The organism is Bacteroides sp. 1_1_14, from assembly GCF_000162515.1.
Lineage (GTDB): Bacteria > Bacteroidota > Bacteroidia > Bacteroidales > Bacteroidaceae > Bacteroides > Bacteroides thetaiotaomicron.
Window position 1 is genome coordinate 578,368 of sequence record NZ_GG774706.1, and the last position, 43,628, is coordinate 621,995.

Sequence of the window (43,628 nt, forward strand, 5' to 3'; positions counted from 1 at the left end):
GGGAATTATTATTAAACCGTTGGTAACAGAGAAAATGACTGCAATCACTGATAAGCTGAATCGTTTCGGCTTTGTTGTACGTCCTGATGCTAACAAACTGGAAATTAAGAAGGAAGTTGAAGCTCTTTATAATGTTACTGTAGTTGATGTGAATACAGTGAAGTATGCAGGCAAAATAAAAGCCGTTATACTAAAGCAGGTATCATCAATGGACGTACGAATGCATTCAAAAAAGCAATCGTAACATTGAAAGAAGGAGATACTATTGATTTTTATAGTAATATTTAATAAAAATGGCAGTACGTAAATTAAAGCCCACAACACCGGGGCAAAGACATAAAATTATTGGTACTTTCGAAGAAATTACTGCATCAGTACCAGAAAAGTCTCTTGTATATGGTAAGAAATCATCTGGTGGTCGTAACAACGAAGGTAAGATGACTATGCGCTACATTGGTGGCGGTCATAGAAAGGTGATTAGAATTGTTGATTTCAAGAGAAACAAAGACGGTGTACCAGCAGTGGTTAAGACAATTGAATACGATCCGAATCGTTCGGCTCGTATCGCTTTGTTATATTACGCTGATGGAGAAAAAAAGATATATTATTGCTCCCAATGGATTGCAAGTTGGTGCGACTCTGATGTCGGGTGAAACAGCAGCGCCAGAGATTGGTAATACTCTTCCCCTTCAGAACATTCCGGTTGGTACTGTAATTCACAATATTGAGTTACGTCCGGGACAGGGTGCTGCTCTGGTTAGATCAGCTGGAAACTTTGCTCAGTTAACTTCTCGTGAGGGTAAGTATTGTGTGATTAAATTGCCTTCAGGTGAAGTAAGACAGATTCTTAGCACTTGTAAAGCTACTATCGGTAGTGTTGGTAACTCAGATCATGGATTGGAACGCTCAGGTAAGGCTGGACGCTCTCGTTGGCAAGGTCGTCGTCCTCGTAACCGTGGTGTTGTAATGAACCCGGTTGATCACCCGATGGGTGGTGGTGAAGGACGTTCTTCCGGAGGACATCCAAGATCTCGTAAGGGATTGTACGCTAAGGGACTTAAGACTAGAGCTCCTAAGAAACAATCGTCTAAGTACATTATTGAGAGAAGAAAAAAGTAATCTGATTAATTGAGTAAACTATGAGTCGTTCATTAAAAAAAGGTCCATATATTAACGTAAAGCTTGAAAAGAGAATTTTTGCCATGAATGAATCTGGCAAAAAAGTCGTAGTAAAGACATGGGCCAGAGCTTCAATGATTTCGCCTGATTTTGTAGGCCATACAGTTGCAGTTCACAATGGAAATAAATTTATTCCTGTATATGTTACCGAAAATATGGTAGGACACAAGTTGGGCGAATTTGCTCCAACTCGTACATTCAGAGGACACGCTGGTAACAAGAAAAGATAACAGGAATTATTTGAAATAATAAAGTAATAAATATAATGGGAGCAAGAAAAAAAATATCGGCTGAAAAAAGAAAAGAAGCCCTTAAGACCATGTATTTTGCTAAATTGCAAAATGTTCCTACTTCTCCACGTAAGATGCGCTTAGTCGCTGATATGATTCGTGGTATGGAAGTGAACAGAGCACTTGGTGTTTTGAAATTTTCTTCAAAAGAAGCTGCTGCAAGAGTGGAAAAATTGCTTCGCTCTGCAATTGCTAACTGGGAACAGAAAAACGAACGTAAAGCAGAAAGCGGCGAGTTGTTCGTAACGCAGATTTTTGTTGATGGTGGCGCTACACTCAAAAGAATGAGACCGGCACCGCAGGGTAGAGGTTATAGAATTCGCAAACGTTCAAATCACGTAACATTGTTCGTTGGTGCTAAAAGTAATAACGAAGATCAAAATTAAGGTAGATGGGACAAAAAGTTAATCCAATAAGCAACCGTTTAGGAATTATCAGAGGATGGGATTCTAACTGGTATGGTGGAAATGATTACGGTGATTCTTTGCTGGAAGATAGCAAAATCCGTAAATATCTTAATGCAAGACTTGCAAAGGCAAGTGTATCAAGAATCGTAATTGAACGTACGCTGAAGCTCGTTACTATTACTGTTTGCACTGCTCGCCCGGGTATTATCATCGGTAAAGGTGGCCAAGAAGTTGATAAGTTAAAAGAAGAGTTGAAGAAGGTTACCGACAAAGATATTCAGATTAATATCTTTGAAGTGAAAAGACCGGAACTGGATGCTGTAATTGTTGCTAACAACATTGCTCGCCAGGTAGAAGGTAAAATTGCCTACCGCCGTGCCATTAAAATGGCTATCGCAAATACAATGCGTATGGGTGCTGAAGGTATCAAAATTCAGATTTCAGGACGTTTGAATGGAGCTGAAATGGCTCGTTCTGAAATGTATAAAGAAGGAAGAACTCCGTTGCACACTTTCAGAGCTGATATCGACTACTGTCATGCTGAAGCATTGACTAAAGTTGGTCTTTTAGGTATCAAAGTTTGGATTTGTAGAGGTGAAGTGTTTGGTAAGAAAGAATTAGCTCCGAACTTTACACAAAGCAAAGAAAGTGGTCGTGGAAACAATGGTGGAAACAACGGCGGAAAGAACTTCAAAAGAAAGAAAAATAATCGCTAAACGAATTTGAATTTTAGGAAACTATGTTACAACCGAAAAAGACAAAATTCAGAAGACAACAAAAAGGCCGTGCAAAAGGTAATGCCCAGAGAGGTAACCAGCTGGCTTTCGGTTCTTTTGGCATTAAGGCTTTGGAAACTAAATGGATTACAGGCCGTCAGATCGAAGCTGCTCGTATTGCAGTAACAAGATATATGCAACGTCAAGGACAGATCTGGATCCGTATATTCCCGGATAAACCAATTACTAGAAAACCTGCCGATGTGCGTATGGGTAAAGGTAAAGGTGCTCCCGAGGGATTTGTGGCTCCTGTAACTCCAGGTAGAATCATTATTGAAGCTGAAGGAGTATCTTACGAAATCGCGAAAGAAGCATTGCGCTTAGCTGCTCAAAAGCTTCCTATTACAACGAAGTTTGTCGTAAGACGTGATTATGATATTCAAAATCAAAATGCGTAAGGTTTATGAAAATTGCAGAAATTAAAGAAATGACTACTAATGATTTAGTAGAAAGAGTAGAGGCAGAAACAGCTAATTATAACCAGATGGTTATCAATCATTCTATTTCTCCTTTGGAAAATCCTGCTCAAATCAAACAATTACGCAGGACTATTGCGCGTATGAAAACAGAATTACGCCAAAGAGAACTTAACAATAAATGATCAGCTTGATGGAAGCAAGAAATTTAAGAAAAGAAAGAACAGGGGTTGTATTGAGCAACAAGATGGAAAAAACTATCACAGTTGCTGCCAAGTTTAAAGAAAAACACCCTATATATGGTAAGTTCGTTAGTAAAACGAAGAAGTACCATGCTCATGATGAAAAGAATGAATGCAATATCGGTGATACTGTACGCATCATGGAAACTCGTCCTTTGAGCAAGACTAAAAGATGGAGATTAGTAGAAATAATTGAAAGAGCTAAGTAATTATGATACAAGTAGAATCCAGACTTACAGTATGTGATAACAGTGGAGCTAAAGAAGCTTTGTGCATCCGTGTATTGGGTGGCACAGGTCGTCGTTACGCTTCAGTAGGAGATGTTATTGTAGTTTCCGTAAAGAGTGTTATCCCTTCGAGTGATGTTAAAAAAGGTGCAGTATCAAAGGCTTTGATTGTACGTACGAAGAAAGAAATCCGTCGTCCTGATGGTTCTTATATACGTTTTGATGATAATGCTTGCGTGTTGCTTAATAATGCAGGTGAAATTAGAGGAAGTCGTATTTTCGGTCCTGTAGCAAGAGAACTTCGTGCTACAAACATGAAGGTTGTGTCACTTGCGCCTGAGGTACTTTAATTTTGTAAAAGATTTGAGTAATGAGTAAATTACATATTAAAAAAGGCGATACAGTTTACGTAAATGCTGGCGAAGATAAGGGCAAAACTGGTCGTGTATTGAAGGTTCTTGTTAAAGAAGGTCGTGCAATTGTTGAGGGTATCAATATGGTATCTAAGAGCACTAAGCCGAATGCAAAGAATCCGCAGGGTGGTATTGTGAAGCAAGAAGCTTCTATCCACATTTCAAACTTGAACCCGGTTGATCCAAAAACTGGTAAAGCAACGCGTATTGGGAGAAGAAAGAGTTCTGAAGGAACTTTAGTGCGTTATTCTAAAAAATCAGGAGAGGAGATTTAGTAATGAGTAATACTGCTAGCCTAAAGAAAGAATATGCAGATCGTATTGCACCTGCATTGAAATCACAATTCCAGTATTCTTCAACGATGCAGGTACCCGTACTTAAGAAGATTGTTATCAATCAAGGTTTAGGTATGGCTGTTGCTGATAAGAAGATTATTGAAGTAGCAATCAATGAAATGACAGCTATCACAGGTCAGAAGGCCGTAGCTACCATTTCTCGTAAAGATATCGCAAACTTTAAGTTACGTAAAAAAATGCCGATTGGCGTTATGGTAACTTTGCGCCGTGAGAGAATGTATGAATTCTTGGAAAAACTAGTTCGTGTAGCTCTTCCTCGTATTCGTGACTTCAAAGGTATCGAAAGTAAGTTTGATGGTAAAGGTAACTATACCCTTGGTATTCAGGAACAAATCATTTTCCCTGAAATAAATATCGATAGTATTACAAGAATTCTCGGAATGAATATTACCTTTGTAACTTCTGCGGAGACAGATGAAGAAGGTTATGCCTTGTTGAAGGAATTCGGTTTACCTTTTAAAAACGCTAAAAAAGATTAATAGAATATGGCAAAGGAATCAATGAAGGCACGTGAAGTAAAGCGTGCTAAATTAGTAGCCAGATACGCCGAGAAAAGAGCCGCTTTGAAGCAAATCGTGAGAACAGGTGAACCTGCCGATGCTTTTGAAGCTGCACAGAAATTGCAAGAGTTGCCTAAGAATTCAAATCCAATTCGTATGCACAACCGTTGCAAACTGACTGGTCGTCCAAAAGGTTATATCCGTCAGTTCGGAATTTCAAGAATCCAGTTCCGTGAGATGGCATCTAACGGTCTGATCCCGGGCGTAAAGAAAGCAAGCTGGTAATTATTGTTTAAATATTGTCAGGGAAGTCCTGATTAATTTAATTTATTTTTATATGACTGATCCAATAGCAGATTATTTGACGAGGTTGCGGAACGCAATTGGTGCTAAGCACAGAGTTGTAGAAGTTCCCGCTTCGAACTTGAAAAAAGAAATCACTAAGATTCTTTTTGAAAAAGGCTACATTCTTAACTATAAGTTTGTAGAAGATGGTCCTCAAGGAACTATCAAGGTTGCCTTGAAGTATGATTCTGTTAACAAAGTTAACGCAATCAAAAAATTAGAAAGAGTATCTTCTCCGGGTATGCGTAAGTATACTGGTTACAAAGATATGCCGCGTGTTATTAATGGGCTGGGTATTGCTATAATATCTACTTCCAAAGGTGTAATGACTAACAAAGAAGCTGCTGAACTGAAAATCGGTGGTGAAGTCTTGTGTTACGTATATTAATTTAGGAGGAATAAGCAATGTCAAGAATAGGAAAATTACCCATTAGTATCCCTGCTGGAGTGACAGTCACTCTGAAGGATGATGTGGTTACCGTTAAGGGACCCAAAGGCGAACTTAGCCAATATGTGAATCCTGCTATCAATGTTGCCATTGAAGACGGACACGTGACTTTAACAGAAAACGAAAAGAAATGATTGATAACCCGAAGCAAAAGCATGCTTTCCACGGTTTGTATCGTTCTTTAGTTCATAACATGGTTGTGGGCGTGTCTGAAGGATATAAAAAGGAACTGGAACTTGTCGGTGTAGGTTACCGTGCTTCTAACCAAGGTAACATCATTGAACTGGCTTTAGGTTATACACACAATATTTTCATTCAATTGCCTGCTGAGGTGAAAGTTGAAACTAAGTCTGAAAGAAATAAGAATCCTCTTATTATATTGGAATCGTGTGACAAACAATTGCTTGGTCAAGTTTGCTCTAAAATACGTTCTTTCCGTAAACCTGAACCATATAAGGGTAAGGGTATTAAGTTTGTTGGCGAAGTAATTCGTAGAAAGTCTGGTAAATCAGCCGGCGCTAAGTAAATCATATAAAATTAGATTATTATGACAACAAAAATAGAAAGACGAGTTAAGATCAAATATAGAGTACGCAATAAGATTTCAGGTACTGCTGAACGTCCGCGTATGAGTGTATTTAGAAGTAACAAGCAAATTTATGTCCAGATTATCGATGATCTTTCTGGTAAGACACTGGCTGCTGCTTCTTCTTTAGGTATGACTGAGAAAGTCGCAAAGAAAGAACAAGCTGCTAAAGTTGGTGAAATGATTGCTAAAAAGGCTCAGGAAGCAGGTATAACTACTGTTGTTTTCGACCGTAATGGTTACTTGTATCATGGGAGAGTAAAAGAAGTAGCTGATGCTGCTCGTAACGGTGGACTTAAATTTTAATCATTATGGCAGGAGTTAATAATAGAGTTAAGGTTACTAACGATATAGAACTGAAGGATAGATTGGTTGCTATTAATCGTGTTACTAAAGTTACCAAAGGTGGTAGAACTTTTAGTTTCTCTGCAATCGTTGTTGTAGGTAACGAAGAAGGTATTATCGGTTGGGGACTTGGTAAAGCAGGTGAAGTAACAGCTGCTATCGCTAAAGGCGTAGAATCAGCTAAAAAGAACCTGGTGAAAGTACCTGTTTTGAAAGGTACTGTTCCTCATGAACAATCAGCTAAATTTGGTGGTGCTGAAGTATTCATCAAACCTGCATCTCACGGAACCGGTGTAGTAGCTGGTGGTGCTATGCGTGCTGTATTGGAAAGTGTTGGTATTACTGACGTTTTGGCAAAATCTAAAGGTTCTTCAAATCCGCACAACCTTGTTAAAGCTACAATTGAAGCTTTGAGTGAGATGCGTGATGCAAGAATGATTGCTCAGAACAGAGGTATTAGTGTTGAAAAAGTATTTAGAGGATAAGGAGGAGATATGTCAACTATAAAGATTAAACAAGTTAAAAGTAGAATTGGTGCTCCAGCTGATCAGAAAAGAACTCTTGATGCACTGGGACTTCGCAAACTGAACCGTGTGGTTGAACACGAAAGCACTCCTTCAATTCTTGGAATGGTAGATAAAGTAAAACACTTGGTTGCCATTGTTAAGTAATTATTTGTTGAATAAAAAACGAATTACAATATGAACTTAAGTAATTTAAAACCTGCAGAAGGATCTACTAAGACAAGAAAGAGAATAGGACGTGGTGCCGGTTCTGGCTTGGGTGGTACTTCTACAAGAGGTCATAAAGGAGCTAAATCAAGATCTGGATACTCTAAGAAAGTTGGCTTTGAAGGTGGTCAGATGCCTCTTCAACGTCGAGTACCTAAATTTGGTTTTAAGAATATCAATCGTGTAGAATATAAGGCTATCAACTTGGATACAATTCAGACGCTTGCAGACGCTAAGAATCTGACAAAAGTTGGTATTAGCGACTTTATTGAAGCAGGATTTATTTCTTCAAATCAATTGGTTAAAGTATTGGGTAACGGAGCTCTGACTAACAAGCTGGAAGTAGAAGCTAACGCATTCTCTAAGAGTGCTGCTGCTGCTATTGAAGCTGCTGGTGGAACTGTAGTAAAACTCTGATTCAATGAGAAAAGCTATTGAAACATTAAAGAATATATGGAAGATTGAGGATCTGAGACAGCGGATCCTCATCACCATATTGTTTGTGGCAATTTACCGTTTCGGATCATATGTCGTATTACCGGGTATTAATCCGGCAATGCTGGCAAAATTGCACGAACAAACAAGTGAAGGCCTTTTAGCCTTGTTAAATATGTTCTCTGGAGGAGCATTTTCTAATGCCTCTATTTTTGCATTAGGAATCATGCCTTATATCTCTGCATCTATCGTTATTCAGCTATTGGGAATCGCTGTGCCGTATTTCCAGAAGTTGCAGCGCGAAGGTGAGAGCGGCAGAAGAAAAATGAATCAATATACTCGTTATCTGACGATTGCTATATTGTTAGTTCAGGCCCCTTCTTATTTGCTCAATCTTAAAATGCAGGCTGGCCCTTCCTTAAATGCTTCATTAGATTGGACTCTGTTTATGGTTACCTCTACCATTATTTTGGCAGCAGGTAGTATGTTTATTTTGTGGCTTGGTGAAAGAATAACTGATAAAGGTATTGGTAACGGTATTTCATTTATCATCCTGATCGGTATTATCGCTCGTTTCCCTGATGCTTTGATACAAGAAGTTGTATCCAGAGTAGCAAATAAGAGTGGTGGTCTGATTATGTTTATAATTGAAGTCGTATTCTTATTGTTAGTAATTGGTGCTGCAATCTTGTTGGTACAAGGTACAAGAAAGATTCCTGTACAATATGCTAAAAGAATCGTAGGTAATAAACAATATGGTGGTGCAAGACAGTATATTCCTTTGAAGGTGAATGCTGCTGGTGTAATGCCTATAATCTTTGCTCAGGCAATCATGTTTATTCCAATTACATTTATCGGTTTTTCCAATAATGTAAATAACGCAGGCGGTTTCTTGCATGCGTTTACAGATCATACAAGTTTCTGGTATAATTTTGTTTTTGCGGTAATGATTATATTATTTACATATTTCTATACTGCAATTACAATCAATCCGACTCAGATGGCTGAGGATATGAAGAGAAATAATGGTTTCATCCCTGGTATCAAACCGGGAAAGAAAACAGCAGAGTATATTGATGATATTATGTCTCGTATTACTTTACCGGGTTCTTTCTTCTTGGCATTGGTTGCTATTATGCCTGCTTTTGCTGGTATATTTGGGGTTCAAGCTGGATTTGCTCAATTCTTCGGCGGTACATCTTTGTTAATTCTTGTAGGTGTTGTTCTTGATACACTGCAACAGGTTGAAAGTCATTTGTTGATGAGACATTATGATGGTCTGTTGAAATCAGGTCGTATTAAGGGACGCGCTGGTGTAGCGGCATATTAATTCTTTAGAATAGAAATGATATTTCTTAAGACAGAAGATGAAATAGAATTGCTCCGTCAGAGTAACCTGCTTGTCGGTAGAACTCTAGCTGAGGTTGCTAAAGTGGTGAAGCCTGGTGTAACTACACGTGAGTTGGATAAAGTTGCTGAAGAATTCATTAGAGATAATGGGGCAACTCCAACTTTTAAAGGATTCCCGAATCAATATGGAGACCCGTTTCCTGCATCCATCTGTACTTCTGTAAATGAGCAGGTAGTACATGGAATCCCGGGGGATATTGTTCTGAAAGACGGCGATATCGTATCTGTGGATTGCGGAACTTATATGAATGGTTTTTGTGGAGATTCTGCTTATACTTTTTGTGTAGGAGAGGTAGACGAAGAAATTCGTAACTTGTTGAAGGTAACTAAAGAAGCGTTATATATCGGTATTCAGAATGCAGTACATGGAAAAAGAATCGGAGATATCGGATATGCTATTCAGCAATATTGTGAGTCTCATTCTTATGGTGTAGTGCGTGAGTTTGTCGGTCACGGCATCGGTAAGGAAATGCACGAAGATCCCCAGGTACCTAATTATGGTAAAAGAGGATATGGTCCTTTGATGAAAAGAGGTCTTTGCATTGCAATTGAGCCGATGATAACGTTGGGAGACAGACAAGTGATTATGGAAGGTGACGGATGGACTGTGAGGACCAGAGATCGTAAATGTGCTGCGCACTTTGAGCATACGGTAGCTGTTGGAGCTGGTGAGGCTGATATTTTGTCTTCATTCAAATTCATAGAAGAAGTTTTAGGAGATAAAGCAATATAATATGGCAAAGCAATCTGCAATAGAACAAGATGGAGTTATAGTTGAAGCATTGTCTAATGCAATGTTTCGTGTTGAATTAGAAAACGGACATGAGATTACTGCACATATTTCAGGTAAGATGCGTATGCATTACATCAAGATCTTGCCGGGAGATAAAGTGAGAGTCGAAATGTCTCCTTACGACTTATCGAAAGGAAGAATTGTGTTTAGATATAAATAAAATTAAGATATGAAAGTAAGAGCATCATTAAAGAAACGCACGCCAGAATGTAAGATCGTTAGACGTAATGGCCGTTTGTATGTTATTAACAAGAAAAATCCTAAGTATAAACAACGTCAAGGATAATTTGTTATTTTTGCAAAAAAAATAATTTAGTATATGGCTATAAGAATAGTTGGTGTAGATTTACCTCAGAATAAAAGAGGTGAAATTGCGTTGACCTATGTATATGGAATAGGTCGCAGTAGTTCAGCAAAAATTTTAGATAAAGCTGGTGTAGATAAAGATCTGAAGGTTAAAGACTGGACAGATGATCAAGCTGCTAAGATTCGTGAGATTATCGGTGCAGAGTATAAAGTAGAAGGTGATCTTCGTTCTGAAATCCAATTGAACATTAAGCGATTAATGGATATTGGTTGTTACCGTGGTGTACGTCATCGTATTGGTCTGCCGGTTAGAGGTCAGAGCACTAAGAACAATGCACGTACTCGTAAGGGTAGAAAGAAAACCGTTGCTAATAAGAAAAAAGCTACTAAATAATAATTGTTGATATGGCAAAAAAACAGTTGCAGCTAAGAAGAGAAATGTGAAAGTAGACGCTAATGGACAGTTACACGTTCATTCATCTTTCAACAATATTATTGTTTCTCTTGCAAACAGTGAAGGGCAGATAATCTCTTGGTCATCTGCAGGAAAGATGGGATTTAGAGGTTCAAAAAAGAATACTCCTTATGCAGCTCAGATGGCTGCCCAAGATTGTGCAAAAATTGCATTTGATCTTGGCCTGAGAAAGGTAAAAGCATATGTGAAGGGTCCAGGTAACGGACGTGAGTCTGCTATTAGAACTATCCACGGAGCTGGTATTGAGGTTACAGAGATCATCGACGTAACTCCACTTCCACACAATGGTTGTCGTCCTCCGAAAAGACGTAGAGTTTAATTTACCTTTAACTTAAAATGATCTTGATTTTGTTTTTGGATTGCAATAATTTCTTCTCTGCAATCGCGGCTGCAACAAATTGAGTTCATGAATAAACAATTAAATATTTAAAAGAAATGGCTAGATATACTGGACCAAAATCAAGAATAGCCCGTAAATTCGGTGAAGGCATCTTTGGAGCTGATAAAGTTTTGTCAAAGAAGAACTATCCTCCCGGACAACACGGAAATTCAAGAAAAAGAAAAACTTCTGAATATGGTGTGCAACTTCGTGAAAAGCAGAAAGCGAAATACACTTATGGAGTTTTAGAAAAACAATTCCGCAATTTGTTTGAAAAAGCCGCTACCGCTAAAGGTATTACCGGTGAGGTGCTTCTTCAATTGCTGGAAGGCCGTCTTGACAACGTAGTATTCCGTTTGGGTATTGCTCCTACACGTGCTGCTGCTCGTCAGTTGGTTAGTCACAAGCATATTACTGTAGATGGTGAAGTGGTAAACATTCCTTCATTCGCAGTAAAACCAGGACAATTGATTGGTGTTCGTGAAAGATCTAAATCTTTGGAAGTAATTGCTAACTCTCTTGCAGGTTTCAATCACAGCAAATACGCTTGGTTGGAGTGGGATGAAACTTCTAAGGTCGGTAAAATGTTGCATATACCTGAAAGAGCAGACATTCCTGAGAACATTAAAGAACATTTGATCGTTGAATTGTATTCTAAATAATAATTAATTTCATGGCGATATTAGCATTTCAAAAACCTGATAAAGTATTAATGTTGGAGGCGGACTCCAGATTCGGTAAATTCGAATTTCGTCCGTTGGAACCGGGGTTTGGTATTACTGTAGGTAATGCATTGCGCCGTATCCTGCTCTCTTCATTAGAGGGTTTTGCTATCACTACTATCAGAATAGATGGTGTGGAGCATGAATTTTCTAGTGTACCTGGAGTAAAAGAGGATGTTACCAACATTATCTTGAATCTGAAACAAGTGAGATTCAAGCAAGTAGTTGAAGAATTCGAGAGCGAAAAAGTGAGCATCACTGTCGAGAATTCAAGTGAATTTAAAGCAGGTGACATAGGTAAGTATTTGACTGGATTTGAAGTGTTAAATCCGGAATTAGTTATTTGTCATTTAGATTCTAAGGCAACTATGCAGATTGATATTACTATTAACAAAGGTCGTGGATATGTTCCTGCTGATGAAAATCGCGAATATTGCACGGATGTTAATGTAATTCCAATCGACTCTATTTATACACCGATACGTAATGTCAAGTATGCTGTAGAAAACTTCCGTGTAGAACAGAAGACTGACTACGAAAAGCTAGTGCTTGAGATTAGTACCGACGGTTCTATACACCCGAAGGAAGCGCTGAAAGAAGCTGCAAAAATTCTGATCTACCACTTCATGTTGTTCTCTGATGAGAAGATCACGCTTGAAAGTAACGATACTGATGGCAATGAAGAGTTTGACGAAGAAGTATTGCACATGCGTCAGCTGTTGAAGACTAAGCTTGTTGATATGGACTTGTCAGTTCGTGCCCTCAACTGTTTGAAGGCTGCTGATGTAGAAACTCTCGGCGACTTGGTACAATTCAACAAAACTGACCTGTTGAAGTTCAGAAACTTCGGAAAGAAATCGCTTACCGAGCTTGATGATTTGCTGGAAAGTCTGAATCTATCGTTTGGAACCGACATTTCTAAATATAAATTAGATAAAGAATAAAAAATGAGACATAATAAAAAATTCAATCATTTAGGTCGTACTGCTTCTCACAGAAGCGCTATGTTATCTAACATGGCTTGCTCCTTGATCAAGCACAAAAGAATCACTACGACTGTGGCAAAGGCAAAAGCTTTGAAGAAGTTTGTTGAGCCTTTGATTACAAAGTCTAAAGAAGATACTACGAATTCTCGTCGTGTTGTATTTAGCAACCTGCAAGATAAGATTGCAGTAACAGAATTGTTCAAAGAAATCTCGGTTAAGATTGCTGACCGTCCGGGTGGTTATACTCGTATCATCAAGACTGGTAATCGTTTAGGTGACAATGCAGAAATGTGTTTCATTGAGTTGGTTGACTACAATGAAAACATGGCTAAAGAAAAAGTTGCTAAGAAAGCTACTCGTACTCGTCGTTCTAAGAAGAGTGCTGAAGCTGCTGCTCCTGCTGCTGTTGAAGCTCCTGCAACTGAAGAACCAAAAGCTGAATCAGCTGAATAATTTTAAAGTTATTCGTATACATATAAAAAAGGCTACTCACACGGGTAGCCTTTTTTGTATCCTTATATTTTAGTTATACTAAGATACATTAAAAGATTTACCGAATGAACTTTTCATAAGAATTATCTGTTATATTTGCAGGAGAATATGGCAAAATTTGTAAAGGTAATATTGTTTCTGTTGCTGGCAGTTGCCCTTCATGGGGTCGCAGGCAATGTTTTCACTGAAAAACAGGTGGAACAACCAGAGCATGCTGTTACATATTCTATGAAACCGCAGGGGCAGATTAATGCTCCAGAATCTCCTTATCTTCCTGTGGCTGAATTAACTAGTTTGCAAAGCCATCAGATATCGGTGACACGCATCCAACGTGTGCAAATCGGTGAATACTTCTCTTCTCTGAGAAATGTGCTGCAATGTTGTGCAGACCGTGATAACTCGCTGTCACAGCATTGGGGAAGGATTTATAATACTACAACTTCCTATTATTGCCAGCCTGCAAGTGAATATTATGTATTTACTTTAAGGCATATTATTATTTAGACGTTTATTTATTGGTATTATTTTACGGATTGCTGGCGTTAATTATATAGTGCCGGTCAGTCTTTATTATCTTCATATTTTTACTAATAATTTAAACTTCAATATTATGGCAACTCAAGCTATTGATGCTACTATATTTGCATCTTCACATCCCGATATCGCTAAACGTACGAGTATCTCCGGTCTTTTAATTTCTTGTGTAATGTTACTGATTGGTATTTTATCTTTTGCTTCTACTTTTGAACTGGAAGATAAATCGTCTACTGTCAGTATGGCTCTGATGGTCTTTGGAACAGGATTGTTCCTTTTAGGTATATTCCGGCTTTTCTGGAAGTCAAAAGAAGTGGTCTATGTACCGACAGGAAGCATAGCGAAAGAGCGTAGTATTTTCTTTGATCTGAAGCATATGGACAAGTTGACTGACCTTGTTAATTCCGGTTCATTTTCTGCGGATTCAAAGATTAAGAGTGAGACAAGTGGTAATATACGTATGGACGTGATACTATCTGCTGATAATAAATTTGCAGCTGTACAGCTATTCCAGTTTGTACCTTATACATATCAGCCGGTGACTGCTGTGCATTATTTTACCAATGATGCAGCTGCAGCTGTTGCTGCGTTTCTGACTAAAAGTCAATTGAATTAAAGTGCTTAATGCCAAATGGTATTCATGTTGATGGCGAATTGTCATTCATCAGAAGATCATTTCTAAGATAGTCAAGTGCAGGGATGCAGGGATAAATGGATAATGGATTGATAATTACTGAATATCGCACTTCTATGTCTTAATAGCTTAGATACAAGCAGGCTTTAAGGAATAATTTGACATGTGGGGATTAACCGTCGATGACGGCAATCCCCATTTTTTTCATTAAGAAGCACGCATTCATGTTCTGTGCGACTCCGCTTCTCATCTGGTATGAAAATGTCAGTTCGTTGTTGGTAATGTCCGCTTCGAAACAATAATTCCGGATATTTTGTGGAAAAGCATCTATTAGTGTGCCTAGCAGTAGGTCATGAGTAGCGATAATACCATTGGCATCCATGCTCATGAACTGTTTGATTAAGGCAAAAGAACCTTTCTGTTTATCCATAGAGTTAGTTCCTTTCAGAATTTCATCAAGGATGATAAATAATTCTTCTCCGGCTTTGAGTTTATCAATGATTAGTTTCAGTCGTTTGAGTTCGGCGAAGAAGTAAGATTCATTGTCGGTGAGTGAATCACTTGTCCGGAGGCTGGTGACAAGACGAGCGGGAAATATTTCCATTTTCGCAGCCCATACAGGAGCACCAATGCAAGCCAAGAGGTAGTTGACACCTACGGTGCGCAGGTAAGTACTTTTGCCTGCCATGTTGGCGCCGGTAATAATGATAAAGAACGGGCGTTTCTCCATATCGATTCCATTGCGGACACATTTATTGCGGTCCATGAGCGGATGCCCTAAGGCTTCGGCTTGCAGATGGAAAGACTGAGAAGTTATTTGAGGATAGATGTAATCCGGATGGTTGTATGAGAATGTTGCAAGAGAACAATAAGCATCAATTGCTCCGATAGCTTCAATCCAGCGGGGAAGATCTGCGGAGTGTGCTTCTTTCCATTTCTCGATTTGCATGACTTGGCGGAGTTCCCAAAATAGGAGGCCGTTCAAGATGGTGCTCATTAACAGATTACCTCGCTGGTCGAGTGCATTCATGAGTTTAGCAAGGCGATGTACGGACTGGGAAGCTGTTTGATTTTGGCTTGTAAGTTCGGCTTTCAGTTGTTGCAATGCAGGGCTGTGCATCTCTTTTTTCTCGGTGATGAGAATCTGGTCGGCGTAAGTAGACAGAATTTGTAGTTTTTCGCCATACGTCGCTTGTATTTTGGTTATTCCTTTTGAGAAGATAAAACTGAATACGACAAAGCATGCAAATACTATCCCGCTGATGCTTGCAGGGAGAAATCCCAGAATCGTTGCGCCGATACACAGGAGGTTTATAATACCTACTGCTGTCGGGAGGATACGGAGGAAAGCGTGTTTCCGATAGTCGCTCGGACTGTTGACCCATTCTTTAATTTCAGAGATGTCGGATGGCTTGCCTTTATAAAGTAATCCGAGCAGGCGGAATTGTTGTCGAAACTCAAGTTCTGAAGATAGTTCCCGAATCGCTTCCTGACGTTGTTCGATAGCTTCTTTTTCTTCCAGATGCGCATTGAACCAGTTGGCAAGACGTTGTTTGCCGATGGGGGTTGAAGTACGATTGATATACTGGAATAGCGAGTGTTCGCCAAATATGTCCAAGTCGAAAGTATAGAGGTGAGACGGATCGATGTATTCCTTTCCGTTGTCGAAGTCGGAAAAGTCATATTGCAGTGCTCGTAGTTCCTGCTGATTGATTTCTATTTTCTTTTTGAGATAATCTTTCCAGTAAAACCATCGGTTGTGGCTTTGCACCAGCCAAATGAAAGCGATGATGGGAAGTACGGTAAGTACGATGAGTTTTAACCATCCGTCGGACCAAAAAATAATGGCGGAGGCTACTGCTTCTACGAATAAGATCAGTCTCAGAAGGCTGATATAGCGAATGCGTTTCCGCGCTTTTTGTAGTTGTTTTTCTGTTTCCTGAATGATTTGTTGATAGGTTGCTATAATATTTTCTTGTTTTTCCATACGATTATATTGCTTTTCGGACAAAGGTAATATAATTCGTAAAAGGCTGAATGGGAGCGTGTTTTTGTAAAGAGCAGATTTACTCTTTATTAACGGTCATTCAGTAATCAGCGATGAAGTAAGTTGTGATGGTTTAGAACAAAGTAACATAGGGAATAAACACACTTTGTTATTGTCACTTGTCACCTTTGCGTGATAAGTGTCTTATAATTAGTTAAGTAATGGTGATAATAACCGGTGATAATAAGGTGATAATAGATCTTTTTTTGCTTTCTATTATCACCTGTTTTTAAGGAGTATTATAATTAATCTGTTGATTATCAGATATTAGTGTGCTATTTTAAAGCCTTTATCCATCTATGTTAAAAACTCCCTTTTAGGCATGAATGTACGTTGTTTATGCCATATATTACTTCCTGTATGCCGCCTATATTAAGACAAGACTCGGCAACCTTAACCTGCAAACAAGGTTTGGCTAATATATTTTGTTCGTTTCATATTTTCGTTTCACGTCCGTGATCTGTTCGGATCACGTATGTGAGCCCAATAGTTTACGTACGTGGACTGATGGGAGCATGTACGTGAAACGATTTATTGTTACTGACGGAATATATTAATCATGCCTGCATGATAGCATAATGAATCGTTCATTTGCTGTTGTTCCCGGGAGCTTATTCTTTCATAGTTGATATGGGGCTGACTAAAAAGTCGGTAGTATCTTAAATCTCCTCCTTCGGGAAGGAGGAGTACCCGCAGGGGGAGGTGGTAGGTGAATACGCAATTCTTTTATTCCTAGTAAATTAGAGATAACCTTGTTTTACCTACCACCCCGGCTTTCAGCCACCCCTCCTTCCCGAAGGAGGAGATTTAAGATACTACCGACTTTTTAGTCAACCCTGACGACTCAGGTATTAACGCCTGATATACCACATAAAACGCTTGATATTCCGGATGAAAAAAGCCAAGATAAGATTATGAAAAGAACCATAAACTGTATCTCATGAGTAAACAAACTTCGGGTGCGATTGACTTGCTTCCGGGATAATTGCGTGTAAGAGGTGCTGTGCCAAGAAGGCGAAAGGGGCTTCTTGGCTTCTTTTTTCAACATTTCTTTTTCCATTCTTGCATTTATGCGCTAAAATTTATAACTTTCCACTCGAAAAGGCGTTGAATGAAGAAAGGAGGATGGCTTATGAAGAAAGGATATATTTTGTGGTTGCTGATAAGCGTGATTAGCCTTCCGGTAGTTGCGCAGAATATCATTTATTCAAACTTGAAGGAGTTGATGGCTCAAGATGGCGATACCCTTGCAGTGTTGCGAGTAGAGAAGCGTTCCAGAAGCCAGATTCTATTGACAGGCGGGGCTGACTACCGGATAACGGCAGGCAATGATGAATCTATGTGCCGCCAGTTGAAGAAGCGTTGTTTTGCGGTGCGTACTTCTGAAGGAGACTTATTTATCAACTGTCGTAAGTTGCGTTATAAAAAGATGCGTTTCGGGGCGTGGTATGCTCCGGCTGTTCAGTTGGGCAAAAATATCTATTTCTGTGCGATGCCATTAGGGTCGGTAATCGGTGGGACATTTGCAGAAGAAGATGATGTGAAACTGGGCGGAAATGTGGGAGATGCTCTTGCTGCTTCAAGTCTGGTTACTAAACGGGTCTGCTATGAGCTGAACGGTGAGACCGGAAAGATTGATTTTGTAGGAAAAGAAAAGATGGCGCAACTGCTGGAAAAACATCCGGAATGGAAAAAAGCCTACCTTACAAAAGACAGTCAGGAAGCGAAGCATACCTTCAAGTATCTGCAAATGCTGTGTGGTGAGCAGCAGAAAGAATAAATAATACCTTTCTGATAATAAATCTACCAAAACCTTTGTCTTTTCTCTTCTTTTTTTCTATATTGCGAAGAGTTATAGAACTGTATTGCTTACAGTTTGTAATCCTTAATTCTGCTTATTATGAAGATAACTCTTGGCAACACGTTACCTCCCTACCCAGCTTTCATAGAAGGTATCCGGAGGGCCCCCGACCGTAGTTATACGCTTACGCCGGCGCAGACAGCTACGGCATTGAAGAATGCATTGCGCTATATCCCCTTGGAATTGCATGAGCAACTGGCACCTGAATTTATGGAAGAATTGCGTACCCGTGGGCGAATTTACGGATACCGCTTCCGTCCCGCAGGCGATCTGAAAGCCAGGCCGATTGATGAATATCGTGGCAAATGTGTGGAAGGCAAAGCCTTTCAAGTAATGATTGACAACAATCTCTGTTTTGATATCGCGTTGTATCCCTATGAACTTGTTACTTATGGTGAAACCGGCCAAGTTTGTCAGAACTGGATGCAATACCTCCTGATCAAGCAATATCTCGAAGAACTTACTCCTGAGCAAACACTGGTCATTGAGTCCGGACATCCGTTGGGCCTGTTTCGTTCGCGTCCCGATGCTCCCCGCGTTATTATTACCAACTCTATGATGATAGGTCAGTTCGACAATCAGCACGACTGGCACATTGCCGCACAAATGGGAGTTGCCAACTATGGGCAGATGACGGCGGGCGGCTGGATGTATATCGGTCCGCAGGGTATTGTTCATGGCACTTTCAATACATTACTCAATGCCGGACGATTGAAACTCGGCATTCCGCAGGACAAAGATTTGCGTGGTCACCTCTTCGTATCTTCCGGTTTGGGAGGAATGAGCGGGGCACAGCCAAAGGCAGCCGAAATAGCCGGAGCAGCCTCTATTATAGCCGAAGTCGATAGCTCCCGTATCGAAACACGTTATCGGCAGGGATGGGTAGGCCATGTCACACAAGACTTGTCGGAGGCTTTCCGTCTGGCAAAAGAAGCGATGGAACGTCGGGAACCTTGCTCGGTAGCCTATCATGGCAACGTCGTCGATTTGCTGGAATATGCGGAACGTGAGCAGATTCATATTGAACTTTTGTCCGATCAGACCTCTTGTCATGCCGTTTACGAAGGAGGCTACTGTCCCGTAGGCTTGACTTTCGAAGAGCGCACCCGCCTTCTTCATGAATCTCCTGATCAGTTCCGTCGTCTGGCAGACGCTTCTTTGCGCCGCCATTTTGAGGTAATCCGGAAACTGGTGGCATGCGGCACTTACTTCTTCGATTATGGCAACTCCTTTATGAAAGCGATTTATGATGCCGGAGTGAAAGAGATTTCCCGCAATGGAGTTGATGAGAAAGACGGATTTATATGGCCGAGTTATGTAGAAGATATCATGGGACCCCAACTCTTTGATTATGGCTATGGCCCCTTCCGATGGGTATGTCTGAGCGGTAGGCACGAAGATCTGATAAAAACGGACCGTGCCGCAATGGAGTGCATTGATGTCAATCGACGGGGACAGGATCTGGATAATTATAACTGGATACGCGACGCCGAAAAGAACAGGCTGGTAGTAGGTACTCAGGCACGTATTCTCTATCAGGATGCCGTAGGAAGAATGAATATCGCCCTCCGTTTCAATGAAATGGTACGGCGGGGAGAAGTAGGACCGATTATGTTGGGCCGTGATCATCACGATGTGAGTGGAACCGATTCGCCTTTCCGTGAGACATCGAATATCAAAGACGGAAGTAATGTCATGGCTGATATGGCCGTGCAGTGTTTTGCCGGAAACTGTGCGCGTGGCATGAGCCTGGTAGCCCTGCATAATGGCGGCGGAGTCGGCATCGGAAAAGCGATTAATGGCGGCTTCGGCATGGTATGTGACGGCAGCGAACGGGTAGACGAGATACTTCGCTCGGCTATGCTTTGGGATGTGATGGGCGGAGTGGCCCGCCGTTCGTGGGCCCGCAATCCGCATGCAATGGAAACTAGTGACGCTTTCAATGAATCACATTCGGAAGGGTATCATATAACGATGCCTTATCTGGCTGATGACGAGCTGATTAAAAAGACAATAAAAGAAGCATTGTAATAGAAAGTAACGAAATAGAGAAATAAATATGAATTGGAGTAAGATCATCGAATGTGTCCCCAACTTTAGCGAGGGACGTGATTTGGAGAAAATAGACAAGATAGTAGCCCCTTTTCGTGGCAAATCCGGCGTGAAGCTGCTCGATTATAGCAATGATGAAGATCATAACCGTCTGGTAGTCACTTTGGTTGGCGAACCGGAAGCCTTGCGCGATGCAGTCATTGAAGCTATCGGCATTGCTGTCCGTCTGATAGACCTTAATCATCATAGCGGACAGCATCCCCGCATGGGAGCGGTGGACGTGGTTCCTTTCATTCCGATCAAGAATACGACGATGGAAGAAGCCGTCGCCCTGTCGAAAGAAGTGGCTTCCCGGGTGGCGGAACTATATAATCTCCCTGTCTTTCTGTATGAAAAGTCCGCCACAGCCCCGCATCGGGAAAATCTGGCCTCCGTCCGTAAGGGAGAATTTGAAGGAATGGCGGAGAAAATCAGACTTCCCGAATGGCAGCCCGACTTCGGCCCTGCCGAGCGTCATCCCACTGCCGGAACGGTAGCTATCGGTGCCCGAATGCCGCTAGTCGCTTATAACATCAATCTGAGTACCAATAATCTTGAAATAGCCACGAAGATAGCAAAAAATATCCGGCATATCAACGGCGGTCTCCGCTACGTCAAAGCAATGGGGGTGGAACTGAAAGAGCGGAATATCACCCAAGTATCCATTAATATGACCGATTACACCCGCACCGCCCTTTACCGTGCTTTCGAATTGGTGCGTATTGAGGCCCGCCGCTATGGAGTGACGATTGTTGGAAGTGAGATCATTGGTCTGGTGCCGATGGAAGCGCTGATAGATACGGCCTCCTATTATTTAGGACTGGAGAATTTCTCCATGCAGCAGGTGCTGGAAGCGCGTATCATGGAATAGCGCCCGGAGTATTAAAATAATGTGCGTCCGATATAAAGCTGCTGAAACTTATATCGAATTATGATTGAAATAGTAAGAACCGAATAATAAAAGATCAATGAGTGAAAACCTGATTATATTCAATGCCCGTATTGTCACCCCGACAGGAATCTCCGCCCGTAAAGGTGCGGAAATGGGACAGCTCCGCATCATAGAAAACGGAACGGTAGAAGTGACCAAAGGCATCATCACTTACGTCGGCGAGAGTCGTGGCGAAGATCGTGACGGCTATTACCAGCATTACTGGCATTATAACGCCCGGGGACATTGCCTGCTTCCGGGCTTTGTCGATTCGCATACCCATTTTGTTTTTGGCGGAGAACGTTCCGAAGAATTTTCCTGGCGGCTGAAAGGCGAAAGCTATATGTCCATCATGGAACGTGGCGGAGGGATAGCCAGTACCGTAAAAGCTACCCGGCAAATGAATTTCCTGAAACTTCGCTCGGCAGCCGAAGGCTTTCTGAAGAAGATGAGTGCTATGGGAGTCACCACGGTAGAAGGTAAAAGCGGTTATGGACTCGATCGGGAAACAGAGCTGCTGCAACTGAAAATAATGCGCAGCCTGAACAATGACGAGCACAAACGTATCGACATTGTATCCACTTTCTTAGGAGCCCACGCCCTTCCCGAAGAGTATAAAGGAAGAGGAGACGAATACATCGACTTTCTGATCCGTGAAATGCTCCCCGTTATCCGCGAGAACGGACTTGCCGAATGTTGCGATGTCTTTTGCGAACAAGGAGTTTTCTCTGTCGAACAGTCCCGCCGTCTCCTTCAGGCAGCCAAAGAACAAGGCTTCCTGTTAAAGCTCCATGCCGATGAAATCGTTTCCTTTGGTGGCGCTGAGCTGGCAGCCGAACTGGGCGCCTTGTCTGCCGACCATCTGCTTCAGGCTTCCGATGCCGGAATCCGTGCAATGGCCGACGCAGGAGTAGTAGCTACCCTGCTGCCTCTGACGGCTTTCGCACTGAAAGAACCTTATGCACGCGGTCGTGAAATGATTGATGCCGGCTGTGCCGTAGCACTTGCCACAGACTTGAATCCGGGAAGCTGTTTCTCCGGTTCCATCCCGTTGACCATTGCTTTGGCGTGTATTTACATGAAACTTAGCATTGAAGAAACCATCACTGCCCTCACACTAAACGGGGCTGCTGCCCTTCATCGGGCAGACCGGATCGGAAGCATCGAAGTAGGCAAGCAAGGCGACTTTGTCATACTGAATTCGGACAATTATCACATTCTGCCATACTACGTGGGCATGAACTGTGTCATCATGACTATTAAAGGCGGTATGCTATACCCCGTCAATTGATAACTAAAATCATAAAATACCATGTTAGCAGATTTAACCGTAAAAGATTTCTTAGATAAGGTAGCCGGCAATGATCCGGTACCCGGCGGTGGCAGTATTGCCGCTTTAGGCGGAGCATTGGCTTCCGCTTTGGCCACGATGGTGACGAGACTCACCATCGGCAAGAAAGGATATGAAGCCAGTGAAGAAGTAATGCAGCACGCACAGACGCTTACCACCCGATTCCAAAAAGAATTCATCGCCTTGATTGATAAAGACTCCGAAGCCTATGATGAAGTTTTTGCCTATTTTAAACTTCCCAAAGCTACCGATGAAGAAAAAGCTGCCCGCAGCGCTGCCATTCAGGAAGCCACCAGGCATGCCGCCCTCATTCCGATGGAAGTTGCCCGAAAAGCACTCGAAGTGATGCCCGTCATAGCAGACATCGCCCGTCTGGGGAATCGGAACGCTATTACAGACGCTTGTGTAGCCATGATGGCGGCACGATCCGCCGTATTGGGGGCATTGCTGAATGTCCGCATTAATCTGGGGGTACTCAAAGACAAAGAATTTGTCTTGGGCTTGCAAGCCGAAGCGGACCGGATAGAGCAAACCGCTTGCCGGAAAGAGAAAGAATTACTGGATGCCGTCAACCAAGACTTACGCGTATGAGCAAGAATGTGTATCAAATAGGTTCCGGAGAACTGACCTTCGAAATCATCGAACGGATCATCAACGAGAATCTGAAGCTGGAACTGGCTCCCGAAGCCAAGCTCCGCATTCAGAAATGCCGTGATTATCTAGACCATAAAATAGCTTCTTCCGAAGAACCTCTTTATGGCATCACCACTGGCTTCGGCTCATTATGCACTAAAAATATTTCTTCCGGCGAATTGGGAACCTTGCAGGAAAACCTGATAAAGAGCCATGCCTGCAGTGTAGGCGAAGAAATCCGTCCTGTCATCATCAAACTGATGATGTTACTCAAAGCCCACGCTCTCTCGTTGGGACATAGCGGCGTGCAACTAATCACCGTACAGCGTATCCTCGACTTTTTCAATAACGACGTACTGCCCATCGTCTATGATCGCGGTTCCTTGGGAGCTTCCGGCGATCTCGCCCCATTAGCCAATCTGTTCCTTCCTTTGATCGGTGTGGGCGACGTCAACTATAAAGGAAAGAAATGCGAAGCAATCAGCGTGCTCGACGAATTTGGCTGGGAACCCGTCCGGCTCATGAGCAAGGAAGGGCTTGCACTGCTCAACGGTACCCAGTTCATGAGTGCCAACGGTGTATTTGCCATTCTCAAAGCCTTCCGCCTTTCCAAGAAAGCCGACCTGATAGCTGCTCTTTCTCTTGAAGCCTTCGACGGACGCATCGACCCGTTTATGGATTGCATCCAGCAGATACGCCCTCATCCCGGACAGATCGAGACGGGAGAGGCTTTCCGTAAACTGCTGGCAGGCAGCGAACTGATCGAACGTCCCAAGGCGCACGTACAGGATCCTTACTCTTTCCGTTGCATCCCGCAAGTGCATGGTGCTACGAAAGACGCTATCCGCTATGTTTCCTCCGTACTGCTGACCGAAATCAATTCCGTCACGGACAATCCAACGATCTTCCCTGACGAAGACAGAATCATTTCCGGTGGAAATTTCCACGGTCAGCCGTTGGCTATCTCCTATGACTTTCTCGCCATTGCCTTGGCAGAACTGGGAAACATTTCCGAACGCCGTGTCTCTCAATTGATTATGGGACTTCGCGAACTTCCGGAGTTTTTGGTAGCCAATCCGGGACTGAATTCCGGCTTTATGATTCCCCAATATGCTGCTGCGTCTATGGTCAGCCAGAACAAAATGTACTGTTATGCCGCATCGAGCGATTCCATCGTTTCGTCCAACGGGCAGGAAGATCATGTAAGTATGGGAGCCAATGCCGCAACCAAACTTTATAAAGTGATGGACAACCTTGAACATATCCTTGCCATCGAACTGATGAATGCTGCGCAGGGCATCGATTTCCGCCGTCCGCTGAAAACGTCTCCGCTGCTGGAGAGTTTCCTGCATGCCTACCGGAAAGAAGTGCCTTTTGTGAAAGATGACATCGTGATGTATAAAGAAATACATAAAACAGTCGCTTTTTTAAAAAGGACTAAGTTAGAGTACTAAACCTCCTTTTTCGCTTTTCGTTAATAATGGTGACTGTTATTGCCGGATAAACGATCGATTCTTATCGGTATTTATCCGGCATTTGCCGATTATTCTCCCTCTTACAGCGATAAAACTTTACTTCATATACCTCTATTCCTTACTTTTGCTCTATATTTCCTCTTAACACTTGTTTTCATATACCTCTAATGAATGATAATATTTATCAAATGGGCTATAAATAAAAGGAAACTTGATTTGTTAATTGAGTTTTCTATATATCTTTGTTCCGTTTTTCGCTTTAAATGGTGAATTTATAGAAAACTGAGTCTAACAAAATCTAAAAAGAGTGATGATGGAGCATGGAAGAGACGCGTCCCAAAAGGCGGAGCTGAGAGAACGGATTATAATGACCGCGACAGAAGCTTTTACTTTGAAAGGTATCAAGTGTATTACGATGGATGACATTGCGGCAGCATTGGGCATTTCCAAACGTACGCTCTATGAGGTTTTTGCAGATAAGGAATCATTATTGAAGGAGTGTATTCTGCAAAAGCAAGCCGAAAGAGACAAATACTTGCAGGAGATATACGAGCAATCCAACAATGTGCTGGAGGTGATACTTGCTGTCTTTCAGAAAAGCATCGAGATCTTTCATCAGACCAACAAGCGCTTCTTCGAGGATATCAAGAAATATCCGAAGGTATATGCGATGATGAAAGACCGTAGTGAAAGTGACTCGGAGAAGACGATGTCTTTCTTTAAGTCGGGGGTAGAGCAAGGTATCTTTCGGGCGGATGTCAACTTTGAGATAGTCAATCTGTTGGTGCGCGAGCAGTTTGATGTGCTGTTGAATACGGACATTTGCAACGAATATCCTTTTATAGAAGTATACGAATCCATCATGTTTACCTATATACGTGGCATTTCCACGGAAAAAGGAGCCAAAGTTTTAGAGGAATTTATATCAGAATATCGTAAAAACCGGGTCGAGCAACAATAGGAGCTAGGTTCGGATGACAAACAATTAAGGATCAAATAGAAACGAGTTTATGAACAGATTGAAAAGATTGACAGGCAAGAAAATGCTTCTGACGGCAATGGCTCTCTGTGCGTTTGGCTTTGCAAAGGCTCAGACGGAGCAGACAACGCAGAATACGCTGACATTGACGTTGGACAAAGCCCTGGAAATAGCGTTGGATGAGAATCCTACGATAAAGGTGGCGGCAGAAGAAATTGCCTTAAAGAAAGTTGCAAGTAAGGAAGCATGGCAGAGCCTGTTACCCGAAGCAAGCCTAAACGGATCATTGGATCACACGATCAAAGCGGCTGAAATGAAACTGAACGATATGTCGTTCAAGATGGGGCAGGATGGTACGAATACCGCCAATGCCGGACTGAGCATTAACCTGCCTTTGTTTGCACCGGCAGTCTACCGGGCCATGTCAATGACAAAGACGGATATCGAACTGGCAGTGGAGAAGTCGCGTGCTTCCGAACTGGATTTGATCAATCAGGTAACCAAGGCTTATTATCAGCTGATGCTTGCACAAGATAGTTATGAAGTGCTTCAAGGCAGCTATAAGTTGGCAGAAGATAATTTCAATGTCGTGAACGCCAAATATCAACAAGGTGCAGTCAGCGAATTTGATAAGATCAGCGCAGAAGTACAGATGCGCAGCATCAAGCCGAATGTCATTTCTGCCGCCAATGCCGTGACGCTGGCAAAACTCCAGTTGAAAGTGTTGATGGGCATTACGGCTGATGTGGATATTAAGACTGACGATAATCTGACAAACTACGAATCAATGCTGTTTGCCAATCAGTTGAAAGAAGAAGATATGAGTCTGGAGAACAATACAACGATGAAGCAGTTCGAGCTGAATATGAAATTGCTCGAAAAGAACGTGAAGTCGCTGAAAACGAACTTCATGCCTACTTTGTCGATGAGCTTCTCTTATCAATATCAGTCTTTGTATAATCCGAACATCAATTTCTTTGATTATACGTGGAGCAACAGTTCGTCTTTGATGTTCAATCTGAGCATTCCTTTGTATAGGGCGAGCAACTTTACGAAGGTAAAATCGGCCCGCATCCAGATGCGCCAGCTTGACTGGAACCGCATCGATACGGAGAGAAAACTGAATATGCAGGTAGTCAGCTACCGTAACAATATGACTGCCAGCTCCGAGCAGGTGGTCAGCAACAAAGAAAACGTGATGCAGGCTGAAAAAGCGGTACAGATTGCCGGAAAACGTTATGAAGTCGGTAAGGGAACCGTGCTTGAACTTAACAGTTCGCAGGTATCACTGACGCAGGCACAACTTACTTACAATCAATCAATCTACGATTACCTGGTAGCTAAGGCTGACCTTGATCAGGTTTTGGGAAAACAATAAAGATAGACAACTAAAATTACAACTAAGGAATATGAAAAAAGGTATCCAATTAGTGGCTCTGCTATTGACAGTAGTAATGAGCTCATGTACGGGTGGAAAAGATAAGGCTGCTGTGAAACAGGAAGACGAGAAGCCCAGAGTAAAAGTGGCTGATGTAACAGCCCGTCCCGTAGATCAGATACAGGATTATACAGCGACGGTAGAAGCTGAAGTAAAGAACAACATTGCTCCTTCGTCACCTGTCCGCATCGACCGGATTCTGGTAGAAGTGGGCGACCGTGTATCCAAAGGCCAGAAGCTGGTGCAGATGGATGCAGCCAACCTCACACAGACGAAACTGCAACTGGACAATCAGAAAATTGAATTTAATCGTATCGACGAACTTTATAAGGTAGGCGGTGCTTCCAAATCAGAGTGGGATGCTGCGAAGATGCAGCTCGATGTGAAGCAGACTGCTTATGATAATCTGGTAGAGAATACGTTTCTGTTGAGCCCGATCAACGGAGTAATCACTGCCCGTAATTACGATAATGGTGATATGTATAGTGGCGGAAGTCCGGTGCTGGTAGTAGAGCAGATCACTCCGGTCAAGCTGATGATCAATGTGTCTGAAACCTACTTCACGAAGGTGAAGAAAGGCGAACCGGTAGATGTGAAGCTGGATGTATATGGCGACGAACTGTTCAAGGGAACTATCAGCCTGATCTATCCGACTATCGACGCAACTACCCGTACTTTCCAGATCGAGATCAAGTTGGACAACAAAGATCAGCGTGTACGTCCGGGAATGTTTGCCCGTGCTACCTTGAACTTCGGTACGGCGGACAACGTTGTAGTGCCCGACTTGGCTATTGTGAAACAGGCAGGTTCCGGCGATCGCTATGTGTACGTTTATAAAGATGGCAAAGTGTCCTACAACAAAGTGGAGTTAGGCAGACGCATGGGTTCGGAGTATGAGCTGAAATCCGGTGTGCCCGATAATTCGCAGGTGGTAGTGGCCGGACAGGCACGTCTGATAAACGGTACGGAAGTAGAGATCGAGAAGTAAAATCACTATTAAACTAATCACTATAAAGAAATGAGTTTATACGAAGGTGCGGTTAAGAAACCGATTATGACCTCCCTCTGCTTTCTGGCAGTGGTGATTTTTGGTCTTTTCTCTTTGTCCAAGTTACCTATCGACTTGTATCCGGACATCGATACAAATACGATCATGGTAATGACCGCATATCCTGGCGCAAGTGCTTCGGATATAGAAAATAACGTTACCCGGCCGCTGGAGAATACCTTGAATGCGGTGAGTAACCTGAAACATATTACCTCTCGTTCTTCCGAGAATATGTCATTGATTACATTGGAATTTGAGTTTGGTAATGATATTGACGTGCTGACGAATGATGTACGTGACAAACTCGACATGGTAAGCTCACAGCTGCCGGATGATGTCGAGAATCCGATCATCTTCAAGTTCAGTACGGACATGATTCCGATTGTATTGCTTTCGGTACAGGCCAATGAGAGCCAGGCCGCGCTTTACAAGATACTGGACGACCGTGTGGTTAACCCGTTGGCACGTATTCCCGGTGTGGGAACGGTGTCTATCAGTGGTGCGCCGCAGCGTGAGATTCAGGTATATTGCGACCCTAACAAACTGGAAGCTTATAACCTGAGCATTGAGACTATCAGCTCTATTATCGGAGCCGAAAACAAGAATATTCCGGGCGGTAACTTCGATATCGGTAGTGAGACGTATGCCCTCCGTGTGGAAGGGGAGTTTGATGATTCCCGCCAGTTGGCAGATATCGTAGTAGGTACGCACAATGGAGCGAATGTCTTCCTGCGTGATGTGGCCCGCATCGTGGATACGGTGGAAGAGCGTGCGCAGGAAACCTATAATAACGGTGTGCAGGGTGCGATGATTGTGGTTCAGAAGCAGTCGGGCGCCAACTCTGTAGAAATTTCCCGTAAGGTAGAAGAAGCGCTTCCGCGTTTGCAGAAGAACCTGCCGAGTGATGTGAAGCTGGGAGTGATTGTCGATACTTCCGATAATATCTTGAATACGATTGACAGTTTGGCAGAGACTGTAATGTATGCCTTGCTGTTCGTTGTGATCGTCGTGTTCCTGTTCCTGGGACGCTGGCGTGCGACATTGATTATCTGTATCACGATTCCGCTTTCGTTGATCGCCTCCTTTATCTATCTGGCGATTACCGGAAATACGATCAACATTATCTCACTGTCGTCTCTGTCTATTGCCATCGGTATGGTGGTGGATGATGCGATTGTGGTACTTGAAAACGTGACGACACATATTGAGCGTGGTTCGGACCCGAAACAGGCAGCAGTACATGGAACGAATGAGGTGGCTATTTCCGTAATTGCTTCTACGCTGACCATGATCGCCGTGTTCTTCCCGTTGACCATGGTAAGCGGTATGTCCGGTGTGCTCTTCAAACAGCTGGGCTGGATGATGTGTGCCATCATGTTTGTGTCTACAGTCGCGGCTCTGTCACTGACCCCGATGCTCTGTTCGCAATTACTTCGCCTGCAGAAGCGGCCGTCGAAGATGTTCAAGCTCTTCTTTACTCCGATAGAGAAAGCGTTGGACGCACTCGATACAGGTTATGCGAAAATGCTGAACTGGGCAGTTCGTCATCGTCCGGTTGTGATTGTGGGATGTATTGCTTTCTTCGTTGTCAGCTTGCTGTGTGCGAAAGGAATCGGTACGGAGTTCTTCCCTGCACAGGATAATGCCCGTATTGCTGTTCAGCTTGAATTGCCGATCGGTACACGAAAAGAGATTGCTCAGGAACTTTCCGAGAAGCTGACTAACCAGTGGCTGACGAAGTATAAAGATATCATGAAGGTATGTAACTATACCGTAGGTCAGGCGGACTCGGATAATACGTGGGCTTCCATGCAGGACAACGGCTCGCACATTATTTCCTTCAACATCAGTCTGGTAGACCCGGGAGATCGTGATATCTCACTGGAAGCAGTCTGTGACGAGATGCGTCAGGACTTGAAAGGTTATCCGGAGTTCAGCAAGGCACAGGTTATTCTGGGAGGTAGTAATACAGGTATGTCTGCTCAGGCAAGTGCCGACTTTGAGATATACGGATACGATATGACGATGACTGATAGCGTAGCAGCCCGTTTGAAACGTGAGTTGCTGACCGTGAAAGGGGTGACCGAGGTGAACATCAGCCGTAGTGACTACCAGCCCGAGTATCAGGTTGATTTCGACCGTGAGAAGCTGGCGATGCACGGACTGAACCTGGCTACAGCCGGTAACTACTTGCGTAATCGTATCAATGGTGCCGTTGCTTCCAAATATCGTGAAGACGGGGATGAGTATGATATCAAAGTGCGCTATGCACCCGAATATCGTACAAGTCTGGAAAGCATCGAGAACATCCTTATTTATAATGCCAAAGGCGAGTCCGTGCGTGTAAAAGATGTCGGAAAGGTAGTCGAACGTTTTGCGCCTCCTACCATTGAGCGTAAAGACCGTGAACGTATCGTGACCGTATCCGCCGTTATCTCCGGTGCTCCGTTGGGTGACGTAGTGGCAGCAGGTAACAAGCTTATTGATAAGATGGATATTCCGGGAGAAATCACGATTCAGATTTCCGGTTCGTACGAAGACCAGCAGGATTCGTTCCGCGACTTGGGAACATTGGGTATCCTGATTGTCATTCTTGTATTCATCGTAATGGCAGCACAGTTCGAGTCTCTGACTTATCCGTTCATTATCATGTTCTCTCTGCCGTTTGCATTTAGTGGAGTCTTGATGGCGTTGTTCTTTACGGGCAGTACGCTGAGTGTAATGAGTTTGCTGGGAGGTATCATGCTGATCGGTATTGTGGTGAAGAACGGTATTGTGCTCATCGACTACATCACGCTCTGTCGAGAGCGGGGTATGGCGGTCATCAACTCTGTGGTGACATCTGGTAAGAGCCGTCTCCGTCCGGTATTGATGACAACAGCCACGACCGTTCTGGGTATGATCCCGATGGCTATCGGTGGCGGACAAGGTTCTGAGATGTGGAGTCCGATGGCGATTGCCGTAATCGGTGGTCTGACGGTATCTACTGTGTTGACACTCGTCCTGATTCCTACGCTGTACTGTGTATTTGCCGGAACAGGTATCAAGAACAGACGTCGTAAACTCCATCGCAAACGCGAACTGGATGTCTACTTCCAGGAACATAAAGATGAAATTATTAAGAAATAACAGAAAAGAAATATGAAATCAGTATTGATAACATTCGATCAGGCGTATTACGAACGGATCATGGCATTGCTCGACCGTCTGAACTGCCGGGGCTTTACATACCTTGAAAAGGTGCAGGGACGTGGCTCAAAGACAGGCGATCCGCACTTCGGTAGTCATGCCTGGCCCAGTATGTGTTCGGCTATCCTTACGGTGGTCGATGACAATAAAGTCGATCCGTTGCTGGATACACTACATAAGATGGACTTGCAGACCGAACAGCTGGGATTACGTGCATTTGTATGGAACATTGAACGAACCATCTAGCGTTCGAACAGTGAATAAATAATCGGAAGGGAGAATCTATAAATAATGTAGATTCTCCCTTCTTTTTTCTTGCTTTTCCCTATCTTTGCAGCCTGAAAACGTCCGGCACCGATGAACTTGTGGTCCGGCACCGATGAGGCCTTCCTTCGGCACCGATGAGGAGGTGGCTCGGCACCGGGTAAAAAACGAGGACTCAATGAGTGCTTATATCTACTTATAAGATGGAGATTATCAAGAACTACCTGAAATATTCGTTATGGCTTGTACTGATCGTGTTTGCAGCACTCTTTGGGTTGCACTGGCTTCCGGCTATAACGATCGACGGACACACGATGAGGCGTGTCGATCTTTTAAGCGATCTTCGCTATCCGAAGCAGGAAGTGGCGGTAGCCGATTCGGATACCATTCCTTTACCTCCTGTCGTAAAGCCGGTTTTTGTCGATACTTGTCGTGCGGGCATGACTTGCATTGAAGATTACGGTGACTCTACCCGTCGCGGTATGGCTTCTTTTTATGAAGCGCTCGACCGTACTTCTTCTTCACATCCGGATCATGACGGGCTGGTACGTATCGCCGTTTTCGGTGATTCATTTATAGAGGCGGATATCTTTACGGCTGATTTACGTGAAATGCTTCAGAAGCGGTTTGGCGGTTGCGGTGTCGGATTTGTCACAATAACTTCGATGACGAGCGGGTATCGTCCTACCGTGCGGCATACTTTCGGCGGGTGGTCCAGTCATGCGGTGACGGACAGTGTGTATTTCGATAAAAAGAAACAGGGTATTTCCGGACATTACTTTATTCCCCGTGAAGGAGCATACGTTGAGTTGAGGGGGCAAAGCAAATATGCTTCGCTGCTTGATACCTGTCAGCAGGCTTCGATTTTCTTCTATAATAAAGATTCCGTTCATCTTACTGCCCGTGTGAATCGGGGGGAGAGTAAGAATTATTCCTTAGCGCCTTCGGGCGATTTGCAGAAGATTTCCGTTGAAGGACGCATCGGCTCTGTCCGGTGGACGGTAGATCGTGCCGATTCTACGCTGTTCTATGGCTTGGCGATGGATGGTAAGAAAGGAATCATTCTTGATAATTTCTCCTTGCGAGGCAGTTCCGGCTTATCGTTGCGGGGGATTCCGCAACAAATGCTGCGTCAGTTTAACGAGCAGCGTCCTTATGATCTGATTATTCTTGAATACGGATTGAATGTGGCTACCGAACGGGGACGCAATTATGATAATTATCAGAAGGGACTGCTCACTTCTATCGAACATCTGAAGAATTGTTTTCCACAGGCGAGTATTTTGCTGTTAAGCGTCGGCGACCGTGATTATAAGACAGAAGACGGTGAACTTCGTACCATGCCGGGAGTCAAGAATCTGATTCGCTATCAGCAGAACATTGCTGCCGAAAGCGGTATCGCTTTCTGGAATATGTTTGAAGCGATGGGAGGCGAAGGCAGTATGGCGAACCTCGTACACGCCAAACCTTCGATGGCGAACTACGATTATACTCATATCAACTTCCGGGGAGGCAAACATCTGGCAGGACTGCTCTATGAAACATTGATATATGGTAAGGAACAATATGACAGGAGGCGTGCTTATGAGCAAGAATAACCTGTTGCTGGGCTTTATCTTGGGACTGATGGGAACATTCTTTCTTCTTTCGGCAGGAAAGGCGCAAGACCGTATCCCTGCCTGTCCTCCACTGGGGAAGACCTTGAAAATGATAAAACCTTTGCGGGAAATGAACTGGGCGAATGATACCATCGCCGTGCAGACTTCTTTTCCTTCCGCTTTCCGCGAAACCGGAAGGAATGAGATAATCGACAGCATTGCCCTGCTGACACCCGTATTTGAACGTCTCCGTCAGGTACGTGCCGGACTTTCCGAAGATACGGTGCGTATTCTCCATATCGGAGACAGTCACGTACGCGGGCACATCTATCCGCAGACTACGGGAACGCTGCTGAAAGAAACCTTTGGTGCTGTCTCTTATACCGATATGGGGGTGAACGGGGCTACCTGTCTGACGTTTACCCATCCGGGACGTATTGCCGATATTGCAGCCATGAAGCCGGAACTGCTGATTCTGTCCTTCGGAACCAACGAAAGCCATAACCGGCGGTATAACGTCAACCTACATTATAATCAGATGGACGAACTAGTCAAACTGTTGCGCGACAGCCTTCCCGATGTCCCTATTCTTCTCACCACGCCTCCGGGTTCTTACGAAAGTTTCCGGCAAAGGCGGCGGAAACGTACGTACGCCATCAATCCCCGGACGGTTACAGCGGCAGAAACAATTCGCCGTTATGCCAAAGATCATCGTCTGCTCGTGTGGGATATGTACGATGTAGTAGGGGGCAAGCGCCGTGCCTGTACCAACTGGACGGAAGCGAAACTGATGCGTCCCGATCATGTGCATTATTTACCTGAGGGATATATCCTGCAAGGAAATTTATTATACCAAGCCATTATTCAAGCTTATAACGATTATGTTTCCCATTGATATTGATTTCAGCCGGTTAAAAGAGGTGCTTACCTACGATCCGCAGGCACCGATGATATTCAGCAGTGGTATCTTCCTTTGGCTGTTTGCCGCCTTTATGATCGTATACACCTTGTTGCAGCGTAAGTATACGGCCCGTATTCTGTTTGTGACGCTTTTCTCTTATTACTTTTATTATAAGAGCAGCGGCACTTACTTTTTCCTGCTGGCGCTGGTCACGGTTTGCGACTTCCTGCTGGCGCAATGGATGGACCGTACCGAAGGACGCTGGAAACGCAAAGGATTGGTGACTCTGAGTCTGGGAGTCAATCTGGGACTTCTTGCTTACTTCAAATATACCAATTTTTTGGGAGGAGTGATTGCCTCGTTGATGGGAGGAGAATTTACGGCGCTTGATATATTCCTGCCCGTAGGTATCTCATTCTTCACTTTCCAGTCATTAAGCTATACCATTGACGTTTACCGGAAAGACATCAAGCCATTGACCAACATACTGGATTACGCGTTTTATGTATCCTTCTTTCCGCAGCTGGTGGCCGGACCGATTGTGCGTGCCCGTGACTTTATTCCGCAAATCCGGAAACCGCTTTTCGTTTCTCAGGAGATGTTCGGGCGGGGGATTTTCCTTATTCTCTCCGGTTTGTTCAAGAAAGCAATCATTTCCGATTATATCAGTGTCAACTTCGTGGAGCGTATCTTTGATAATCCGACTCTTTATTCCGGTGTCGAGAATCTGATGGGAGTATACGGATATGCTTTACAGATTTACTGTGACTTCTCCGGATATAGCGATATGGCTATCGGTATCGCTCTGCTGCTGGGTTTTCATTTTAATCTCAACTTTAATTCTCCTTATAAGTCCGCCTCCATCACTGAATTTTGGCGGCGTTGGCATATCTCATTGTCCAGTTGGTTGCGCGATTACCTGTACATATCCTTGGGAGGAAACCGGAAAGGTAAGTTCCGCCAGTATCTGAATCTGATTATTACCATGTTTCTGGGTGGATTGTGGCACGGAGCTTCCTGGAACTTTGTACTTTGGGGAACATTTCACGGCATCGCTTTGGCGGTGCATAAGATGTGGATGTCCATCATAGGTCGTAAGAAAGGAGAACAAAGTCATGGCTGGCGTCGTGTATTCGGAGTCATTATCACTTTCCACTTTGTCTGTTTCTGCTGGATATTCTTCCGTAATGCCGATTTTCAGAACTCGATGGATATGTTGAGACAGATATTCACCACTTTCCGTCCGCAGCTTTTCCCGCAGTTGATCGAAGGCTACTGGCGCGTGTTTGCTTTGATGCTGCTCGGCTTTCTGCTTCATTTCACTCCGGATAGTTGGGAAAATGCTGCTTGTCGTGGAGTCATTCGCTTGCCGTTCTTAGGGAAAGCTCTGCTGATGGTGGCTCTGATTTATCTGGTCATTCAGATGAAGAGTTCGGAGATTCAGCCGTTTATTTATTTCCAGTTTTAGCTTTCTTTCCACACTGTTATGAGCTAAATGATAGTCAATAGTATCTCCAATGGAGATACTACTGTTTGATTCATTTTTTAACAGTTGTGAACAAATCTCTATGTAATCTGTATTTTAGTCTATGGACGTGTGTGGTATTTTGCGCTAGCTTTGCCACGAACAGATAAATAGACATACTATGAGACATAGAATCCTCTTTTTCTTTTTGGCTTTTATCGGAATAAGCCAGTTCGTGACATCGTCCGATGTCCGTAATAAATATAACTTCAATTCAGACTGGTTGCTTTATGTGGGCGATGTTCCCGAGGCAAAGCAGCCGCGTTTTTCTGATTCGGAGTGGAAGAAAGTGACTTTACCGCATGCCTTCAATGAAGATGAGGCTTTCCGCCTGAGCATTGATGAACTGACCGATACGATTATGTGGTATCGGAAACATTTCCGTCTGCCTGCCGACAGCAAGAATAAGAAAGTTTTTGTAGAGTTTGAAGGAGTCCGTCAAGGGGTGGATTTCTATATAAATGGTCAGAATGTCGGCCTGCACGAGAATGGTGTCATGGCTGTCGGTTTTGATCTGACTCCTTATATTAAGTACGGACAGGAAAATGTAATCGCAGTCCGCATCGACAATGACTGGAATTATAAAGAACGGGCGACGGGCACGAAATACCAGTGGAGCAATAAGAACTTTAATGCCAATTATGGCGGTATCCCCAAAAATGTATGGCTGCACGTCACCGACCGTCTGTATCAGACTTTACCTTTATATAGTAATCTCAAAACGACCGGAGTCTACATCTATGCCGAAGACATCCGTGTGAAATCGCGCAAGGCCATTATCCATGCGGAATCTGAAATCAGAAACGAATATAATCGTGATAAGCACGTTTCCTATCAAGTAGAACTGATAGACCGTGACGGCACATCCGTCCAAACATTCGAAGGAACAAAGGCAGTAGTGAAACCGGGTGAGACAATCACGCTGAAAGCGGCATCCGAAGTGGATAACCTGCATTTCTGGAGCTGGGGATATGGCTACCTGTATACAGTAAAGACAAGCCTGTGGGTAGATGGCAGGAAAGTGGACGAAGTTGCCACCCGCACCGGATTCCGTAAAACGCGCTTCGGTAAAGGAATGATCTGGCTGAATGACCGTGTCATTCAGATGAAGGGCTTTGCCCAGCGGACAAGCAATGAATGGCCGGGAGTCGGGATGAGCGTACCTGCCTGGCTGAGCGATTATAGCAATCATCTGATGGTGGAGGGCAATGCGAACCTCGTGCGTTGGATGCATGTCACTCCGTGGAAACAGGATATCGAGTCGTGCGACCGTGTGGGATTGATTCAGGCTATGCAGGCGGGAGATGCCGAAAAAGATTGTGAAGGACGTCAGTGGGAACAGCGTACGGAATTAATGCGCGACGCCATCATCTATAACCGTAATAATCCGAGTATCTTATTTTATGAATGCGGCAATGAGTCCATCAGTCGTGAACACATGATTGAGATGAAAGCGATACGTGATTTGTACGATCCTCACGGCGGCCGTGCAATCGGTTCCCGTGAAATGCTGGACATCCGCGAAGCGGAATATGGAGGCGAAATGCTGTATATCAATAAGAGTGCGCATCATCCGATGTGGGCAATGGAGTATTGCCGTGACGAGGGATTGCGCAAATACTGGGATGATTATTCCTATCCTTATCACAAGGATGGAGACGGCAGCAATTCTTATAAGTCCACCGTTACCAACAAAGTACAGAAGAAAGTGGATGCCCGTGTCTACAACCGTAATCAGGATTCCTTTACCATCGAAAATATCATTCGCTGGTTCGATTACTGGCGTGAACGTCCGGGAACGGGAGACCGCGTAAGTTCGGGTGGCGTGAAGATAATCTTCTCCGATACCAATACGCACTATCGCGGAGTAGAAAATTATCGTCGTAGCGGAGTAACTGACGCCATGCGTATTCCTAAAGATCCCTTCTTTGCACATCAGGTGATGTGGGACGGCTGGGTAGATACGGAATGTCCTCGCATCTATATCGTCGGTCATTGGAATTATAATGATACGGTACTGAAACCGGTATATGTCGTATCGAGTGCCGATAAAGTAGAATTATTTCTGAATGGTAAGTCTTTGGGCAATGGTGAACGGGATTATCATTTTCTGTATACCTTCAAAGATATCGCTTTCGTACCGGGCAAACTGGAGGCCGTAGGATACGACGAAAAAGGAAAAGAATGTTGCCGTACTCAGTTGCAGACTGCCGGCAAGCCGGAACAGATTCAATTGAGCTTCATCCAGAGTCCCGAAGGATGGAAAGCGGATGGTGCGGATATGGTACTGCTTCAGGTAGAAGTCATGGATAAAGACGGCAACCGTTGCCCGCTGGCAAATGACTTGATACACTTTGAAGTAGAAGGACCTGCCGAATGGCGTGGCGGCATCGCACAAGGAGAAAATAATTATATCCTTTCAAAAGACTTGCCGGTAGAATGCGGTATCAATCGTGCTTTGATCCGTTCGCTCACTACTGCCGGAAACGTCCGTATCACAGCGAAGGCCGACGGATTGAAGCCGGCAGAAATCAGCCTTACTTCCTCACCTGTCGAAGTGAAAAACGGTTTGAGTAACTATATCCCCGGTGATGAACTCGAAGGCAGGCTGACTCGTGGCGAGACTCCGCAGACTCCTTCATACAAGGTCTCAAAAGTGGATGTTGGTATCGTTTCCGCCATTGCCGGAGCCAATAATGAGAGTACAGTCAACAGTTTCGATGATAATGAACTGAGCGAATGGCGGAATGACGGGAAAGCAGCTACCGCATGGATTACCTATAAGTTGGAACGTGCCGCACGGGTGGATGAAGTCTGCATGAAACTGACCGGATGGCGTATGCGCAGTTATCCGCTGGAGATATATGCAGGCAAAGAACTGATATGGAGCGGAGATACGGATGAGAGTCTGGGATACGTCCACTTGGATGTAAAACCGGTACTGACCAATGAAATTACCATCCGGCTGAAAGGTACAAGCAAAGAAGGAGATGCCTTTGGACAAATAGTGGAAGTTGCCGCCCCCGTTGCCAATGAACTGGATTTGTTTAAAGCGAAGGATGGGGACAAGACCGGCCATGAATTGCGTATTGTAGAAATAGAGTTCAAGGAGAACTTGTTGAAATAGTTTTTTAGGGTTTGTATGATTGGTTTTCCAAGGACCGTCCATCGTACTGTCAGTATAGTGACATCATCTGTCTTTTTTGATCAGAATGTGTCTTCTTTACTGGCAGACTGAAGGACGTTGTTCCTTGATTTCAACCTTTGAATTTAGCAATAAGATGGAACATTATTAAAATATTTTCTCTTTCTTTGCAATAACGAAAAACATTGAACCTTATGGATTACCCATTGAATAATCAGCCGGCTACTGATCGCTACGATCGCATGCAATATAAATACTGTGGCAAGAGTGGCTTGCAACTGCCTCTCATCTCTTTAGGATTGTGGCATAACTTCGGTAGCGTAGATAACTTTAGTGTAGCGACCGACATGATTAAATATGCCTTCGACCATGGCATCACCCATTTCGATCTTGCTAATAACTATGGCCCTGTGCCGGGAAGTGCCGAAACTAATTTCGGACGGATTCTCAAAGAAAACTTCCGGGGATACCGGGATGAGATGATAATCTCCTCCAAAGCCGGACATGATATGTGGGCAGGACCTTATGGCGGTAACAGTTCCCGCAAAAACCTGATGGCAAGCATCGATCAGAGTCTGCGCCGGACAGGGCTGGAGTATTTTGATATCTTCTATAGTCATCGCTATGACGGAGTCACTCCGGTAGAAGAAACCATTCAAACGTTGATTGATATTGTAAAGCAAGGAAAAGCTCTGTATATCGGAATCTCAAAATATCCTCCTCAGCAAGCGCGGATTGCCTATGAAATGATGACAAAAGCAGGCGTTCCTTGTCTTATCAGCCAGTATCGTTATAGTATGTTCGACCGTGCGGTTGAGGCTGAAAGCCTTCCTTTGGCTGCCGAATACGGTTCCGGCTTTATCGCCTTTTCTCCTTTGGCGCAAGGATTACTGACGGATAAATATCTGAATGGCATCCCCGAAGGCTCACGCGCGGCACGTCCTTCCACTTTTCTGCAACGCTCGCAAGTGACGCCTGAAAAGGTGGAGGCTGCCCGACAATTGAATGAAATCGCCCGTCACCGTGGACAGACGCTGGCAGAAATGGCTTTGGCATGGGTGCTGAGAGACGAACGGATGACATCGGTCATAGTAGGAGCGAGCTCAGTGAATCAGCTGGCAGACAATTTGCAGGCTTTAAACCAGTTGGGATTTACTGCTGAAGAATTAAACGGGATAGAACGAATTTTGTGTAAAGTCTGATGGCTCTATTGGGATAATTGGACTGTCATTTGCTGAGAGTGATTAAAAGATTATTAATCATAATTGGCGCACTAAACTTATTTTTTTATACATTTGCAACGGACTCTTCCGCAGAAAGCCTCCGGGTGGTGGGGGAGCCGTGTATATAGAGAAGACGTTTACAAGCGTTTGTCTTTCGTGTTTCAGAACTTCGCAAACTTTGACCACCGGAATGACGAATAGCAACTAAGACGTCCTCCTGATGTGTATTTATATACATCCGTGCCTCTTTTTGAGAAAACAAAGGGAGGTTACGGGTGTTGTACATATCGGCGTGGGCTTTCTGCGTTGTTCGTTCTCGGTGGTGGGCATTGCGAAGGCCTTGAACATGGAACGGACGAAGGTAAGATTCCCACGCTTTTTTATATATTCCTTTCATCTTACATTTATCCGTTTACCCGGTGGGAGTCAGGGGGACACTCATAGGAAGATTGGGCATGATTCATGCGGGACAGCTTATCGAACGTACGCTTCACGAACAGGGACGCACAGTTACCTGGTTCGCCGGACAGTTATGCTGTACACGTCCCAATATATACAAGATATTCAAGAAGGAAAATATCGACATCCATCTTCTTTGGCGCATTTCGTGCATACTCGATCATGATTTCTTCCGCGATTTATCCGATAACATCCGTATCGGTACTTCTTCATGTGTATCCAAATAAGATACATTTCTGTATCCTATTCGGAACTATGATTTCTCCTGCTGGTATACTCCTTTCGCATACCTTTGCGGCATATTAACATAAAATCACAAAAGAATATGAAAAAGCTGATTCTAATTATGATGCTGGTTTTCGGTTGTGTCATTGGGACGTATGCGCAAAAGACTGTCTTTAAGTTTCGTGATGCGCAGGCACGTGCCGGAGATGCAGTAACCGAAGTTTGTGTAAAGCCTACAGTTGTAGAGGTGAAAATTCTTGAAGAGAAAGGACGAATAAAGGATGTATGGACACTGAGCAGAGAAGAGGTGGAAGTTGCCATGAAGGGTGAGCTTGATAACATCCGTGCATGGGGAACTTATTTGTCCACTATCAAGAACGATTGTGATGTAATCATGGGAGCCACTTTTAAGATAGAGGATGATGAAAAGTCGGGAGGATATACGGTTACGGTCGTAGGTTATCCGGGCGTGTTCACCAACTGGCATACTGCCACGACAGAAGATTACGAATGGATACGTATCCAGAAACTTTCGGGTGCCGATGATAGAACCAAAATAGCACCTGTCATAAAGAACAAGAATTAATAACCAAAAAACATAGACAATAATGAAAAAAGTATTATCAATTGTTGCTGCGCTTTTGTTGTGCGTAGGAACACAGGCACAGATTGTATCATCCAGAAGTGCAATCGTCAAGACTCAAAAGCAAGCGAGTAACACACAATGGTTCCTGCGTGCAGGCCTGAACATCATGAACCTCAACGGTGACGGAGTTGAAGCGGATTCAAACATTGGCTACAATGCTACATTCGGCTATCAAAAGCCTATGGGCGGTGCCGGAGCATATTGGGGAATGGAATTCGGCCTCGGTTCCCGTGGGTTTAAAGCCGATGAAATGAAATGTATCGCACACAATATTCAATATTCACCGTTCACTTTCGGATGGAAAATTGGAGTAGCGGACAATCTTAGCATCGATCCGCATCTGGGTGTTTTTGCCAGTTATGACTATACCAGCAAAATGAAAGAAAGTGGTGAAAGCATCAGCTGGGGAGATTTTGCAGATTATCTGGAAGTGGATTACAATCATTTCGATGCCGGTATGAATATTGGCGTAGGACTGTGGTATGACCGTTTCAATCTGGATTTCACTTATCAGCGTGGATTCATTGACGTATTTTCCGATCTCGATGGAATCAAGACTAGTAACTTTATGATCCGTCTGGGGATTGCTTTCTAATTGAGACACATATTTTAATCATATAAATTTCAGCATTTGCGCTCTTTTCTTTTGATGGAAAAGACGTGAATGCTGTTTTCTTAAACATAGCGGCGTATGATAACAAGACTGAGACTTTGGGTAATTGTATTTTTATTGGGTGGAGTACTGCCCTCTTTGATTGCACAAACTTTTACTGAACAAAAGAATACTTATCCGCTCAGTGCGGACGGCAGCAAATATGTAGTCAACGGATTTATTCCTTTCAGTCCGATGATCGATGAAAGTATTTATGCTAATGCTCTGTTGTGGACTATTAAAAACGTTTGCTCTGCACAGCGTGACGGAATAACAGAAGTAAGCATTCCTGCCAAGAGTTTTAGTTGTGACTTGGTGCTTACTTCCCAGGCGGATGCCAAACAAAAGAATACGTACTATTGTACGGCCCAATTTCAGGTAAAAGATGGGAAGCTGGTCTATTATCTTTCCAATATTCAGATAGAATCATCGGTGGTTATAATGAAGAAAGTCACTCCGATGGAAAAACTACAACCTGAGAAGAAGCCTTCTCACAAGGAAACTATGGATGACTTTGTGCAAATAGAATCGCAGATGCTGAACAAACTGTTTGATTTTGTCAGCACAAACCAGCTTTCTCCTATCACCCATTGGAATGAAATAAATATCGGCAAACCGGTAAAGGGGATGACAGAAGATGAATGCCTGCTGGCTTTTGGCAAACCACAAACAATCTCAGAATCAAATGGTGAAGTGCAATGGATGTATTCCAGCTCTTTCTATCTTTTTTTCAAAAACGGGTGCGTGGAAACGATTATAAAATAAAGAAAAGAAGTAATCCCGAAATTGCTTCTCGTGTCTTATCATCTTTCTATTGATCGGCTATTGTGTATGTCTTTGGTAAGAGGAAGTCAGTGTGTGTGATAAAATGATCTGAAAAGTAGTGAAGATTTACTAGAAATTCTATCGCCCTTATGATGAACTTGAACTTGGGGAGTTGTGATTTGTTGTTGATGTTTATTGTTTTAGTGATAGTTCCTGTTTTTTTTAATTTAAAACATTGATAATAAGCTTATTGTTTTTTTATTTGGTGGTAATATATCTGTGATTGTGTATGAATATGTATAGTATTTAAGCTTGCTATTACTAGTTGAAAGGATAATAAAAGTGTTGGGTGTTTGAGACTTTCTTTCGATATCTTGTTGTTATATATTTGTACACATTGACTCTTTGTTTATCTTAAAGCGGAACTTATATTTGAGATAAACAAAGGTTCTATTTGAAATGAACAGACATTTTGCTTTATGCTTTCTCCACAGTAATTCAACGCGACTTTTGCTCTCATGCCCTAACAGATTGTCTGTATGCCTTTATTCATCGTAGTTTCAGGTATGGCAGCAATTGTGGTAGCAGGTATGAGAGCAAGTGTTTGCTCTCACTCTTCCATGTATCATTATCTGTCATTTGTTTGATGTTGTCGTTTGATTTACAGTGTGTTAATGTCTGAGGTGTCAATTCTTAACGATTGATATTTCAGACATTAATAATTGATAAATCATCCTTTAATAGTTGATAACTCC

At 43.3% G+C, this 43,628-nt stretch carries 47 protein-coding genes and 3 pseudogenes (1 of these 50 running past the window's edge); 49 read left to right on the top strand and 1 reads right to left on the bottom strand.

Going from position 1 to position 43,628, the window contains the following annotated elements; translation table 11 throughout:
* The 29 genes and pseudogenes from rplW to HMPREF9007_RS10295 all read left to right on the top strand — a co-directional run.
* Positions 1 to 288 (top strand): annotated as a pseudogene (gene rplW, locus HMPREF9007_RS10430) (50S ribosomal protein L23) (it extends 2 nt beyond the left edge of the window).
* 5 nt (positions 289 to 293) lie between these two features.
* Positions 294 to 1,119: pseudogene (gene rplB, locus HMPREF9007_RS10425) on the top strand (50S ribosomal protein L2).
* Between the two features lie 20 nt (positions 1,120 to 1,139).
* Complete coding sequence (gene rpsS / locus HMPREF9007_RS10420) at positions 1,140 to 1,409, top strand: 30S ribosomal protein S19 (protein ID WP_008762037.1); 270 nt, start codon at positions 1,140 to 1,142, stop codon at positions 1,407 to 1,409.
* Positions 1,410 to 1,444: 35 nt separating this feature from the next.
* Entirely contained in the window at positions 1,445 to 1,855 is a 411-nt protein-coding gene (gene rplV / locus HMPREF9007_RS10415; protein ID WP_004296344.1) for a 50S ribosomal protein L22, read from the top strand.
* A 5-nt stretch (positions 1,856 to 1,860) separates the two neighbouring features.
* Positions 1,861 to 2,592: a 30S ribosomal protein S3 gene (gene rpsC, locus HMPREF9007_RS10410; protein ID WP_008762038.1), complete on the top strand. Its 732-nt coding sequence runs from the start codon at positions 1,861 to 1,863 to the stop codon at positions 2,590 to 2,592.
* A 23-nt stretch (positions 2,593 to 2,615) separates the two neighbouring features.
* Complete coding sequence (rplP, locus tag HMPREF9007_RS10405) at positions 2,616 to 3,050, top strand: 50S ribosomal protein L16 (protein WP_002558067.1); 435 nt, start codon at positions 2,616 to 2,618, stop codon at positions 3,048 to 3,050.
* Between the two features lie 5 nt (positions 3,051 to 3,055).
* On the top strand, positions 3,056 to 3,253 hold the full coding sequence (gene rpmC, locus HMPREF9007_RS10400; RefSeq protein ID WP_008762039.1) for a 50S ribosomal protein L29: 198 nt from the start codon (positions 3,056 to 3,058) through the stop codon (positions 3,251 to 3,253).
* Positions 3,250 to 3,519, top strand: a complete 270-nt coding sequence (gene rpsQ, locus HMPREF9007_RS10395) for a 30S ribosomal protein S17 (RefSeq protein WP_008762040.1) — start codon at positions 3,250 to 3,252, stop codon at positions 3,517 to 3,519. Before rpmC ends, rpsQ begins: the two co-directional genes overlap by 4 nt.
* Positions 3,520 to 3,521: 2 nt before the next feature.
* A complete protein-coding gene (gene rplN, locus HMPREF9007_RS10390) occupies positions 3,522 to 3,887 on the top strand; it encodes a 50S ribosomal protein L14 (protein WP_004296340.1) in 366 nt (121 codons plus the stop codon).
* Between the two features lie 20 nt (positions 3,888 to 3,907).
* Complete coding sequence (gene rplX / locus HMPREF9007_RS10385) at positions 3,908 to 4,225, top strand: 50S ribosomal protein L24 (protein ID WP_008762041.1); 318 nt, start codon at positions 3,908 to 3,910, stop codon at positions 4,223 to 4,225.
* A gap of 2 nt (positions 4,226 to 4,227) precedes the next feature.
* The gene (gene rplE / locus HMPREF9007_RS10380; protein WP_005675434.1) at positions 4,228 to 4,785 is read left to right on the top strand and encodes a 50S ribosomal protein L5; all 558 of its coding nucleotides are present in this window, start codon (positions 4,228 to 4,230) and stop codon (positions 4,783 to 4,785) included.
* 6 nt (positions 4,786 to 4,791) lie between these two features.
* Positions 4,792 to 5,091 carry a 30S ribosomal protein S14 gene (gene rpsN / locus HMPREF9007_RS10375; RefSeq protein ID WP_008762042.1) on the top strand — a complete coding sequence of 100 codons (300 nt, stop codon included), beginning with the start codon at positions 4,792 to 4,794 and terminating at the stop codon, positions 5,089 to 5,091.
* Positions 5,092 to 5,143: 52 nt separating this feature from the next.
* Positions 5,144 to 5,539, top strand: coding sequence for a 30S ribosomal protein S8 (gene rpsH, locus HMPREF9007_RS10370; RefSeq protein ID WP_008762043.1), 396 nt, complete (start codon positions 5,144 to 5,146; stop codon positions 5,537 to 5,539).
* A gap of 17 nt (positions 5,540 to 5,556) precedes the next feature.
* Positions 5,557 to 6,125, top strand: a pseudogene (gene rplF / locus HMPREF9007_RS10365) (50S ribosomal protein L6).
* 21 nt (positions 6,126 to 6,146) lie between these two features.
* Entirely contained in the window at positions 6,147 to 6,491 is a 345-nt protein-coding gene (gene rplR, locus HMPREF9007_RS10360) for a 50S ribosomal protein L18 (RefSeq protein WP_008762044.1), read from the top strand.
* A gap of 5 nt (positions 6,492 to 6,496) precedes the next feature.
* Complete coding sequence (gene rpsE, locus HMPREF9007_RS10355) at positions 6,497 to 7,015, top strand: 30S ribosomal protein S5 (protein ID WP_008762045.1); 519 nt, start codon at positions 6,497 to 6,499, stop codon at positions 7,013 to 7,015.
* Between the two features lie 9 nt (positions 7,016 to 7,024).
* Complete coding sequence (gene rpmD, locus HMPREF9007_RS10350; RefSeq protein ID WP_004296332.1) at positions 7,025 to 7,201, top strand: 50S ribosomal protein L30; 177 nt, start codon at positions 7,025 to 7,027, stop codon at positions 7,199 to 7,201.
* 30 nt (positions 7,202 to 7,231) lie between these two features.
* Entirely contained in the window at positions 7,232 to 7,678 is a 447-nt protein-coding gene (rplO, locus tag HMPREF9007_RS10345; protein ID WP_008762046.1) for a 50S ribosomal protein L15, read from the top strand.
* A gap of 4 nt (positions 7,679 to 7,682) precedes the next feature.
* Positions 7,683 to 9,026: a preprotein translocase subunit SecY gene (gene secY / locus HMPREF9007_RS10340; protein WP_008762047.1), complete on the top strand. Its 1,344-nt coding sequence runs from the start codon at positions 7,683 to 7,685 to the stop codon at positions 9,024 to 9,026.
* Between the two features lie 15 nt (positions 9,027 to 9,041).
* The gene (gene map, locus HMPREF9007_RS10335; RefSeq protein ID WP_008762048.1) at positions 9,042 to 9,839 is read left to right on the top strand and encodes a type I methionyl aminopeptidase; all 798 of its coding nucleotides are present in this window, start codon (positions 9,042 to 9,044) and stop codon (positions 9,837 to 9,839) included.
* A 1-nt stretch (position 9,840) separates the two neighbouring features.
* Positions 9,841 to 10,059, top strand: coding sequence for a translation initiation factor IF-1 (infA, locus tag HMPREF9007_RS10330; RefSeq protein ID WP_002558052.1), 219 nt, complete (start codon positions 9,841 to 9,843; stop codon positions 10,057 to 10,059).
* 9 nt (positions 10,060 to 10,068) lie between these two features.
* Positions 10,069 to 10,185 carry a type B 50S ribosomal protein L36 gene (gene ykgO, locus HMPREF9007_RS26325; RefSeq protein WP_002558051.1) on the top strand — a complete coding sequence of 39 codons (117 nt, stop codon included), beginning with the start codon at positions 10,069 to 10,071 and terminating at the stop codon, positions 10,183 to 10,185.
* Positions 10,186 to 10,218: 33 nt separating this feature from the next.
* Positions 10,219 to 10,599: a 30S ribosomal protein S13 gene (gene rpsM / locus HMPREF9007_RS10325; protein WP_004296328.1), complete on the top strand. Its 381-nt coding sequence runs from the start codon at positions 10,219 to 10,221 to the stop codon at positions 10,597 to 10,599.
* A gap of 46 nt (positions 10,600 to 10,645) precedes the next feature.
* Positions 10,646 to 10,999, top strand: coding sequence for a 30S ribosomal protein S11 (rpsK, locus tag HMPREF9007_RS10320; protein ID WP_008762049.1), 354 nt, complete (start codon positions 10,646 to 10,648; stop codon positions 10,997 to 10,999).
* Positions 11,000 to 11,115: 116 nt separating this feature from the next.
* On the top strand, positions 11,116 to 11,721 hold the full coding sequence (gene rpsD / locus HMPREF9007_RS10315) for a 30S ribosomal protein S4 (protein ID WP_008762050.1): 606 nt from the start codon (positions 11,116 to 11,118) through the stop codon (positions 11,719 to 11,721).
* Positions 11,722 to 11,732: 11 nt separating this feature from the next.
* The gene (locus HMPREF9007_RS10310; protein WP_008762051.1) at positions 11,733 to 12,725 is read left to right on the top strand and encodes a DNA-directed RNA polymerase subunit alpha; all 993 of its coding nucleotides are present in this window, start codon (positions 11,733 to 11,735) and stop codon (positions 12,723 to 12,725) included.
* Between the two features lie 3 nt (positions 12,726 to 12,728).
* A complete protein-coding gene (gene rplQ, locus HMPREF9007_RS10305; RefSeq protein WP_008762052.1) occupies positions 12,729 to 13,220 on the top strand; it encodes a 50S ribosomal protein L17 in 492 nt (163 codons plus the stop codon).
* 147 nt (positions 13,221 to 13,367) lie between these two features.
* Positions 13,368 to 13,763 carry a hypothetical protein gene (locus HMPREF9007_RS10300; RefSeq protein ID WP_008762053.1) on the top strand — a complete coding sequence of 132 codons (396 nt, stop codon included), beginning with the start codon at positions 13,368 to 13,370 and terminating at the stop codon, positions 13,761 to 13,763.
* 106 nt (positions 13,764 to 13,869) lie between these two features.
* The gene (locus HMPREF9007_RS10295; protein ID WP_008762054.1) at positions 13,870 to 14,409 is read left to right on the top strand and encodes a hypothetical protein; all 540 of its coding nucleotides are present in this window, start codon (positions 13,870 to 13,872) and stop codon (positions 14,407 to 14,409) included.
* Positions 14,410 to 14,599: 190 nt separating this feature from the next.
* Here the strand turns inward: HMPREF9007_RS10295 and HMPREF9007_RS10290 are convergent, their stop codons facing one another.
* Positions 14,600 to 16,414 carry a MutS family DNA mismatch repair protein gene (locus HMPREF9007_RS10290; RefSeq protein WP_008762055.1) on the bottom strand — a complete coding sequence of 605 codons (1,815 nt, stop codon included), beginning with the start codon at positions 16,412 to 16,414 and terminating at the stop codon, positions 14,600 to 14,602.
* 1,192 nt (positions 16,415 to 17,606) lie between these two features.
* On the opposite strand from HMPREF9007_RS10290, the gene HMPREF9007_RS10285 reads away from it, so the two are divergent.
* From HMPREF9007_RS10285 to HMPREF9007_RS10195, 20 genes are all read left to right on the top strand, one after another.
* Positions 17,607 to 18,254, top strand: a complete 648-nt coding sequence (locus HMPREF9007_RS10285) for a DUF6563 family protein (RefSeq protein ID WP_032850491.1) — start codon at positions 17,607 to 17,609, stop codon at positions 18,252 to 18,254.
* A gap of 120 nt (positions 18,255 to 18,374) precedes the next feature.
* Positions 18,375 to 20,366: a urocanate hydratase gene (locus HMPREF9007_RS10280; protein WP_008762057.1), complete on the top strand. Its 1,992-nt coding sequence runs from the start codon at positions 18,375 to 18,377 to the stop codon at positions 20,364 to 20,366.
* 28 nt (positions 20,367 to 20,394) lie between these two features.
* Positions 20,395 to 21,297, top strand: a complete 903-nt coding sequence (ftcD, locus tag HMPREF9007_RS10275; protein WP_008762058.1) for a glutamate formimidoyltransferase — start codon at positions 20,395 to 20,397, stop codon at positions 21,295 to 21,297.
* Positions 21,298 to 21,394: 97 nt separating this feature from the next.
* On the top strand, positions 21,395 to 22,648 hold the full coding sequence (gene hutI, locus HMPREF9007_RS10270) for an imidazolonepropionase (RefSeq protein WP_008762059.1): 1,254 nt from the start codon (positions 21,395 to 21,397) through the stop codon (positions 22,646 to 22,648).
* Between the two features lie 21 nt (positions 22,649 to 22,669).
* Positions 22,670 to 23,299 carry a cyclodeaminase/cyclohydrolase family protein gene (locus tag HMPREF9007_RS10265; protein WP_008762060.1) on the top strand — a complete coding sequence of 210 codons (630 nt, stop codon included), beginning with the start codon at positions 22,670 to 22,672 and terminating at the stop codon, positions 23,297 to 23,299.
* A complete protein-coding gene (hutH, locus tag HMPREF9007_RS10260) occupies positions 23,296 to 24,795 on the top strand; it encodes a histidine ammonia-lyase (RefSeq protein ID WP_008762061.1) in 1,500 nt (499 codons plus the stop codon). The genes HMPREF9007_RS10265 and hutH overlap by 4 nt, the downstream gene beginning before the upstream one ends.
* 331 nt (positions 24,796 to 25,126) lie before the next feature.
* A complete protein-coding gene (locus tag HMPREF9007_RS10255) occupies positions 25,127 to 25,777 on the top strand; it encodes a TetR/AcrR family transcriptional regulator (RefSeq protein ID WP_008765448.1) in 651 nt (216 codons plus the stop codon).
* A 49-nt stretch (positions 25,778 to 25,826) separates the two neighbouring features.
* On the top strand, positions 25,827 to 27,173 hold the full coding sequence (locus HMPREF9007_RS10250; RefSeq protein ID WP_008762063.1) for a TolC family protein: 1,347 nt from the start codon (positions 25,827 to 25,829) through the stop codon (positions 27,171 to 27,173).
* Positions 27,174 to 27,204: 31 nt separating this feature from the next.
* A complete protein-coding gene (locus HMPREF9007_RS10245) occupies positions 27,205 to 28,221 on the top strand; it encodes an efflux RND transporter periplasmic adaptor subunit (RefSeq protein ID WP_008762064.1) in 1,017 nt (338 codons plus the stop codon).
* 30 nt (positions 28,222 to 28,251) lie between these two features.
* Entirely contained in the window at positions 28,252 to 31,410 is a 3,159-nt protein-coding gene (locus tag HMPREF9007_RS10240; protein ID WP_008762065.1) for an efflux RND transporter permease subunit, read from the top strand.
* A gap of 12 nt (positions 31,411 to 31,422) precedes the next feature.
* Positions 31,423 to 31,716, top strand: coding sequence for a PG0541 family transporter-associated protein (locus HMPREF9007_RS10235; RefSeq protein ID WP_008762066.1), 294 nt, complete (start codon positions 31,423 to 31,425; stop codon positions 31,714 to 31,716).
* Positions 31,717 to 31,937: 221 nt separating this feature from the next.
* A complete protein-coding gene (locus HMPREF9007_RS10230) occupies positions 31,938 to 33,332 on the top strand; it encodes an SGNH/GDSL hydrolase family protein (protein WP_008762067.1) in 1,395 nt (464 codons plus the stop codon).
* Complete coding sequence (locus HMPREF9007_RS10225; protein WP_008762068.1) at positions 33,319 to 34,227, top strand: SGNH/GDSL hydrolase family protein; 909 nt, start codon at positions 33,319 to 33,321, stop codon at positions 34,225 to 34,227. Before HMPREF9007_RS10230 ends, HMPREF9007_RS10225 begins: the two co-directional genes overlap by 14 nt.
* Positions 34,214 to 35,701 carry an MBOAT family protein gene (locus tag HMPREF9007_RS10220; RefSeq protein WP_008762069.1) on the top strand — a complete coding sequence of 496 codons (1,488 nt, stop codon included), beginning with the start codon at positions 34,214 to 34,216 and terminating at the stop codon, positions 35,699 to 35,701. Before HMPREF9007_RS10225 ends, HMPREF9007_RS10220 begins: the two co-directional genes overlap by 14 nt.
* A gap of 178 nt (positions 35,702 to 35,879) precedes the next feature.
* Positions 35,880 to 38,885 (top strand): DUF4982 domain-containing protein, encoded by a 3,006-nt coding sequence (locus HMPREF9007_RS10215; RefSeq protein WP_008762070.1) that lies wholly within the window; start codon positions 35,880 to 35,882, stop codon positions 38,883 to 38,885.
* Between the two features lie 212 nt (positions 38,886 to 39,097).
* A complete protein-coding gene (locus HMPREF9007_RS10210; RefSeq protein ID WP_008762071.1) occupies positions 39,098 to 40,105 on the top strand; it encodes an aldo/keto reductase in 1,008 nt (335 codons plus the stop codon).
* A 476-nt stretch (positions 40,106 to 40,581) separates the two neighbouring features.
* The gene (locus tag HMPREF9007_RS27210; RefSeq protein WP_032814234.1) at positions 40,582 to 40,812 is read left to right on the top strand and encodes a hypothetical protein; all 231 of its coding nucleotides are present in this window, start codon (positions 40,582 to 40,584) and stop codon (positions 40,810 to 40,812) included.
* Positions 40,813 to 40,910: 98 nt separating this feature from the next.
* Positions 40,911 to 41,396 carry a hypothetical protein gene (locus HMPREF9007_RS27215; RefSeq protein WP_008762073.1) on the top strand — a complete coding sequence of 162 codons (486 nt, stop codon included), beginning with the start codon at positions 40,911 to 40,913 and terminating at the stop codon, positions 41,394 to 41,396.
* Positions 41,397 to 41,418: 22 nt separating this feature from the next.
* Positions 41,419 to 42,051, top strand: a complete 633-nt coding sequence (locus HMPREF9007_RS10200) for an outer membrane beta-barrel protein (RefSeq protein WP_008762074.1) — start codon at positions 41,419 to 41,421, stop codon at positions 42,049 to 42,051.
* A gap of 96 nt (positions 42,052 to 42,147) precedes the next feature.
* Positions 42,148 to 42,873: a hypothetical protein gene (locus HMPREF9007_RS10195; RefSeq protein ID WP_008762075.1), complete on the top strand. Its 726-nt coding sequence runs from the start codon at positions 42,148 to 42,150 to the stop codon at positions 42,871 to 42,873.
* The last annotated feature ends 755 nt before the right edge of the window (positions 42,874 to 43,628 follow it).

What these genes read in the sequence shown, in the direction of transcription:
- rpsS (WP_008762037.1), top strand. Translation starts at nt 1,140, where the DNA reads ATGAGTCGTTCATTAAAAAAAGGTCCATATATTAACGTAAAGCTTGAA.
- rplV (WP_004296344.1), top strand. Translation starts at nt 1,445, where the DNA reads ATGGGAGCAAGAAAAAAAATATCGGCTGAAAAAAGAAAAGAAGCCCTT.
- rpsC (WP_008762038.1), top strand. Translation starts at nt 1,861, where the DNA reads ATGGGACAAAAAGTTAATCCAATAAGCAACCGTTTAGGAATTATCAGA.
- rplP (WP_002558067.1), top strand. Translation starts at nt 2,616, where the DNA reads ATGTTACAACCGAAAAAGACAAAATTCAGAAGACAACAAAAAGGCCGT.
- rpmC (WP_008762039.1), top strand. Translation starts at nt 3,056, where the DNA reads ATGAAAATTGCAGAAATTAAAGAAATGACTACTAATGATTTAGTAGAA.
- rpsQ (WP_008762040.1), top strand. Translation starts at nt 3,250, where the DNA reads ATGATCAGCTTGATGGAAGCAAGAAATTTAAGAAAAGAAAGAACAGGG.
- rplN (WP_004296340.1), top strand. Translation starts at nt 3,522, where the DNA reads ATGATACAAGTAGAATCCAGACTTACAGTATGTGATAACAGTGGAGCT.
- rplX (WP_008762041.1), top strand. Translation starts at nt 3,908, where the DNA reads ATGAGTAAATTACATATTAAAAAAGGCGATACAGTTTACGTAAATGCT.
- rplE (WP_005675434.1), top strand. Translation starts at nt 4,228, where the DNA reads ATGAGTAATACTGCTAGCCTAAAGAAAGAATATGCAGATCGTATTGCA.
- rpsN (WP_008762042.1), top strand. Translation starts at nt 4,792, where the DNA reads ATGGCAAAGGAATCAATGAAGGCACGTGAAGTAAAGCGTGCTAAATTA.
- rpsH (WP_008762043.1), top strand. Translation starts at nt 5,144, where the DNA reads ATGACTGATCCAATAGCAGATTATTTGACGAGGTTGCGGAACGCAATT.
- rplR (WP_008762044.1), top strand. Translation starts at nt 6,147, where the DNA reads ATGACAACAAAAATAGAAAGACGAGTTAAGATCAAATATAGAGTACGC.
- rpsE (WP_008762045.1), top strand. Translation starts at nt 6,497, where the DNA reads ATGGCAGGAGTTAATAATAGAGTTAAGGTTACTAACGATATAGAACTG.
- rpmD (WP_004296332.1), top strand. Translation starts at nt 7,025, where the DNA reads ATGTCAACTATAAAGATTAAACAAGTTAAAAGTAGAATTGGTGCTCCA.
- rplO (WP_008762046.1), top strand. Translation starts at nt 7,232, where the DNA reads ATGAACTTAAGTAATTTAAAACCTGCAGAAGGATCTACTAAGACAAGA.
- secY (WP_008762047.1), top strand. Translation starts at nt 7,683, where the DNA reads ATGAGAAAAGCTATTGAAACATTAAAGAATATATGGAAGATTGAGGAT.
- map (WP_008762048.1), top strand. Translation starts at nt 9,042, where the DNA reads ATGATATTTCTTAAGACAGAAGATGAAATAGAATTGCTCCGTCAGAGT.
- infA (WP_002558052.1), top strand. Translation starts at nt 9,841, where the DNA reads ATGGCAAAGCAATCTGCAATAGAACAAGATGGAGTTATAGTTGAAGCA.
- ykgO (WP_002558051.1), top strand. Translation starts at nt 10,069, where the DNA reads ATGAAAGTAAGAGCATCATTAAAGAAACGCACGCCAGAATGTAAGATC.
- rpsM (WP_004296328.1), top strand. Translation starts at nt 10,219, where the DNA reads ATGGCTATAAGAATAGTTGGTGTAGATTTACCTCAGAATAAAAGAGGT.
- rpsD (WP_008762050.1), top strand. Translation starts at nt 11,116, where the DNA reads ATGGCTAGATATACTGGACCAAAATCAAGAATAGCCCGTAAATTCGGT.
- HMPREF9007_RS10310 (WP_008762051.1), top strand. Translation starts at nt 11,733, where the DNA reads ATGGCGATATTAGCATTTCAAAAACCTGATAAAGTATTAATGTTGGAG.
- rplQ (WP_008762052.1), top strand. Translation starts at nt 12,729, where the DNA reads ATGAGACATAATAAAAAATTCAATCATTTAGGTCGTACTGCTTCTCAC.
- HMPREF9007_RS10300 (WP_008762053.1), top strand. Translation starts at nt 13,368, where the DNA reads ATGGCAAAATTTGTAAAGGTAATATTGTTTCTGTTGCTGGCAGTTGCC.
- HMPREF9007_RS10295 (WP_008762054.1), top strand. Translation starts at nt 13,870, where the DNA reads ATGGCAACTCAAGCTATTGATGCTACTATATTTGCATCTTCACATCCC.
- HMPREF9007_RS10290 (WP_008762055.1), bottom strand. Translation starts at nt 16,414, where the DNA reads ATGGAAAAACAAGAAAATATTATAGCAACCTATCAACAAATCATTCAG.
- HMPREF9007_RS10285 (WP_032850491.1), top strand. Translation starts at nt 17,607, where the DNA reads ATGAAGAAAGGATATATTTTGTGGTTGCTGATAAGCGTGATTAGCCTT.
- HMPREF9007_RS10280 (WP_008762057.1), top strand. Translation starts at nt 18,375, where the DNA reads ATGAAGATAACTCTTGGCAACACGTTACCTCCCTACCCAGCTTTCATA.
- ftcD (WP_008762058.1), top strand. Translation starts at nt 20,395, where the DNA reads ATGAATTGGAGTAAGATCATCGAATGTGTCCCCAACTTTAGCGAGGGA.
- hutI (WP_008762059.1), top strand. Translation starts at nt 21,395, where the DNA reads ATGAGTGAAAACCTGATTATATTCAATGCCCGTATTGTCACCCCGACA.
- HMPREF9007_RS10265 (WP_008762060.1), top strand. Translation starts at nt 22,670, where the DNA reads ATGTTAGCAGATTTAACCGTAAAAGATTTCTTAGATAAGGTAGCCGGC.
- hutH (WP_008762061.1), top strand. Translation starts at nt 23,296, where the DNA reads ATGAGCAAGAATGTGTATCAAATAGGTTCCGGAGAACTGACCTTCGAA.
- HMPREF9007_RS10255 (WP_008765448.1), top strand. Translation starts at nt 25,127, where the DNA reads ATGATGGAGCATGGAAGAGACGCGTCCCAAAAGGCGGAGCTGAGAGAA.
- HMPREF9007_RS10250 (WP_008762063.1), top strand. Translation starts at nt 25,827, where the DNA reads ATGAACAGATTGAAAAGATTGACAGGCAAGAAAATGCTTCTGACGGCA.
- HMPREF9007_RS10245 (WP_008762064.1), top strand. Translation starts at nt 27,205, where the DNA reads ATGAAAAAAGGTATCCAATTAGTGGCTCTGCTATTGACAGTAGTAATG.
- HMPREF9007_RS10240 (WP_008762065.1), top strand. Translation starts at nt 28,252, where the DNA reads ATGAGTTTATACGAAGGTGCGGTTAAGAAACCGATTATGACCTCCCTC.
- HMPREF9007_RS10235 (WP_008762066.1), top strand. Translation starts at nt 31,423, where the DNA reads ATGAAATCAGTATTGATAACATTCGATCAGGCGTATTACGAACGGATC.
- HMPREF9007_RS10230 (WP_008762067.1), top strand. Translation starts at nt 31,938, where the DNA reads ATGGAGATTATCAAGAACTACCTGAAATATTCGTTATGGCTTGTACTG.
- HMPREF9007_RS10225 (WP_008762068.1), top strand. Translation starts at nt 33,319, where the DNA reads ATGAGCAAGAATAACCTGTTGCTGGGCTTTATCTTGGGACTGATGGGA.
- HMPREF9007_RS10220 (WP_008762069.1), top strand. Translation starts at nt 34,214, where the DNA reads ATGTTTCCCATTGATATTGATTTCAGCCGGTTAAAAGAGGTGCTTACC.
- HMPREF9007_RS10215 (WP_008762070.1), top strand. Translation starts at nt 35,880, where the DNA reads ATGAGACATAGAATCCTCTTTTTCTTTTTGGCTTTTATCGGAATAAGC.
- HMPREF9007_RS10210 (WP_008762071.1), top strand. Translation starts at nt 39,098, where the DNA reads ATGGATTACCCATTGAATAATCAGCCGGCTACTGATCGCTACGATCGC.
- HMPREF9007_RS27210 (WP_032814234.1), top strand. Translation starts at nt 40,582, where the DNA reads ATGATTCATGCGGGACAGCTTATCGAACGTACGCTTCACGAACAGGGA.
- HMPREF9007_RS27215 (WP_008762073.1), top strand. Translation starts at nt 40,911, where the DNA reads ATGAAAAAGCTGATTCTAATTATGATGCTGGTTTTCGGTTGTGTCATT.
- HMPREF9007_RS10200 (WP_008762074.1), top strand. Translation starts at nt 41,419, where the DNA reads ATGAAAAAAGTATTATCAATTGTTGCTGCGCTTTTGTTGTGCGTAGGA.
- HMPREF9007_RS10195 (WP_008762075.1), top strand. Translation starts at nt 42,148, where the DNA reads ATGATAACAAGACTGAGACTTTGGGTAATTGTATTTTTATTGGGTGGA.